This window comes from Bradyrhizobium sp. UFLA05-125, assembly GCF_059803515.1.
The window spans coordinates 1-48,565 of record NZ_JBANBJ010000062.1 but is presented as its reverse complement, the minus strand read 5'-3'; the positions used below and the strand labels follow the sequence as shown (position 1 = coordinate 48,565).

The following is a 48,565-nucleotide window of genomic DNA, read 5'->3' as shown; positions in this document are numbered from 1 at the left end:
CGCGGTGCGAGGTCTGGCGCTCGCCCATGCATTTTTGGCGGCGCGACCCGCCTGACGGGAGGATTGTGATTAACTTGTATGTAAGGTACAAGAAACTCGAGAGAACGCCAAGCGAGTTTCGCGCTTCTCAAAAAGATAAAGACCGATCAAAGGCTTAGGCCGGCAGAAGAGGACATGTCATGACGGACGCAATTCGCGGATTCTGGGTGGCCACGCCGACGCCGCTGACGGCCGAGGGGGCTGCGGATCCCGCCCGGTTGGCGGACCATGCGCTTCGGCTCTTCAAGCAGGGCGTCAACGGCGTCGTCATCTTCGGTACCACCGGCGAAGGTACCTCGTTCAACGTCGCCGAGCGGGTTGCGACCGTCGAGGCGCTGCTCAAGGCTGGCGTCGAGGCCGACCGTATCGGCATCGGCGGCGGCTTTCCCGCGATCACCGACAGCATCGCCCTGACGCGTTCGGCGTTGAGCCTCGGCCTGCGCCACGTGCTGGTGCTGCCGCCCTATTTCGATCGCAGTGTCACGCCTGAAGGAATTGAGGACGCGTTCGCGGCGATTCTCGATGGCGTCGCGGACGATCGCCTGCGCGCCTATCTCTACCACATCCCGCAGGTCTCCGGCGTCGCCATCCCGACGACGGTGGCATCGAGCCTTCGCAAGCGCTTCGGCAAGCTCGTTGCCGGCCTCAAGGACTCCAGCGGCGACTTCAAGCAATTCCAGGCATTCCGTGCAGCGGCCCCCGAGCTCGCCATCACCGTGGGAAATGAAGCCGACATCACCCGCGCCATCGCGGCGGGCGGCGCCGGCACCATCTGCGGCATGGCCAACATCGTGCCCGAACTCGTCAAGGGCATGGTCGACGGCAAGGACGTCGGAGCGCGCATGCAGGCGGCGATCGATATCGTCGTCAAGACGCCGTCGTTGGTTGCGACGCTGAAAGCGATCCTCTCCGCACAGACCGCCGATCCCGGCTGGCTGCGCGTGCGTCCGCCGCTTCGTGGCCTCTCCGACGGCAAGGCGCTGAAGGCGAAGATCGACGCGCTCGTGAGTCCCGCGATCGCGTGAAGCGACCGAACCTTTCTCGCCTTCGAGACGACCGATGAGCATTCGCGGAGGTCACGAATGGTCATGGTCCGCTTTCATCGTCTGGGGCGTGGTCGCCTTGACGCCAGCGCTCGCCGCGCCACTCTGCAAGGAGCCGGAACTGGGCGGCAGGGACGCACCGATGCTGTCGCCGCCCATGGCGAACGTCGTGACTGGAGCGGGACGACTGCAATTATACTCGGCTCCGAACCTCGCCTGTGCGATGAACGGCATCTTCGTCATTCCCAAGGACGAATTGATTGCCTACGCCCAAACCGACGACGGTTGGGCCTCGGTGATGTACACGAACCCCAGAAACGGAAATGCCGTGTCCGGCTGGGTCAGATCGGCGCGGCTGAAGGAAACGGGAACAGCCGGCCCGAAGCAGTGAGCGCGCGGAGCGGCTAGCCAAGGCCGCGGCAATGGTTCAAAAACGGCAGGCTCATTCTCGCGAGGACCCGCCGCTCCATGAAGCTTCCCACGGTCACCCCTGCAGATATCCGTCGCGCGCTGCTGCTGCGCGAGGAGATCGGGCTGCTCGATCTCCGGCATGAAGCAGCGTTTGCCACCGGCCATCCCCTGTTCGCCGCCAACATGGCGGAGGGGCGCATCGCGATCGAGGCCGAGACGCGGCTGCCGCGCAAGGACGTGGCAATCGTCCTGTATGATGACGGCGAAGGTCTGGTCGGGACGGGCGCCGAACGGCTGCGGGCGCTCGGCTACACAAATGTCGGCGCGCTCGACGGCGGCATCAACGCGTGGCGCGCGGCCGGTTACGAGGTGTTCGAGGACGTCAACTCCTATGCCAAGGCCTTTGGCGAGCTTGTCGAGGCGCGCCGTCACACGCCTTCGCTCAGCGCCGACGAGGTCGCAAGCCTGATTACCGGCAAGGCCAATGTTGCGATCCTCGATGTTCGCCGCTTCGACGAATATGCGACCATGAATATCCCGGGCTCGGTCAGCGTGCCCGGCGCCGAGCTCGTGCTGCGGGCGGGCCGTGCGGCGCCCGATCCCGACACCACCATCATCGTCAATTGCGCCGGTCGCACGCGCTCGATCATCGGCACGCAGTCGCTGATCAATGCGGGCGTCCCGAACAAAGTGCGCGCGCTGCGCAATGGCACGATCGGCTGGACTCTCGCCAAGCATACGCTCGAGCATGGTGCCGGGCGCCGCGGTGCGATCGGGTCGTTCGAAGGCGCCGCGGCCAATGCCCGCGACGTCGCCTATCGTGCGGGCGTTCGCCACATCGGCGCGGGTGAGGCGGCGGCGCTCGCTGCGCAACCTCATCGAACGCTGTATCGCTTCGATGTGCGCGACGCCGAGGACTATGCGATCGGTCACCTCGCCGGCTTCCGCCACTACGCGGGCGGCCAGCTCGTCCAGGAGATCGACATGGCAGCGCCCGTGCGCGGCGCGCGCATCCTCCTGACCGACGACAAAGGCGCGCGCGCCGACATGACGGCGTCATGGCTTGCGCAGATGGGCTGGGAAGTCTACGTGCTCGAAGGTGGCTATGACGGCGCACTCGAGGTAGGCCCACCGCAGGTGCTGCCCAAGCCGGATCCCGTGCATCGGTACAGGCGTCCCTACGAGGGCACCGATGTCGCGGAAAGTGCGATGCAGGCCTATCTTGACTGGGAATACGGCCTCGTCGAGCAGCTCCGTCGCGATGCGACGCACGGATTTTACGTGATCTGAGCGCGCACAGGCAGGCCATACCCCGCCATCTTGCCTCCACGTGAAAATCATATTGTCTTCGGCCTCGCCGGAGACTAAGCCGCGCGCGAAGGCGATATCCACGGAGATCCCATGCCAGCCACAGGCCAGACCCCTGAGCGGACCGCGAAAGCCCTGCTGCTTGAAGGTGTCAATGACAGCGCAGTGGACCTGTTCAGGACCGCCCGCTTCACCAATGTCGAGCGGTTGAGCAAGGCGCTCGACGGCGAGACACTGCGGCAAGCCGTGAAGGGTGTATCGCTGCTCGGCATCCGCTCGCGCACCCAGCTCACCGAGGACGTGCTCGCCTCGGCCGACCAGCTCCTTGCAGTCGGCTGCTTCAGCGTCGGCACCAATCAGGTCGATCTGCTCGCCGCCCGCAAGCGCGGCATTCCCGTCTTCAATGCGCCGTTCTCCAATACGCGCAGCGTCGCCGAGCTCGTCATCGGCGAGATCGTGATGCTGCTGCGGCAGATCTTTCCGCGCTCGGTGGCGGCGCATGAGGGCGGTTGGGACAAGTCGGCGACCGGCAGCCGCGAGGTGCGCGGCCGCACGCTCGGCATCATCGGCTATGGCAATATCGGATCACAGCTCTCGACGCTCGCCGAAGCCATGGGCATGCGGGTGATCTTCTTCGACCGGACCGACAAGCTGCGTCACGGCAATACCGAGCCGGTCGAGAAGCTTGAGGACCTCCTGGCCCAGAGCGACGTAGTCAGCCTCCATGTGCCGGAAACGCCGGAGACCGCGGGCATGATCGGCGAGCGCGAGCTGCGGCTGATGAAGCCGGGTTCGTTCCTGATCAACAACAGCCGCGGCACCGTCGTCGATCTCGATGCGCTGGCGCGCGCCTTGCGCGATGAGCACGTCGCCGGCGCCGCCATCGACGTCTTCCCGGTCGAGCCGTCCTCGAACGCCGATCGCTTCAAGAGTCCGCTTCAGGGCCTGAGCAACGTGATCCTCACGCCGCACATTGGCGGCTCCACGGAAGAGGCGCAGGAGCGGATCGGCGGCGAGGTGGCCCGCAAGCTCGTCGACTATTGCGTCACCGGCTCGACCATGGGTGCGGTCAATTTCCCTGAGGTGCAGCTCCATCTCCGCCCCACGGGTGCCCGCTTCAGCCACGTCCACCGCAACGTACCGGGCATGCTGCGCCGGCTGAACGAGGTCTTCTTGCAGCGTGACGTCAACATCGCCGCCCAATATTTGGAGACGCATGGCGATCTCGGCTACGTCGTGCTCGATGCCGACCTTGGCGGCCAGGATTCGAACGAGCTGCTCCGGCAGATCCGTGGGCTCGACGGCACGATCGGCGCCCGGCTGGTGTTCGAGCACTGACGCGCGAATGGACTGAGCGCTTTTCGCATCACGACGGTGTGACGCGTCCGGGCGGGCTGCGCTGTTGCGTGGCCCGCCTTCCGCTTTCTACTTACCTGTGGTTAACTGGGGCGCTGAAGGCAAAGCTCATCTGACAAGTCTCGTCTAAAGTCTCATCGAACTTGAGCTTAAGTTGCGCGAGTGCGGACACGATGGCCCGAGACCGCATACCGATCGACCTTGCACTTCAGGGCGGAGGCTCGCACGGCGCGTTCACCTGGGGCGTGCTCGACCGTCTGCTCGAAGAGACATGGTTTGATGTCGTCGCGATCTCCGGGACCTCCGCCGGAGCGATGAACGCCGCGGTGCTGGCCGACGGATGGACGGCGGGCGGCGCCAAGGGCGCGCGTGAGGCGCTGGATCAATACTGGCGCCGTGTTTCGCGCGCCGCGGCATTCAGTCCGTTGCAGCGCTCGCCGCTCGATCGCCTGATGGGGCGCTGGACGCTCGACACCTCGCCGGCCTATGTCTTTACCGATCTGATGTCACGGCTGTTCTCGCCCTACGATCTCCCGGTCGACTATAATCCTCTGCGCAAGGTGCTCGCCGAGAGCATCGATTTCGAACGCCTCGCGCGTTCCGAGATCAAGCTGTTCATCACGGCGACGCGGGTGCGCACCGGCCGGGGCCGGATCTTTCGCAACGCAGAGATCACGGCCGACGTTCTCCTGGCCTCGGCCTGCCTTCCGACCATGTTCCGTGCCATCGAGATCGACGGCGAGCCCTACTGGGACGGCGGCTTCGCCGGCAATCCGACGATCACACCGCTGGTCCGTGAAAGCGACGCCTATGATACCATCCTGGTGCAGATCAATCCGACGGAGCGGCCGGAAGACCCGCGCACCGCGGCGGAGATCCTCAACCGGCTCAACGAGATCTCGTTCAACTCGCCGCTGATGAAGGAGTTGCGCATGATCGCGCTGCTGCGTCAGGCGGCCGATCCAGGAAGCGGCGAGGGCGCGCGCTGGGCGCGGATGCGGACGCACCGGATCAAGAGCGACATCCTGACGAAGTTCGGTGCCTCCTCCAAGCTGAACGCGGAGTGGGAGTTCCTCTCGATGCTCCGCGACGAAGGCCGGCTGGCTGCGAGCGAATTCCTCGAACGTCATCGCGAGGACGTCGGCCGGCGCTCGACCGCCGATCTCGATGTTCTCCTGGCGGAGTGCTGAGACGTGGGGCTTCTCGGCATTCTCGTCGGGCTCGGCCTGCTCGTGGTGCTGGCCTTCCGCGGCTGGAGCGTCCTGCTGCTCGCCCCGTTCGCGGCGCTCGTGGCCGCAGCATTCGGCGGCGAGCCGCTGCTCGCCAATCTGACGCAGGTGTTCATGGCGAGCGCCGCGGGCTTTTTGGCGCAGTTCTTTCCGATCTTCCTGCTCGGTGCCGTCTTCGGCAAGCTGATGGATGACAGCGGCGCGGTGACGGCAGTCGCCACCTTCATGGCACAGCGGCTCGGCGAGCAGCGCGTGATCCTTGCGGTCGTGCTGGCCGGTGCGCTGGTCACCTATGGCGGCGTCAGCCTGTTCGTCGCCTTCTTCGTTATCGCGCCGATGGCACAGTCGCTGTTCCGCGCAGCCTCCATTCCGCGCCGGCTGATCCCGGCGGCGATCGTGCTCGGGACCTCGACCTTCACGATGTCGGCGCTGCCGGGCACGCCGTCGATCCAGAACGCGATCCCGATGCCGTTCTTCGGCACGACGCCGTTTGCCGCACCCGGGCTCGGCATCATCGCTTCCCTCGTCATGCTCGGCACGGGCCTGTGGTGGCTGCAACGGGCGGAAGCCGCGGCCCGCCGCGCCGGCGAAGGTTTTGGCGCGGATACGCAAGAGGCTGCCGAGAACATCGTTGACGATGAATTGCTACGCGAGCGCGCGACGCTCGCCCGCGAATTCGATCCGGCGGAGATCCGCCATGGACGTCGCAGCGAGGCACCGTCGCCGGTATTGAGCGCCATCCTGCCGCTCGTCGTCGTCGTAGCCGTCAATCTCGTGATGTCGCTATTGGTGTTGCCACGGCTGGATTTCTCATACCTGGCCGAGCAGCGCTGGGGCGGCACGTCCTTGTCCGCGGTCGCCGGCGTATGGTCGGTCTCGGTCGCGCTCGCCACCGCGATCGTCGTGGCCATAGCCATGAACTGGCCGAGGCTCGCATCGTTGCGGCAGACGATGGATGCCGGCGCGAATGCGTCCGTCCTGCCGGCGGTGAGCGTTGCAAGCCTGGTCGGATTCGGTGCCGTCATCGCTGCGCTGCCGGCCTTTGAGACGGTGCGCGACTGGGTGCTTTCGATCGAGGGCGGACCGCTGGTGTCGCTTGCGGTCGCGACCAACATTTTGGCGGCACTGACCGGCTCGGCGTCCGGTGGCCTCACGATTGCGCTCGATGCGCTCGGCCAGACCTATGTGGACCTCGCCGCGCGAACCGGCGTCGACCTCGCGCTGATGCATCGCGTGGCGGTGATCGGTTCGGGAACGCTGGATATCCTGCCGCACAACGGCGCGGTGGTCAGCCTGCTCGCGATCTGCGGCCTGACCCATCGCGAGAGCTACCTGGATATCGTGATGGTCGGCATCGTCTCGTCGCTGCTGGCGCTGGTCATCGTCATCGCGCTCGGCAGCGTCGTGGGATCGTTCTAACGGCGGGCCATCGGGCGCTTGCGATTGACGGACGGCCGCACGTTGCGTTGAATGCGCGCGCTTGTCGTTCATAACAGAAAAGTCCGGGTGGAAGCGATGACGCGTTCTGAGATCAGCGTAACCGTGTGTTTCGCGAGCCTGCTGGTGGCGTTGGCTGATGTCGATGGCGTATCCGCGCTGACGCTGGCCGGGGATGCCGACACCGTCTGCAAGGGCCTTGCTTCGGAGGCTGGTGCCGTCAAGATCGACTCGGCATCGCTCCAGGCGCCGTCGCCGCTCACCGTTGCCGAACGCGGACCGATGCCGTCGGGACGTGTCACCCCGGCCAGTCCTGCTTTCTGCAAGGTGCTCGGTCACATTGAACCCGCGGACCCGAAAGCGCCGCCGATCAAGTTCCAGCTCAACCTGCCGGTCGAGTGGAACGGCCGCTCGGTGCAATATGGCGGCGGCGGATTCAACGGCGTCCTGATCACCGGACTCGGGTTGCCGCCGGCCTATCCCTTCGACAAGCCGTTGCCGCTTGCGCGCGGCTTCGTCACCTATGGCACCGATTCCGGCCATGAGGCCAAGCCGGGCGAGCCGCCTCAGGCCTTCGCGCTCAACGACGAGGCATTCGAGAACTTTGCCCACCGCGCCTACAAGAAAGTGCGCGACGCCGCTGTCACGCTAATGGAGCGCGCCTACGGCAAGGGGCCTGAGAAGCTGTACTTCATGGGCTCTTCCGAGGGCGGCCGCGAAGGTCTGACCATGGCGCAGCGTTACCCGGCGGATTTCGACGGCATTTTTTCGCGCGTGCCGGTCATCAACTGGGTCGGCCTGCAGCATGCCGGCACCCGGTCGGGGCTGGTGACCATGGGCGACGGCTGGATCCGTCCGGCCCAGGTGAAGCTCGTGGGTGACGCCGTGCGCGCCGCCTGCGACAAGGCCGACGGCTCAGCCGATGCGTTGGTGGAGAATCCCGTCGGCTGCAAAGCGACCTTCAAGCCACAGACGTTGCGCTGCGCGAGCGGACAGAGTGACGACCGATGCCTCACCGACGCGCAGATCAAGGCGATCGACACGCTGCACGGCGCTTACAAATTCCCGTTCCCGCTCGCCAACGGGCTCGATGATTATCCGGGCTGGGGCGTGTCGGGCGAGGATACGCCATCCGTCGGCCCGACCGGCGGATGGACGGCCTGGTGGCTCGGCATCGCGGCGCCTGCGCAGCCGCCGGCCCCGACCAATGGCATCGCCTGGGTCTACGGTGCGGGCACCCTTCAATATATCTTCGCGCGCGATCCCGAGCTCGACGTCACCACCTACAGGCCCGAAGATCACAAGGCGCGGCTGCTCGAGGTGTCCCAACTGATGGACTCGACCAATCCCGATCTCAGCCGCTTCCGCGAGCATGGCGGCCGGCTGATCATGCTCGAGCACATGGCCGACTATGCGCAGAGCCCCTATGCCGGCATCCGCTATTTCGAGAACGTCGAGCGTCTGATGGGGTCGGCGACGACGGACCTGTTCGTAAGGCTCTACACGGCGCCCGGCGTCGACCATGTCGGCTCCGGCGCGCCGGCCAATATCGACATGCTGAGCGTGCTGGTCGACTGGGTCGAGCACGATAAGGCGCCCGGCGATCTCGAGGTCACCGAGCAGAAGGTCGAGGCGCCGGCGTTCTCGGTTGTGCGCGCGCTGCCGCTGTGCCGCTGGCCAGCCTGGCCGCATTACAATGGCGGCCCGGTGACGGAGGCAGTGAGCTTCTTCTGCGCGCAGTGACGGAGTGCGCCGGATGCGGATAGCTGGTGCGAGGCTGCGGGGACCGCCTCGCACGAACCGATCGTGACCTCGATCTTCTTGGCAGGTTTCTGCGCCAGCGTCTCGAACGGGTTCCACGTTCCCTAGAGAACTTGGGTTGGTGTGCGCGCGACCTGTCGTTGATTTCTCTCAAATTCGTTGAAGATCGCACCGGTGTCGCGGTGCAAGTTCCCGTGCTCACGTATTGGTAAGCGCAGCACACGCATTGGGCCGTGGCAGGCTCGCGTTGATTTGAATCAACCCGCCGGCGGGTGAGGGGTTGAATATCGAAGCGAAAGCTGGAGCGTTGACATGAGCGGCCTGATGATTCCCCACGGCGCCTTCGTCTTCATCGGCGACGGCTGCAAGGCGCTGTTCCTGCGCAACGAAGGCAATCCCGCGCAGCCGAACCTGAAAACCGAGGACGTGTTCGCAGATGAGAATCCGCCGACGCGCGAGCAGGGGACCGATCGTCCCGGCCGTGTCAGCAAGCCGACAGGGCAAAGGGCGGCCGTCGAGCCGACCGACTGGCACGATATCGAGGAGCATCGCTTCGCCCGGCGTGTCGCAGCCGCGATGGAGCAGCTCGTCCGCGAGCGCGACGTGAAGGCGCTCGTCGTCATCGCACCGCCGCGTGCACTGGCAGACCTGCGCGCCGCGTTTCATGCGGACGTCAAGGCGCGCATCGTCGGCGAACTGCCCAAGGATCTGACGCGGCTTCCGGTCGGCGACATTGCCCGGCACCTCGCGGCGGAGTACTAGAGCACTCCAAAGCGCGATGAGATTGGAATGAATCGTCATCGCGCTTTAGGTGCTTGTTTGAGCATGATCTCCGCGCAAGCGCGTTCCGCGTTTGTCGCGAGGGAAAACCGCTTCACACTTTTCCGGATCATGCTCCAGCGGCGAGAACGGTCATCATCCCGCCGCCATCGCCTGTGCGCCGCCGAGCAGCTGCGCATTGAGGGCGGCCGCCGGAGAACAGCATGTCGTCGAGCGCCTCATTGATGTCGGCGGAGATGACGGAACTGCCGCCGTCGCGGGCCAGGCTCGCCTGTGCCAGCCGCCGCATCAATTCCTTGATGAAGGCGCAACTCGTGCCCTCACTGCGCCGCGCCGCTTCGGCGACGATGGCGTCATCGAGCGGCAGCCCCTTGCCGTAGAGCCGTACCAGCTTGCTGCGGCCGAGCTCGTTGGGGAGAGGCACTTCGATGGCCTGGTCGATCCGGCCGGGCCGGCCGGCGAGCGCATCTTCGAGGTCCCCCGGCCGGTTGGTGGTCAGGACGAAGAGGATGTCTGCGTCCTCCTTCAGCCTGTCCATCTCGTTGAGCAGCCTGTTCAGAAGGGGCTCCTCGCATGGCCCCATGTCATCGCGGTCGCGGGCGATGAGATCGACATCCTCGATCACCACCATCGAGGGCTGAAGCAGCCGCGCCAGGCTCATATAGGCGCCGAGAAGGCCCATTTGCTCGGCGGTGATGATCAGGGTCGTATGGCGGGCAAATGCGCCGCGAGATACCGGATCGTGTGCGTCTTGCCGGTGCCTGGCGGGCCGTACAGCAAAATGCCCTTGCGCGTCGACTGACCGAGCCTGCGCAATTGATCGCGGGTCCCGACGAATCTCAGGACGTTGCGATCGAGCAGCCGCAAGGTCTGCTCCGGCAGGATCACCTCGTCGCGTGCGACCGGCGGCAGGCGGTGTACGGTGATGCCGCGCGAGAGGCCGCGATAATCTCGGTCGGCGTCGAGCGAGAGAATCTTGCCGCGATAGGTGCGCGCGGTCTGCACAGCCTGCTCCAGCTCGCCGAAGCATCGCTGGACGAGGGCCGCGCCCGCGGCGCCAGAGGGCACGGCGAGTTCGATCCGGATTCCGGACTCGCGGCTGAACTCGCGATGCGCACAGAGCAGCACGGCGTAGCGGAGATCACCCTGCGCGCACAGCCACAGCCCGTTGTCGAGGCACTTGGCGGGGTTCTTCTCGCCAATATCGACATCGAAATACTGGAGCGGTGCGATCGCCTGCGCATTGCGGCCTTCGCGCAGAAGCCGCGCAATCGACAGCGTTTCGTAGCGTTGCTCGTCATTGATGCCGAACAGCCGGACGGCGGAAGCGAACAGGCGGTCGATGCCCGCCTGGACGTCTGCGCGCATGTGTCCCGGAAACTGGCGAACCGTGGTCACGAGCTTGCTGCGTGGAACGCCGGCAAAATGCCGGTCCAGAACCTCGCAGGCATATTCGAACTCCTCTTCCTTCGGCTCCTCGCCGGAGTTACCTGCGGCACGCATGCAGTCGCTGCACAGCCAGATCGTCCGGCCCCCGAGTCGCACGTCGGTCTGCGCCTCGGGCTTGCCGCAAAGCTCGCAGGTCGTCTTGACCGGTTCGAGTGTGATCCGCAGGCCGTGACCTGCAAATTGAATGTGCTGCAGCGCGGATTTGAGCAGTGCGTCGGCGACGGACCGCGGGTAGGGACCGCTACCGGCCTTTTCCTCCTGCTCGATCCTGGTGATCAGCGCGACCGCCTCGCGCTCGGACTTACCGAAAACCCGCCGCAGCAATTCGATCACGAATTCGTCTGGCGTATCTTCGTCATCATGAATCACGAGCTGGGCCGGCCCGCCATCGCCGTGCATATCACTCATCATGAAATGAACTCCTGATACAACCTGTACTTGAATGGAACAAAGGAAGAACACAAAAAAAGACGGCCGTCAAGCGTGACGGCCGCTCAAAAATAAGTGGTCGAGGCTTAGTGCGCCGGGCCGCCCGCCGCCTTCACGCTCCGCGTCAGCAGCACGGCCAGCGCGGCCAGCACCAGCATCACGCCGATCACGGCAAAGGTGTCGGAAAAGCCCATTACCAGCGCCTGGCGCTTCACCAGCTTGCCGAGCGCGATGACGGCCTGCTCGTGCGCGGCGTTGGGATCCGGCACGCCATGGGCGACGAAATAGTTCGTGAGCTGCGCGATGCGGCTGCGGACCTCCTCGCGGCCGAGCGTCACGGATTGGCCGATGATGTTGGAATGAAATTGCTCGCGCTTGGTAACGATGGTCGCGAGCACGGCGGTGCCGATCGCGCCGCCGAGATTGCGCATCATGTTGGAGATACCGGAGGCGGCGGCCGCATCCTGCGGTGCGACGCTACCGAGGCTGAGCGCTGAGAGCGGCGCCAGCGTCAGTGCCTGACCGACCGCGCGCACGACGTTGGGCGCGAGGAACTGATCGCCCGCATAATCGAGCGACATCATGATGTTCATGAAGGAGCTCGTGGCGAACAATAGCAGGCCGACGGTCGCGATATAGCGGGCGTCGAAGCGCTGCATCAGCTTCGGCACCAGGGGGATCAGGAGAAGCTGCGGCAGGCCGGTCCAGGCCAGCACGTTGCCGATCTGCTCGGCATTGTAGCCTTGCACCTGGCCGAGATAGGCGGGCAGCAGGTAGACCGAGCCGAACAGGGCGAAGCCGAGGAAGACCGAGGCGATCGTGCCGATGCCGAAATTCCATTGCGTCAATAGCCGCAGGCGCAACAGTGGCTTTTCCACGACCAGCTCATTGTAGATGAACAGTGCGAGGCTGACGGCCGCGACAATGGCAAGCCGCACGATGAGGGGCGAGCCGAACCAGTCGTCCTTGTTGCCTTCCTCGAGCACGGCCTGGAGCGAGGCCAGGCCGACCGCCATGGTGGCGATGCCGAACCAGTCGCCTTCGCGCAGCAGGCCTAGCTGAAGCGGCTGGCGCTCCAGCGCGAAGAACAGCGTCGCGACCATGACCGCGGTCGGCACGACGTTGACGAAGAAGATGGTCTGCCAGCCGTAATTCTCGGTGAGATAGCCGCCGATGGTCGGGCCGATCGCGGGCGCAAAGGTCACCGCGAGTGAGAACATCGCGAGCCCGATCGGCTGCTGGCCCTTCGGCAGCTTGGTGAAGACCAGCGTGAACGCCATCGGGATCAGGACGCCGCCGAAAAAGCCCTGCAAGCCGCGCATCGCGATCATCGAGGGCAGGTCGTGGGTGAAAGCACAGGCGACCGAGAATGCCGCAAACAGCGTCGCAAAGCTCAGGATGATGTTACGGAACGAGAACACGCGCGACAGATAGTCGGTGAGCGGGATGACGATGATCTCGCCGATCAGATAGGACGTCGAGATCCAGGAGCCGTTGTCGACACCGGTGCCGATGCCGCCCTCGATATTGAGCAGCGAGGCGTTGGTGATCTGGATGTTCAGGATCGCCATGAAGGCGCCGATCATCGCCGCGAAGACGGCGATCCAGATCGTGGCGCTGGCGCGGTTCGGATCGGCGACGATGCGATCAGGCGTCGCGGCCGGAATCGAGCGTGCGGGTGCTGGGATTGCGAGGCTGTTGGACATGGCGCGACCCTCCGGAGGTCTGGTTTGCCTTAGTCTGGGTTGCCTTGGGTGCAGTCGCTGCCAGCGCGGCGGGAGCGCTGGAACGCGTCGCAATCGTCGGGATCACGGACATGCCCGGACGCAGCGCGAACGACGGCGCGCTCTCGGCATCGAGCGCGATCCTGACGGGGATCCGCTGAACCACCTTGGTGAAGTTGCCGGTGGCGTTGTCGGGCGGCAGCAGCGCGAACTCCTGACCGCTCGCGGGCGCGATCGAATCGACGTGCCCGTGCACGACCTGGCCCGGGAACATGTCGACCTCGATGTCGACCGTCTGGCCGGCATGCACGTTGGTGAGCTGGGTCTCCTTGAAGTTGGCGACCACATAGGCGCCGTCGGCAGGCACGATCGACATCAACTGCGTGCCGGCCTGAACGAACTGGCCGACGCGAAGGGTGCGGTTGCCGACCACGCCACCGATCGGGGAGACGATCGTCGTGTAGCCGAGATTGAGCTCGGCCTGGTGCTGCACGGCTTCCGCGCGGGCGAGAGCGGCCGTGGCCTGCACGATCTCGGCTTTCAACAGATCGACCTGCTTGAGGGCGGAGGCGAGATTGGCGGTGTCGCGCTGGATCGTCGCGTCCGCGCTGGCGTCGCGCGCCTGCGCCTGCTGCGCATTCTGCACGCTGCCGAAGCCTGTCGCGGCGAGGCCCGTGTAGCGCTTGTTCTCCTGGCTTGCGAAGGTCTTGGTTGCGGTGTCGACGTCGATCGTCGCCCTGGCGGCCGAGATCACCGCCTGCTGAACCTCGAGCTGCGCCTCCTTGCTCGTGATGGTGGCACTCGCGGCCGCAACGTCGGCGCCGGCCTGGTCGAGCGCGACCTTGAAGTCGCGGTCGTCGATCCGGGCCAGCACCTGGCCCGCCTTCACATGCTCGTTATCGGCGACCTGCACCTGGACGAGGTAGCCGCTGACCTTCGGTGCGATGGTGGTGTTGTCGGCCTTCACATAGGCGTCATCGGTGGAGACGAGGTAACGGCCGACCGTCCAGTAGTCGTAACCGTACCAGCTCGCGCCGGCCAGCGCGGCAACTGCGACACCGGCAAACAACAGCTTGCGAAGGCTGAGCTTTCTGGGCGGGGCGGACGCCGTTTCGGCCGGCAGCAGGCTCTGCGGGACGCTGGCCGGAACCCCTGTGGCTTCGATCTTGGATGGGCTGGCGTGGACGGTCATGGCGGCCTCCCTGAATTAGGAAACTTGACGATTTCCAAAATAGGGCTAACTTGAAAACTGTCAATGGAATGACAGGCATCATGTAAAAACATGGCTCAGGAAAAATCCTCCAGCGAACTCCGCCCCCGTGGACGGCCGCCGCTGCGCGATGACAGTGAGACGCGTCAAATCATCTTCGACGCTGCACGGCACGCTATCGCCGAGAACGGCTATGCGGCGACCAGCACCGAGGAGCTGGCGCGCCGCGCCGGCATTTCCACCAAGACGCTCTATCGGCTGTTTCCGGCCAAGGCGGCGTTGTTCGAGGCCATGGTCGCCGATCGGCTCGACCGTCAACTCTCCGACGTGCAACTCAAGGGCATCGATCACGCCGATATTGCGGAGGCCCTATCCACCGCGTTGCTCGCTTGCGCCGACCTCGCGCTCGATCCGGAGGTTGTCTCTATGCAACGCATCGTGCTCCAGGAATCCGCGGCGTTTCCGGATCTCGCCGTCACCTTCTATCGCAATGGTATCGCGCGCACCGCGGCCGCTCTCTCGCGCTGGCTGCGCGTCCAGGTGAAGGCAGAGCGCCTCGTGCTTGACGATGTCGAGGAGGCCGCGGGCATGCTGATCGGTATGGCCGTCTCGGCTCCTCAGCGCGCCGCGATCTATGGCGGTGTGCCGCTGCCATCACGCAAGGAGATCGAGCGTCGCGTCCGCACCGCCGCAGCTATTTTTCTGGACGGCTGTCGCGCCACAACGGCGTGACGCCCGCGCCGCTTTACAAGCTGGCCTCATCGATCTATATATTTCGCATGCGAAATAAATTGGAGCGCGCGTGACGGCGGCACGGCACCATCGGCTGATCTACCTCCTGAACGTCGCGCAGCGCCGGCTGCAGCGATTCATGGCGGCGCATCCGGAGAGCGAGGTGACGCCATCCCAGGCGGGGCTTCTGTTCATCCTCGGCCGGCAGGACGGCGCCTTGATGGGCGAGGCGGGGGCCGCGCTCGATCTCGGGCCGGCGGGCATCTCCGGCCTCGTCGACCGGATGGCCGCGGCAAGGCTGGTCGAGCGGCGGGCCGACCGCGAGGATGGCCGCGCCTGGCGCGTCTGGCTCACGCCCAAGGGCCGTGCGGTCGAGGTGCGGGCGAAGACGGCAGCAGCAGAAATCAATGCCGCGCTGACGGAAGGGTTTTCCAGCGCCGAGATCGACATCGTCGCGCGCTGGTTGACGAGCATTCAGACCAAGTTTCCACGAGCAACAGACGAATGAGAGGAGCCGTTCCATGACCGAGCATGTCCGGACTGAAATGACCAATGGCGTGCTGACGCTGACGCTGACGCGCCCTGACAAGAAGAATGCGCTGACCGACGCCATGTACGGCAAGCTCGCCGACACCATCGAGGGCGCTGAGACCGATCCGTCGGTCCGCGTGATCTTGATCCGTGGCGAAGGTGACATGTTCACGGCCGGCAACGACGTCAGCGAATTCGCCGCAGTCGCCACCGGCAAATCCGAGGGCAGCCGCAACGTCGTCAGGTTCATCCAGTCGCTGGCGCGCTGCACGCGCCCGCTGGTTGCGGCCGTCCAGGGCCGCGCGGTCGGGGTCGGCACCACGATGCTTCTGCATTGCGATCTCGTCGTGCTTGCCGACAATGCGCTGTTGTCGACGCCGTTCGTCAGCCTCGCACTGGTGCCGGAGGCGGCCTCGAGCCTGTTGATGCCGTTGCGCATCGGTCACGTCCGCGCCTACGAGATGTTCGCGCTCGGCGAGGCCGTGCCGGCGAAGACCGCGCTCGAATGGGGCCTCGCCAACCGCGTCGTGGCGCTCGACAAGCTCGACGCCGAGGCCGCCGCGCTCGCCGAGCGCCTCGCGAAGCAACCTGCCGGCGCGCTGATCGCCACCAAGCGGCTGATGCGCAATGGTGAGGCGCTGGTCGCGCAGATGACGGCAGAAAGCGAGCAGTTCGCACAGCGCCTGCGCACTGCCGAGGCGGGCGAGGCGTTTTTGGCCTTTGCCGAGCGCCGCCCGCCGGATTTTACGAAGGTTACATGACCTCGGGTGAGGCCGGCGCAGCGCGCCGGCCTCCTCAGCCGTTCGATTCATTGTCCCATCAACCAGCCGTTGCGGCAGATTTGCCTTGCAGCCAGTTCGATTAAAGCCTTAACGGAACGTTGGCAGGTCGCGCGGCAGAGTGCCGCCGCACGAAACTGGGCGCTGGCAATGGCCATGATTAAGAAATCGGTAAGTACGCTTCTCCTGGTGGTGATGGCCCTGCTTGCCGTCGGCGCCCTGACCAGCACGGCGATCCAGATGGCGGGCGCGTTCGGTCGTTATCGGGACAGCCTCGAGACCGGGCGGCTCGCCGCCGCCGACAAGGCCATTTTTCAGGGCGTGCTGTCGCTGCGAACCAACCGCGGGGATGCGCAGAGCGCGCTGCTCGGCGAGGACGATCCGCGAAGCCGCCTGGCCGAGACCGAGAAGCTCGAGCAGGCCGGCTATGACACCATCATGACCGCTATCGGCACCGTCGAGTTCGCCCGTCGCGAGGAACTTGCAAGCACGCTGAAGCAACGCTGGAGCGAAGCCGCGCCGCAGTTCCGCCTGTTCTTCGACGAAGCCGCTCGTCCGCGCGCCGAGCGCAAGATCGATCGCACCAGTTCCTGGTACGAGGCCGTCAGCAAGACCATCGATACGGCGAACCTCGCCTCAACCGCCGTCGCGAACCGAGCCTGGATGAATGATCCCTTCATCGCCCGGATGATCCAGGTTCGCCGCCTCGCCTGGCAGGTGCGCGACCGCTATGGCATCCAGTGCTCGGCGCTGCGCCCCAACGTCAACAGCAGCAAGCCGCTGGATGAGAGCCAGAAGCTGAACGTGGCGCAATGGAACGGCGTCGTCGGCGCAGGCTGGACCGGGATCGAGGAGCTGCTCACCGCGCCTGATGTGACCGCAGATCTCGTCTCTGCGGCCAAGGAGGCGCGTGCGAAAACCGACTCGGTCGTGCAGCAGATTTCGCAGCTCACCAGGAATTTCGACGGCAGCGGGCGTGCTGCCGTTTCCGCGCAGGAGTGGAATGCGCTCTGCCAGTCGCCGTTCGGTCCGATCGTGGCCGTTGCCAACAAGGCGCTGGACCAGTCGATCGCGCGTGCAGAAGCCGTGCAGGAGACCGCGCTCGCCAAGCTCGTGGTGCAGTCGCTGGCCTTCCTGGCGGCACTGACCGTGACCCTGGCCGGCGTGTTCGTGGTGCGCAATCGCCTGGTGCGACCGGTGCAATCGCTGATGGGCGCGATCGCACGGATCAGCGCCCGGGACTACGCAACGTCGGTGCCGCAGTCGAAACATCCCGACGAGTTCGGCACCATGGCCTCAGCGCTCGAGAGCCTCCGCGAGAGCGCGGCGACGGCGGAACGGCTCGGTCAGGAGCGCGAGGCGCAACAGGCCCAGCAGCTCGCCCGCTCCGGCACGGTCGACGCGGCCTGCCGGCGCTTCGACGACGCCGTGCAGGCGGTGATTCATAGCGTTGCCGAATCGACACGGGAGCTCGACGCCACGGCGACGGGTGTGCGTTCGCTGGTGTCGGAGTCGAGCAACCAGACGGCTGCGGTGTCGTCCGCGGCCGAGCAGGCCACCAACAATCTCGAGACCATTGCGGCCGCGACCGAGGAGCTGTCGGCATCGGTCGGTGAGATCTCGGCGCAGGTGCAGGCCAGCGCGCGCGAGGCGCGCGAGGCGGTTGCGCAGGCCGAGCAGACCAATGCCACCGTCGAGATTCTGGACCAGACCGCCGCGCGCATCGGCGAGGTCGTGAAGATGATCAGCGCCATCGCAGGCCAAACCAATCTTCTGGCGCTGAACGCCACCATCGAGGCGGCGCGTGCCGGCGAGGCGGGCCGCGGCTTCGCCGTGGTCGCCGGCGAGGTCAAGAGCCTGGCGTCGCAGACGGCGACCGCGACGGAGGAGATCTCGCGCCAGGTCGCGGAAATCCAGTCCGCGACCGGACAGGCGGTGTCCGCGATCCGGTCGATTGGCGGGGCGATCGGCGGCATCGACGAGAAGATGACGGCGATCGCCGCGGCGGTCGAAGAGCAGCGCGCGGCGACCACCGAGATCTCGCGCAATTTCCAGCAGGCCGCCCTCGGCACCCGCGAGGTGACCGACACGATCGGCAGCGTCGCCGGCCTCAACCGCGAGACCGGCAATGCCGGCACCGTGTTGACGGAGTCGGTCAAGAAGATGTCCGCCGATGCCGATCGCCTCCGCGTGGCGGTCGAAGGCTTCCTCGGCGCCGTGCGTTCGGCGTAGCTCATCAGATCTGAAGTTCCCTGCCGCGATCGGCATTGCCGCAGGTGCGCGGCCGCGCTAAATGGTAGCGTTACCATGCTCGCGCGGCATCGCGGGCGGCCCGCCCGATAAGTCGCGGCAAGAGATCCAGGGAGTAGTTTCGATGTCGGCCACGCCCCAAACCAAAGTCCAGCGTCCGTACCGGGGCGTCTTTCCCGTCGCCCCCACGATCTTCAACGAGCGCGGGGAGCTCGACCTCGAAGGCCAGCGTCGCTGCATTGACTTCATGATCGATGCCGGCTCGAACGGCATCTGCATCCTCGCCAACTTCTCCGAGCAGTTCGTGCTGACCGACGCCGAGCGCGAGACCGTGATGCATGCCGTGCTGGAGCATGTCGCCGGCCGCGTCCCCGTCATCGTCACCACCACCCATTTCTCCTCGGCCGTGTGCGCGGCGCGCAGCAAGCAGGCGGAGGCGGCCGGCGCCGCCATGGTGATGGTGATGCCGCCCTATCATGGCGCGACTTTCCGGGTGCCCGAGAAAGGCATCGTCGAGTTCTTCAAGGTGCTGTCGGCGGCGATCGAGATTCCGATCATGATCCAGGACGCGCCGGTCGCCGGCACGCCGCTGTCGGTGGAGTTGCTGGCACGGCTGGCGCGGGAGTTTTCCAACATCCGCTATTTCAAGATCGAGGTGCCGTTTGCGGCGGCGAAGCTGCGCAGCCTGATCGAGACGGGCGGCAGCGCGATCGAAGGTCCATGGGACGGCGAGGAGGCGATCACGCTGATGGCCGACCTCGACGCCGGCGCCACCGGCGCGATGACCGGCGGCGGCTATCCCGACGGCATCCGCCAGATCGTCGATCCCTATTTTGCCGGCAAGCGCGAGGAGGCCAAGGCCGCCTATGAGCGCTGGCTGCCGCTGATCAACTACGAGAACCGCCAGTGCGGCCTGATCGCCTGCAAGGCGATGATGCAGGCCGGCGGCGTGATCAAGTCCGACGCCGTGCGCCATCCCCTGCAACCGCTGCACCCGGCCACGCGCTCAGGCCTGCTCGAACTGGCCAAGGAACGCGACGCGCTGGCGTTGCGCTGGGGTAAGTAGCGGAGTTCGCTCCCCAACGTTGTCCTGGCTTTCGCCGGAACGACGTTGAGTTTTTGGCGCCTACAAACTCCGCTCGTCGTCCCGGACAAGCGCAGCGAAGCGGAGCGCAGATCCGGGACCCATAACCACAGGCCTTAGTTGTTGCGAAGACTTGTGGACGAGCGCAAGCGCTCGCGCGGGGGTCCCCGCCTTCGCGGGGACGACGCCGAGTGTGGGTTCGCGATCGAGCCCGTCTCGCAACAGCTTCCACTCGGCCAAGCGTCGAATTGGCGCGCTTCGGCCGGTTTCGCGTGGCAGCGCGTTGCCGTAATCTTCCCGGGCCAACCAGGCCTGCGGAGCACCTTAAGGACATCGCCCGTCAGCACTTCATTATGCCGTTATCCCGAGCCAGGTTGGCGCAAGTCGACGCAAACAGGGAGGCAGTGCCATGACTATGCGGCCAGATCCGACCTTCCACGCATCGCCAAAACTCGCGATGGAAGCGCCGCCCGAAAATTTCGCCTATACATTGCTGCTCAGTCCGGATTTCTCAAAGCCCGACGCACTCGCGGTCATCGACGCCAAGCCGGGATCGTCGACCTACAGCCAGATCGTCCATACCGTGACGATGCCGAACAAGGGCGACGAGTTTCATCATTTCGGCTGGAATGCCTGCTCGTCAGCATTGTCTCCGCTTGCCGGGCACGCTTTCATCGAGCGGCGCTATCTCGTCATTCCCGGCCTGCGTTCATCGCGCATCTACATCATCGACACCAAGCCCGATCCGACCAAAGCGAAAATTCACAAGATCATCGAGCCGGAGGAAGTCTTCAAGAAAACCGGCTACTCGCGGCCCCACACCATCCACTGCGGGCCGGACGGCATTTACGTCAGCACGCTGGGCGGTGGCGGTAAGGATGGCACGAGCGGGCCGCCCGGCGTCTTCATCATGGATTGCGAGACGTTCGAGGTGCTCGGTCGCTGGGAGATCGATCGCGGTCCGCAAACGCTGCACTATGACTTCTGGTGGAATCTGCCGCGCGACTACATGGTGACGAGCGAGTGGGGGCTGCCGCCGCAATTCGAGAACGGCATCGTTCCCGAAGATCTGCTGTCGAACAAGTATGGCCACCGGCTCCATTTCTGGGATCTCCGGGCCCGGCGCAACGTCCAGACGATCGAGCTCGGTGCCAACCATCAGATGGCGCTGGAGGTGCGACCAGCGCACGATCCGGTTCGTGAATACGGCTTCGCTGGCGTGGTGGTCGACACCACCAATTTGGAAGGCTCGATCTGGACTTGGTGGCGCGAAGGCGGAAAATTCCACGCCGAAAAGACGGCAACGATCCCGCCGGAGCCGGCAGCCAAAGAAAAGCTTCCGCCGCTTTTGCAGGGCTTTGGTGCCGTCCCGCCACTGGTGACCGACATCGATCTGTCGATGGACGACCGGTTCCTCTATGTTTCCTGCTGGGGCACCGGCGAGATGCGCCAGTACGACGTCAGCGATCCCCGGAAACCCAAGCTCGCGGGCTCGGTGTACACCGGAGGCATCGTGCGCCGCGCGCCGCATCCGAACGGCAAGGCATATGCCGGTGGGCCGCAGATGGTCGAGATCAGCCGTGACGGCAAGCGCGTGTACTGGACCAACTCGCTCTACTCGACCTGGGACGATCAGTTCTATCCGGATGGCGTTCCCGGCGTCGAAGTGATGGCCAATGTCGGTCGCAACGGCGGACTCGAACTCGCCAGCGATTATTTCGTCAGCTTCCCGGAAGGCTATCGGGCCCACCAGATCAGGCTTGAGGGCGGCGACTGCTCGACGGACTCCTTTTGCTATCCGTCGGCCTAGATTGGGGAGAGGCGGGCCGGACCCTTGCCTGGCTCTGGCTCGCTCTCATTGCGAGCGGCACCTATCATGGCGTCAACCCGGGAATGGGGTGGCCGCTCGCGGTTTCGGCAGGACTCATGGAACGAAGTCCACGCGCGCTGTTTGGCGCGCTCGGGGCGCTGTCGGCCGGCCATCTGCTGGCGACGTTTTTGGTGCTCCTGCCGTTCGCGCTATTGCTGGCGCTGGCCGAGTGGCAGCGGCCGATCCAGCTCGGCGCGAGCCTCCTCGTGATCGGTTTCGGCATATTTCGTCTGGTTGATCGCCGTCATCCGCGGACGCTGGCGCGGATACCGCCAACGCAATTGGCGCTCTGGTCGTTCGCCGTCGCCATCGCCCACGGTGCCGCGTTGATGCTGGTGCCGATCTATCTCGGGCTATGCCAGGCCGCTGACCTCGACGCGGCCCATCAGGCGGCCGGCACCCTCGTCACGGCGAATCTTGCGATGGCGGTGCTGGTTTCGCTAACGCACGTCGTTGCGATGATCATCGTGGGTGGTTGCCTTGCGTGGCTGGTCTACCGCTATCTCGGTCTTAAGTTCGTGTCGCGAAGCTGGTTCAATCTGGATGCGGCTTGGGCCGCGAGCCTCGTCCTGGTCGGCGCCGTCGCTCTCGCGTTCAACCTCGCGAGCTGGTGATGAGCCTTAGCTGGCGAGCGGCCACTCGCCGATGATGTGAAAGCGTGCCGCGGCGTTTTCCTGGCGAAACAGCGCGATGCGGTCGATGGCAAGCGTTACAAGGCGCAGCTCCGCAAACCGCTTCCGCAGCATCTCGACGATCGGTGCACGCCGCTCTGCATCGAGCCGGCCCGTGAGCGTCATGTGGAAGCGGAATTCTTCCATCACGTAAGGGTAGCCCCAGCGATCGAGATAGTCGCGCTGCCGCTCGGGCAGCCCATCCGGGTTGCGCCTCGCGCGATCGTTCGCCGTCAGCGACGCGCGGAACGCATCGAAATCGCGCACGCAGTCGGCGGCAAGCTGGGTCAATTCGCTGACGGGCTCGGACGGGATCACCGCAATGAAGCCGCTGATGGAATCCACGATCGGACGAATCACGGGAATCGGCCGCGGCTTGCTGGCAAACGCTGCGCACGCCGCAACCAGCTCGGCCTCGGTCTTGCCGCCCGCCAGCGCCATCGGCGCCTTCAGCGTGCCGTGAAAACCGTATTTGCGGGGATCGGCCGTGACGTCGTGCCAATCGGCTGCAAGATGCAGCGCTTCGGCAGGGAAAGGCAATTCACGGCCGCTATGGGCATCATAGCCAAGCAGCTCGGCGCCGAAGCGCGACAGCATGCTGTCAGCATCGGCGGCATAGTAGATCGCGTAGCGGGGAAAATCGGTCATCGCCTCAGGTATAGCGGGTTCAGACGGTGGCGACAGCTTCACGCGGCGTCGCGATTGAGCCCAGCAGGCGCGTGCCATCGGTGAGGTAGACGAGCTTGCCAGCGGCGATCACCGCGACCACCCGCGGCCGCAGCGGCACGGTATCGTCGACCAGCAGGATGTCGGCGCGCTGTCCCTCCTTGATCATACCGCGATCGGAGAGGCCTGCGGCCTCTGCCGGGGCTTCCGAGATCAGCTTCCAGGCCTGCGCCAGTGGAAGCACGCCATCAGCGGCGAGCCGGAAGGCGGCGAGCAATTGCGCCGGATAGTAATAGTCGGAGGCCAGCACCGAGCAGAGCCCTTTGGCGATCATGTCGGACGCCTTGGTCCAGCCGGTATGGCTGCCGCCACGCACCACATTCGGCGCGCCATAGATGATGGCGTCGCCTGCGCTTGCTGCTTCCCGCGCGGTTTCCTCGTTGACTGGAAATTCGGCGATCGTGGCGCCCATGTCACGATACGCCTTGCGCATCGCCGGCGTTGCGTCGTCATGCGAGAGCATCCGCACCTCGGCCGCGCGCGCCGCGGCAGCAAGCCGCGCAGTCGTCGCCGGGACGTCCGCCGCGCGAGCGGCGATACGGCCGACCAGCTCTTCAAAAGCCGTGTCGGACAGTCCGGTCCGGTCAACCAAGCGGCCGCGCTTGTTCGGCTTTGCCAGATCGCGGATGGTCGCAGCCATGTGATCGTTGAAGGCGAACAGATCGATCCGTCCTTCGGCGAGCCATTGGCCGATCTCGTCCTCTGCATCGAGATTGTAGGTCTCGTGCCGTAGATGGAAGCGGGTGTCGGCAGCCAATTGCGGGCGTAGCCGCTCGATCGCCTCCAGCAGGCGCCGCGCATTGTCGCCAGAGCGCAGGCCCGGTTCCCACGACCATGTCGTGCCATGGAAGACGGTGGTGATGCCGTTGCTGACGACCTGCCGGTCGCTGTCGGCGAGCGCCACGTCGATCGGGAAGTCGACGCCCGGGCGCGGCATCATCTGCCGCTCGAAGGCATCGCCATGCAGGTCGACGATGCCCGGCAGGAGCAAAAGATTGCGGGCGTCGATCGCAAGCGGTACGCGACCGCGGCCGCGGTCGATCGCTGCGATGTCCTGTCCGGAAACGACGAGTGAGGTTTCGACGATCTCCGTGCCGATCAGGGCCCGGCCGCCTTCAAGGAATATTTCGGTCACGCGAGGACGCTTCGCTTGCTGGGAGAGGATTGGTTGGCAACGATCCGTGCTTCGTACTTTGCGAGGAAATCTTCAATCCCGAGCTTGCGGAAATCAGGCAAGGCCTCACGCAAGCTTTCGTGATCCCAGTCCCACCACGCGAGCCTTGCCAGGCGGCCGGCGATCTCGTCGGAGAACCGCCGCCGGACCGGGCGGGCCGGATTACCTGCGACGATCGTGTAGGCGGGCACGTCCTTGGTGACGATGGCACCTGCGGCTACCACGGCGCCGGTGCCGATATTGCGGCCCGGCAGCACGATCGCACCGTGGCCGATCCAGACGTCATGGCCGATGCGGACGTGATGCTGGCGCCGCCACTCGAAGAACTCGGCCTCGTCGCTCTCACCCGGAAAATAGGCACTCGCGCGATAGGTGAAATGCGCCTGGCTGGCGCGCTGCATCGGGTGATTGCCGGGATTGATGCGCGTCATCGCCGCGATCGAGCAGAATTTTCCGATTGTCGTGTAGGTGATCTGGGAATCGTTCACAACGTAGGAATAGTCGCCCATCGTCACCTCGTGCAGGATCGTGCGCGCGCCGACCTCGCAATAGGCGCCGAGCTTGATCTCGTGCAGCTTGGCGGTGGGATCGATGGTCGGTTGGACCGAAAGCGCTTTGGCGACCATGGTGCATCCGTCAAAAGGGGGGGAGGGATCTCGTCTTCGAGCGGCTTGATGACGATGTCATGACGCAGAGATGACGGGGGACGAGGTGCGTAGGATCGCCGCACCGCAGTGGCCCTGTCACACAAATGTAAAGTGGCGGCGTTAGCGGTGGCCCCAGCTAGTTGGGAGCCCCTGCATGCTGGTGCTTGAAGGTCTGACGTGCCGCTTCGGCACAAAAGCCGCGGTGGATGGTGCTTCGTTTGAGATCACCCCCGGCGGCTTTGTCGGCGTGATCGGCCGTTCCGGCGCTGGCAAGTCGACCTTGCTGCGGACCATCAATCGCCTGGTGACACCAACAGAGGGACGCATCCTGTTCGACGGCGTCGACGTCACCGCGCTGCGCGGCAAGGAGCTGCGGCAATGGCGCGCCCGCGCTGCGATGATCTTCCAGCAGTTCAATCTCGTCGGCCGTCTCGACGTGCTCACCAACGTGCTGATGGGACGCCTTGCCGCGATGCCGGCCTGGCGCTCGCTCACTCAGACCTGGCTGGAAGAGGACAAGGCGCTGGCGATGTCGGCGCTGGAGCAGTTCGACATGGCCTCGCTCGCGGCCCAGCGCACCGACCAGCTTTCCGGTGGCCAGCAGCAGCGCGTCGCGATCGCCCGCGCGCTGGTGCAGCAGCCCGATCTCATCCTAGCCGACGAGCCGATCGCCTCGCTCGACCCGCGCAACACCAAAATCGTGATGGATGCGCTGCTGCGCATCAACAAGCATTTCGGCATCACCGTGATCTGCAACCTGCATTCGCTCGATCTGGCGCGCAGCTACTGCGATCGCCTGATCGGCATGGCGGCGGGCCGCGTGGTGTTTGACGGCGCGCCGTCGGCGCTCACCGAGCACGTCGCGCGCGAGCTCTACGATCTCGAAGCCAGTGAAGTCATGGGCGGCACGCCGCTGCCCGCGCCCGAAGGTGTTCCGGCACTCGGCACCGCTGCCGCCGCCTGAGCGGCGACCCAAGTTTTTTTGTGTTCACCGCGTTCAACCGATCAAGAGGGTATCATGATCACTCGTCGCATCGTCCTTGCCGGCGCCGCCGCACTGGCTTTCTCCGCTTCCGCTTCCGCCGAGGATTGGAGGGCAAAATATCCGGAGATCACCTTTGCGGCGATCCCGGCCGAGAACGGCTCGGGCACTACCGAGCGCTACGCCCCCTTCATCAGCTATCTGTCCAAGGAACTCGGCATCAAGGTCACGCTGCGTGTTGCAAATGACTACGCTGCCCTCATCGAGGGCCAGCGCGCCGGCAATATCCATATCGGCTATTACGGTCCGGCGTCCTTTGCGCGCGCCCGCCTCACCGGCGTGAAGACCGATGCCTTCGTCATCGACGTCAATTCCGACGGCTCGAAGGGCTATTACTCCGTGTTCTACGTGCTGGCGAAGTCGCCGTACCAGAAGATCGAGGACCTCAAGGGCAAGAATCTCGGGCTTGTTGACCCGAATTCCACGTCCGGCAACAACATGCCCCGCTTCAAGCTGAACGCGATGGGCATCGATCCCGATGCCTACTTCTCCAAGGTGGTCTTCACCGGCAGCCACGAGAACGCCGTTCTCGCGCTCGCCCAGGGCACCGTCGACGTCGCCGCCAATTGGTGGAACGCCGATGACGACTCCAACCTGACCCGCATGCTCAACAAGGGCATGGTAAAGTCGGCCGACGGCACCGTGATGAAGAAGGAGGACTTCCGCATCATCGTGAAGTCCGACCTCATCATCAACGACCCCTATGCCTATCTCAGCGATCTGCCCGAGGACATGAAGTCCGCGATCAAGAAGGCCTTCCTGGAGGCGGCGCAGAAGGATCCCGAGGCATTCAAGAAGCTCTCCGACGGCAAGAACAAGCCTTGGGAGCCGATCGCCACCGACGACTACAACAAGACGATCGAGCTGATCAAATTCGTCGACAATCTGCGTAAGAAGGCGTCCTGATCGAACGGGACGACGCACCTGGAGCCGGGTCAATTGACCCGGCTCTTTTCTATGTCGAGCCTTGTCCGCTGACCCCATGACCATCGCGGTTTCGATCCTTCCCGAGCAGCAACTGACTGCGCTGAACGCGGCCTATCGCCACGCGGTGGCGCGCAAGCGCCTGCGGCTGTTCGCTGGCGCTACGCTGTTCATCGCCGCGCTGATCCTCGCCGCGATCGGGGCCGAGGTGAATTTGCGGACGCTCTTCACCTATTTCGGCAATTTCGTCAGCTATTTTGACCGTATCCTCACCCTCGACAGCGGCCAGCGTGTCTGGACCGATCCCGGCGAATGGCTGTGGGGCTGGTACAAATGGGGCAAGCTGCTCGGCGAGACGCTGCTGATCAGCTATGTCGGCACCCTGATCGGCGCGGTCTGCGCCTTCTGCCTGAATTTTTTCGCCGCTGAGAACACCTCGCCAGCGCCCTGGTTGCGCTTCACCGTGCGCCGCCTGCTCGAATTCGCCCGCACCGTGCCGGGTATCGTGTTTGCCCTTATCTTCGTCATGGCCTTCGGGCTCGGGCCGATGGCCGGCGTGCTGGCGATCGCCATTCACTCCACCGGCGCGCTCGGCAAGCTGTTTTCCGAGATCGTGGAGAATGCGGACATGAAGCCGGTCGAAGGCGTGCGCTCGACCGGCGCGAGCTGGCTGTCCTGCATGCGCTTTGCCGTGCTGCCGCAGGTTTCCGCCGGCTATGTCAGCTACGCGCTGCTGCGCTTCGAGATCAATGTCCGCGAATCCTCGGTGATGGGTTTCGTCGGTGCTGGCGGCATCGGCCAGGAGCTCGTGGTCGCGATCCGCAAGTTCTATTACTCCGACGTCAGCGCGATCCTGCTGATGATCGTGCTTACGATCTTCGTCATCGACATCACGACCGGCTGGCTGCGCGCGCGGCTGTTCGGCAAGGATGCACGGTCATGAAGCAGTTCGAGAAGCCCGACACCGCGGCGCTGCGGACAAAATATCCTGATGCCTTCGAGCGGCCGGCGGCCGCGCGTCTGGCGACGCCGGCCATGATCGTGGCGGCGCTCGCTGTCTTCATCTTTGGCCTGCACGATCTCGGCTTCGAGCCGGCAAAGTTCATCGCAGGCCTCAAGCAGCTCGGCTGGATCACCATGATGATGATCCCGCCCGATCCAGGAACGTCGCTGCCGCTTTATCTCAAGGCGCTCGGCGAGACGCTGTCGATCGCGCTGCTCGGCACAACCCTCGCCGCAACGCTGGCCCTGCCGGTCTCGCTGCTGGCGGCGCGCAACATCGTGCCGCCGAACATCATTCGCTTCCCGGTGCGGCGCTTCCTCGATTCGATCCGCGGCGTCGATACGCTGATCTGGGCGCTGGTCTGGATCAATGTCGTCGGGCTCGGCCCGTTCGCCGGCGTGCTAGCGATCATGGTCTCGGACTTCGGCGCGCTCGGTAAGCTGTTTTCGGAGGCAATCGAGGCGGCCGACCAGAAGCAGGTCGAGGGCATCAGGGCATCAGGCGGCAGTGCCTTGCATGAGATTCGCTTCGGCCTGATGCCGCAGGTGCTGCCGGTCATCGCCGGTCAGGTGCTGTACTTCATCGAATCGAACACGCGCTCGGCCAGCATCATCGGCATCGTGGGTGCCGGCGGCATCGGCCTCCAGCTCGCCGAGCAGATTCGCGTGCTGGAATGGCAGAAGGTGTCGTTCCTCGTGCTCATGATCCTGGTCGCCGTCGCCGCGATCGACTTCATCTCCGGCAAGCTGCGCTTCGCCATCATCGGCAGGCGAGCGGTGGCATAGAGCGCTTCTCTCGTAGGGTGGGCAAAGCAAAGCGTGCCCACCATTTCTGTCGAAGTCTTGGAAGGATGGTGGGCACGGCGCAAGTGCGCCTTTGCCCACCCTACGATTCGATCAAGAATTCCACCCGTTCTGCCGCGAACCGCGAGCGCTTCGTCACCAGCGGCTTGCCGTCCGGATCGACGTCGGTCGAATCGACCACCAGGATCGGACGCCCCAGCGCGAGATCGAGTCGCGCCGCATCGGTGGCATCGACGATGCCGGCTGTGATCCGGGTCGAACCGCGGCGGTAGTCGCGCACACCATAATGCGCGAGCAGTTTCGTCATCGAGCGCGTGGCGGCGAACACCGCTCCCGCATCAGGAAAGAGTTCGGCTGACAACCAGGACGTCGAGACGCAGATCGGCGACCGGTCCGCAAGGCGAACGGATTCGATCCGGACCAGCGGCGCGCCGGTCTTCACGCCGAGTTCCCGCGCAAGTTCCCGGCTCGCCACGTCCGCCAGCGCCTCGATCAGCTGTCCGCGCGGCTCGCGGCCGCCGGCGCCGACGATCTCCGAGAAGCGCGTGCGCGAGCGCAGCGGATAGGCGAGCTTCTGCGCCTCGACATAGGTGCCGCTGCCGCGCTCGGCGCGCACCAGGCCGCGCTCGGCAAGCGCCGCCAGCGCGCGCCGCACGGTGTGGCGGTTCACGCGATAGGTCTCGGCGATCTCCATCTCGCCCGGCAGCTTCTCGCCGGCCGCAAAGCGGCCGTCGGCGATGCCGCGCTCGATGCCGTCGGCAACCAGGCGCCACAGCGCGACGCCGGAAGAGGCAGTGTCCTGAAGGCTCATAACGGGGAACAGCCTATCTCGAAAATCATACGGTTGTCACGAAACAGTCATGGCGCTTCCTTATGAAGTTGTCTATTATCATAGACAACTTCAATTCGGCAAGCCTGGTGAGCGACGTGACCCCGCAAGACAGCCTCAAGACCCGGCGCAAGGCGGCGATGGCCGTGCTGGCGCACGCGGAACCCGGCGACATCGCCAACCGTCTCGGCACCATCGTGCTGCCGCGGCACGACGACCTGCGCGCGCCCGAGAACGGCCTCGTGATGCTGCGCGGCCGCGTTGGCGGCGACGGTGCGCCGTTCAACCTGGGCGAAGCCACCGTGTCGCGTGCGGCGGTGCAGCTTGCGAGCGGTGAGGTTGGTTTTGGCTATACGCTCGGCCGCGACGGTGAGAAGGCCAGGCTGATCGCGCTCTGCGACGCGCTCGTGCAGACGGAAGAATTCGGTGCCGTTGTCGAACGCGAGGTCATAGCGCCGCTGCGCGCGGACCTGCACGCGCGACAGGCGCAGCGTGCCGCACAGACAGCGGCAACGAAGGTTGATTTCTACACCATGGTGCGCGGTGAGGGGTGAGGCCATGACCACGATTGCGGAACTGCCGCCGGGTTTCGCCGACAAGGTGTTGTCGGCTCAATCGACCTTTCGCTCGGTCATGGACGCGATGGCGCGGCCGGGCTCGGTGCAGCGTATCGTGCCGTTGACGGGCACGCCCGGACCCATGATGCGGGGCACGGCGGCGATTGCACTGACGCTGTTCGACCACGACACGCCGCTCTGGCTCGATGCGCGGATGTCGGAGAGCTCTGACGTCTTGAAGTGGCTGAAATTCCACACCGGTGCGCCGGTGGTTCAGGATTCTTCGGTCGCGGGCTTTGCACTGATCGCCGATGGTGCCGCGCTTCCTTCGCTCGAGCGCTTTGCATTCGGCAGCAACGAATATCCGGATCGCTCGACCACCTTGATCCTGCAAGTGGAGAGCCTCGACGCAGGAGCCGCCTTCGAGCTCCGTGGCCCCGGCATCGACGGCGTGGCGATCGTTCAGGCGACGATCAGGCCGGCCGACCTGTTCGAGCGCCTGCGCATCAACGAGGCGCTGTTTCCGCGCGGCATCGACGTTGTGCTGGTCGCCGATGACGCCGTGGTTGCGATCCCGCGCACCACGCGGGTCGCGAATAAGGGAAGCTAAAGCATGTATGTCGCAGTCAAGGGTGGCGAACGTGCCATCGAGAACGCCCATCGCCTGCTGGCGCACGCGCGGCGTGGCGACCAGAACGTGCCGGAAATTTCGCTCGGCCAGATTTCCGAGCAGCTCGGCCTTGCCGTCGATCGCGTCATGAGCGAAGGCTCGCTCTATGACCGCGAGCTCGCCGCGCTCGCCATCAAGCAGGCGCGCGGCGACCTGATCGAGGCGATCTTCCTGGTCCGCGCCTTCCGCGCCACCTTGCCGCGCTTCGGCGCAAGCGAGCCGATCGATACCGGCGCGATGCGGGTGCAGCGGCGGGTGTCATCGACCTTCAAGGACATTCCGGGCGGGCAGATCCTCGGGCCGACATTCGATTACACCCATCGCCTGCTCGACCCGGGGCTTGCCGAAGGTTTCGTACCGGAGGAGCCGGCGACGGCCGAAGCCTCGCCCGCGGCCACGCCGCGCGTGACGGACATTCTGGGCCGCGACGGGCTGATCGAGCCGTCGCCGCAAGCAGAAGACGGCGTGCCCGTCGGCGATCTCACGCGCGAACCCCTCAACTTCCCCGCCGACCGCGATCTGCGGCTACAAAATCTCGCGCGCGGCGACGAAGGCTTTCTGCTGGCGATGGGTTACTCGACCCAGCGCGGCTACGGCCGTAATCATCCCTTCGCCGGCGAGATCCGTTTCGGCGAGGTCGAGGTCGAATTCTCAGCGGAGGATGTCGGCTTCGCCGTGCCGCTCGGCGCGATCGAGCTCACCGAGTGTCAGATGGTCAACCAGTTCAAGGGCTCGGCGACGGACGCGCCGTGCTTCACCCGCGGCTACGGCCTCGCTTTCGGCCAGAGCGAGCGCAAGACCATGTCGATGGCGCTGGTCGATCGCGCGCTTCGCTCGCGCGAGCTCGGCGAGGAAGTGTTTGCACCTGCGCAGGACGAGGAATTCGTGATGTCGCATTCCGACAACGTCCAGGCTACCGGCTTCGTCGAGCACCTGAAGCTGCCACACTATGTCGACTTCCAGTCCGAGCTTGGCCTGCTGCGCAAGCTGCGCCAGGAATTTGCCGAGGCCAACGAAGCCGAGCCGATGAAGGAGGCCGCGGAATGAACGCGCCGGCCTACAACTTCGCCTATCTCGACGAACAGACCAAGCGGATGATCCGCCGCGCGATCCTCAAAGCGATCGCGATTCCCGGCTATCAGGTGCCGTTCGCCAGCCGTGAAATGCCGATGCCCTATGGCTGGGGCACCGGCGGCGTGCAGGTCACGGCCGCGATTCTCGGGCCGGATGACGTGCTGAAGGTGATCGATCAGGGCTCTGACGACACCACCAACGCGATCTCGATCCGCAAATTCTTCGCCAAGACCGCCGGCGTCGCCACCACGACCGCGACGGACGAGGCGACCGTGATCCAGACCCGTCATCGCATCCCGGAGACCGCGCTGAAGCAAGACCAGGTGTTGGTCTATCAGGTGCCGATCCCCGAACCCCTGCGCTTCCTCGAGCCGCGCGAGACCGAGACGCGCCGCATGCATGCGCTCGCCGAATACGGCCTGATGCATGTCAAGCTCTATGAGGACATTGCGCGGTTCGGACATATCGCAACTGCCTACGCCTATCCGGTGAAGGTGAACGCGCGCTACGTGATGGACCCGTCGCCGACGCCGAAATTCGACAATCCCAAGATGGACAATTGCCCTGCGCTCCAGCTTTTCGGCGCCGGCCGGGAGAAGCGCATCTATGCGATCCCGCCCTACACCCAGGTGGTGTCGCTCGATTTCGAAGATCACCCCTTCGAACCCTACCGCTTCAACGCGCCCTGTGCGCTGTGCGGAGCCGAGAACTCGTATCTCGATGAGATCGTCACCGACGACAAGGGCGGGCGCATGTTCGTGTGCTCCGACACTGATTTCTGCGAGGAACGTCAGGCGGCCGGCCACCACGGCAGCCTGAGCGCCGCCCCGTACAAGGAGAAGGCGCAAGGGGAATCAAATGGCTGAGCCTATGCTTGACAACGATCAGCCGCTGCTGGTCGCGGAAGCCTTGAGCAAATCCTACGGCAGGATCGCCGCCTGCCGTGATGTCTCCTTCGCGCTCCATCCCGGCGAGGTGCTGGCGATCGTCGGCGAATCCGGCTCCGGCAAGTCGACGTTGCTCCAACTTTTGTCGGGCCAGCTTGCCGCAAGCAGCGGCCGTGTTTCCTATCGAATGCGCGATGGCGCAACCCGTGATCTCGCCACGCTCGGCGAGGCCGAGCGGCGGTTTCTGTTCCGCACCGATTGGGGCTATGTGCATCAGGATCCCGCGCAGGGCCTGCGCATGGCGGTTTCTGCCGGCGCCAATGTCGGTGAACGGCTGATGGCCGTGGGCTGGAATCACTATGGCCGCATCCGCGACACCGCTTCGAGCTGGCTGGAGCGCGTCGAGATCGACGTCGCGCGGATCGACGATGCGCCGCGCACCTATTCCGGCGGCATGCGCCAGCGCCTCCAGATCGCCCGGAACCTCGTTACCGAGCCGCGTCTCGTCTTCATGGACGAGCCGACCGGCGGCCTCGATGTCTCAGTGCAGGCCCGCCTGCTCGACCTCTTGCGCAACCTGGTTGCCGAATTGCATCTCGCCGTCATCATCGTCACCCACGATCTCGCGGTGGCGCGACTGCTGTCGCATCGCGTGATGGTGATGAAGGGCGGCCGCGTCATTGAGACCGGCTTGACCGACCAGGTGCTCGACGATCCGCGCGAGCCCTATACTCAGCTCCTCGTCTCCTCGATCCTACCGCCATGAGCCGCCCGATGACCGCCATGATCGACGTCGCCGATGCGCAAAAGACCTTTACGATGCACCTCCAGGGTGGCGTCGAGCTGCCCGTCGTGCGAGGCGTGACGTTCCACGTCAATCCCGGCGAATGCGTCGTGCTGTCCGGTCCATCGGGCGCGGGCAAGTCGTCGATCCTGAAAATGATCTTCGGCAATTATCGCTGCGACAGCGGCCGCATCGGCATCCGCCATCGAGGTAGCCTGATCGATCTTGCCAGCGCCGAGCCGCGGCAGATCCTCAACGTCAGGCGCGACACGATCGGGTACGTCAGCCAGTTCCTGCGCGCGGTTCCGCGCGTTGCGACCATCGACGTCGTCGCCGAGCCGCTGATCGCGGGCGGCGTGGCGCGGCCCGAGGCGCAACGTCGCGCGGGCGCGCTTCTGCATCGGTTGAACATCCCCGAGCGTCTCTGGCAGCTGCCACCCGCGACCTTCTCCGGCGGCGAGCAGCAGCGCGTCAACATCGCGCGCGGCTTCATTCCGGACCTGCCGATCCTGCTGCTCGACGAGCCGACCGCCTCGCTCGACGCCGCCAACCGAGCCGTCGTCGTCGAACTGATCGCCGAAAAAAAGCGCAAGGGCACAGCCATGGTCGCGATCGTCCACGACGACGAAATCCGCCATCTGATCGCCGATCGAATCGTCGACGTCACCAGTTTTGCAGCTGCGGCCTGAAGGACCTGGAAATGAACGCGAAGCCGAATGAAACCGTGATCGCCAACGCCAGGATCGTACTGGCTGATAGCGTGATCGAGCAGGGCTGGATCGCCCTCGCCGAGGGGCGCATCGCCGAGATCGGCGAGGGCAGGGCGCCCGCGGGCGCCGAGGACGCCCGCGGCGACCTGATCACGCCCGGTCTGCTCGAGCTGCACACCGATCATTTGGAAGCGCACTACGTGCCTCGTCCAAAAGTGTTCTGGGATCCCGTCGCCGCCGTCATCTCCTATGACGGGCAGCTCGCGACGTCAGGCATCACCACGGTGCTGGATTCGCTGCGGGTCTGGCGCGAGGACGGCGCTGAGGAGGTCGACGGCCGTGCCGGCATCCTCGCCGCTGCGATCTCGGCGGCGCGCCAGAACAACCTCCTGCGCGCCGATCACTTCCTGCATCTGCGCTGCGAAGTCCCGATGCCGAGCGTGGTCGAGGAGGCCAAGGAGCTGATCGACCGCCCCGACGTGCGGCTGATGTCGCTGATGGACCACACGCCCGGCCAGCGCCAGTTCCGCGATGAGGTCAAGCTGCGCGACTACTATCGCGGCAAGGGCGGTGGCATGACCGACGCCCAACTCGATGAGCTCTTTGCCAGGCGCTTCACCTACCAGCAGACCTATGCGGCGACCAACATGCGCGAGATCGTGGCGCTGGCGAAGGACTACAAGATTCCGCTGGCGAGCCATGACGACACCACCGAGGAGAATGTCACGGATGCGATCCGTGACGGCGTCGCGGTCGCGGAGTTTCCGACCACGGTGGAAGCTGCGCGCGGCTTGCACGCGGCCGGCATCGACATCTTGATGGGCGCGCCGAACGTGGTGCGCGGCGGCTCGCATTCGGGCAACATCGCCGCCGTCGATCTCGCGCGCGAGGGGCTCCTGGACATTTTGTCGTCCGACTACATTCCGTCGAGCCTCTTGATGGCTGCGCTGCAATTGCCGCAGCAGGTGCCGGCGATCAACCTCCCGGCCGCGATACGCACGGTGACGAAGGCGCCGGCCGAGGCGGTCGGGCTCTCGGATCGTGGCGAGATCGCGGTGGGCAAGCGCGCCGATCTGATCCGCGTCCATGTCGCAGGCAGCGTTCCCGTCGTTCGCAGCGTCTGGCGGGAAGGAGGACGTGTCGCATGAGCGAGAGCCTGTCGATTGCGCCAGAGACCGCGGCGATCGGGCCCGGACGCCTGGTTCTGGTCGTTGGTCCCAGCGGCGCCGGCAAGGATACGCTGCTTGGTCTTGCCAAAGCCGCGCTCACTGAGGATCACGATGTGGTCTTTCCGCGCCGGATCGTGACGCGCGAGGCGTCCGCTGCCGAGGACAATGTGTCCGTGACTCCGGACGAATTCCGCCGCGGGCTGGACCACGGCGATTTCGCCGCGCATTGGGAGGCTCATGGCCTCTCATACGCGCTGCCAGTCGACATCAACGACGATATCCGCGCCGGCCGCACCGTCGTCGTCAACATCTCGCGCACGGTGATCGGCGCACTGCGCCAGGCCTACGGCAACGTCGTGGTGGTGGCGATCACGGCGCCGCCGGACGTCCTTGCCCAGCGTCTCGCCGCGCGGGCGCGACACAGCGACGGCAACATCACGGAGCGGCTCAAGCGGCATGTCGACGAGGCTTCGGCGCACGCCGACGTCACGATCGTCAATGCCGGCAGCCCCGATTATCACAGCCGCCAGCTCGTCCGCGTGATCCGCAACGAATGCTGGCGCGAGTAGCAAAGGAGCAGGTGGAATGACGGTGATTACGACGGTCGAGCAGCTCGAAGCGATCTATGGCGTCACCACCGACGCCTCGACCGTAAAGGTCGCCGATCACGTCACGCCGCTCTACCGCGTCTTCATCGAAACCTCTCCCTTTGCCGCATTGGCTACCATTGGCCCGGAGGGCATCGACTGTTCGCCGCGCGGCGATCTGCCGGGCTTCGTGCGCATTCATGATCCGAAGACGCTGATGCTGCCGGACCGCCGCGGCAACAACCGCATCGATTCCTTGCGCAACATCGTTCGCGATCCGCGCGTCTCCCTGATGTTCCTGATCCCCGGCTCCGGCAACGCGATCCGCGTCAACGGGCAGGCGCACATCTCCGTCGATCCGGAACTGCTCGCCTCCTTCAAGGTCGATGGCAAGGCGCCGCGCATCGTGATGGTGATGACCATCGACGAGCTCTATTTCCAGTGCGCTCGTGCCATCGTCCGTTCCGATCTCTGGAATCCCGACAAGCGCGTCGATCCCAGGAGCTTGCCGACGCCCGGTCAGATCCTCGCCGAGATGAGCGAGAACAAGGTCGGCGGCGAAGAGTACGACCGCGCCTGGCCCGCCCGCGCGGCCGCGACGATGTGGTGATGATTCCCCTCGGCCGCTTCCTTCCCCGGTCCCTGCAAGCGGCAGGGCGATCATGCAAATGTTTGGGGCGCTTAGATCTCCCCATCGTCATGGCCGGGCTTGTCCCGGCCATCCACGCCTTGCCACGCGGCAGGAAGAACGTGGATGCCCGGGACATAGGCGCGCGGAAGCGACGCCGTCCTTCGGACGGCTATGCCCGGGCATGACGACCTCTTGTGGAGCCCCGTGTGCGCCTCGCCTACCGCACGCGGAGCGAGATGATGTCACTGCGAGATCATCCCATTTCGCGAGATGGTGCATCGAGAGAAGCCCACACGCGCCTCCGCGCCAAATATGGATAGCCATTTCATTGACCGGTCGCGTCAATCACCCGATATTCGGAGCATCGAAACTGCTTGGTGATGCCGAAAGCCGCAGAATGAGAATGACTAATCAGCGAGTTCAGAGCGACATGCGCAAGGGCATGACGCGTCGCTGTTTCTCTGCGGCGGCCGGCCCCTGTTGTTGCTGCTAACTGTCGCTTTAGCACGCCCTCATCGCAAAATTCAAAGACAGGAACGCCGACATCCTCGGCGAACGAGCAGCCATGACCCAAGCCTACATCATTGAAGTCAACGACCGCACTGCCGGCATCATCGCGCGCGACGAGCGCGGCTTTCGTTTCTTCTCCTCCGAGCGGCTGTTCGACAGCCTCGAAGGCCGCCAGTTCCGTTCGGCCCGCGACGCCGAGCGCGCCGCACGCGCCGTCTTCTCCGAACGGCGCCACCTCCTGAACCAGTCGCTGTTGGCCATCTGACCCACGCATCCACTGTCGTCGCTTGTCCGGGCGAGGTTGGAAAGGGATCAGCTCTGCCGGCGCTTGCGGGTACGCGCCGCCTTCTTTGCTGCGGCGGATCGGACCTTCGCGCCCTTGGTACGGCTCGCCTTGCGCGCGGCTGCCGAACGCGACGCTGCGCTGCGCCGGCTCGCGGCGCGCTTGGCTTGCTTCGAGAGCGAGCGGCGTGAGGCGGTCGAGCGCGGCTCCTTCTTCAGTACATTCTCCACGGCACGGGAGACGCGCGGGCGACGCTTCGGATGCCGTTTGCCCTGGCCGGCCTCATAGGCATATTTGGCGCTGCGGCGCGTCGCCTTCTTGGTGCGCCCCTTGCGGGGTGGCGGCAGGTCGACGCCGGCGCGGCGTGCCTCGGAAAGACCGATCGCGATGGCCTGGCGCGTCGAGCGCGCGCCGTGCTTGCCCTTGCGGATTTTATCGATCTCGTCCTTCACGAATTCGCCGGCCTGCGTGCTCGGCGATTTGCCTTCGCGCTTGTCCTCTCTGGCTTTGCGAATGATCTCTTGTCTTGGCATGGCTCAAGTTCCCTTCGGGATTGACGAGGGAGTCCTGACCGCAACGCGCAGAATGGCAGATTGATCCTCTTTAACCCCGCAACGCCGCGAGCAGCTCGTCGGGGCGCTCCGCCATGATCATGTGACCTGCGCCCGGCACTACGACCGTCTTCGCGTGCGCCATTGCGGCGGCCAGCGCCTTGCCGGCTTTAGCCGGCGTCATCATGTCCCGTTCGCCGAGGATGAGCGTGGTCGGCACCTTCACGGTACCGGCAGCCGCGAGCGCATTCGTATAGGAATTGCAAGCTGACAAATCCTTGAACAGCACGCCCGGCTCGCAGTGTTTCAGCACGGCCTGCGCTCCACCATGCATCCATAGACCCGGCGCGAGGCTGCCGCCGAGCTCGCCTTTGAACCCGAGGCCCCAGATCGAAACCATGTCGATCGCGTCCTGGTCGTTCGCCTCTGCGGCCTTCAACAGATCAGGCCCGACCGTCATGGTTGCGGCCGTGCCGATCAGGCTCAGCGCCGAGACCCTGTCAGGGTGGCGCGCCGCGGTCTCCAGCGAGATCAAAGATCCCATCGAGTGGCCGATCAGGTGCGCCTTCGCGACGCCGGCCGCGCCGAGCAGGGCCGCGGTCCAGTCGGCCATGTCAGCGATGCTGGACAGGGACGGCCCGGTCGAGCGGCCATGGCCGGGCAGGTCGGGGGCCAGCACGGAATGGCCGTGATGAGCAAACCAGCGCGTATGCAACGCCCAGGTCGAGTGATCAAAACCCGCGCCGTGGATGAACACGACGGCCGGCAGGGACTTGTCGAATTCGCGGCCGCCGGTTGCGACAAACACCTCGGCGCCGTTGACGGAGAGCTTCATGGCTTCAGACCTTTTGGCTTTCAGACCTTTTGCGAGATGCGCAGCGCTTGGGCGAGATCGTCGATGATGTCGGAGGATGTCTCGATGCCGACCGACAGCCGCACCAGCTCCTCTCCGATGCCGGCCGCCTTGAGCTGCTCGGCATCCATCTGCTGATGCGTGGTGCTCGCGGGATGGATCACGAGCGTCTTGGCGTCGCCGACATTGGCGAGATGGCTGATCATGCGCAGCTGCTCGATGAACTTGCGCCCCGCAGCACGGCCGCCCTTGATACCGAAGGAGACGATCGAGCCGGCCCCGCGCGGCAGCAGCTGCTTGGCGAGCTGATGGTCCGGGTGGGTCTCCAGCGAGGGGTGCAGCACCCAGTCGACGGCCTTGTTGGACTTCAGCGCGTCCAGCACGAGATGCGTGTTCTGCATGTGACGGTCCATGCGAACGGGCAGCGTCTCGACGCCCTGCAAGAGCTGGAACGCATTGGTCGGCGACATGCAGGCGCCGAAATCGCGCAGGCCTTCGGTGCGCGCGCGCATGATGAAGGCGGCGGTGCCGAACTGCTCGTCGAAGACCATGCCGTGATAGCCGGCATAGGGCTCGGTGAGCACCGCGAACTTGCCCGACCCGCGCCAGTCGAAGCGGCCGCCATCGACGACCGCGCCGCCGATCGCAATGCCATGGCCGCCGATCCACTTGGTCGCCGAATGCATCACGATGTCGGCGCCGAGCTCGATCGGCCGGCTGAGATAGGGCGTGGCGAAGGTATTGTCGATCAGCAGCGGAATTTTCGCATCATGCGCGATACCAGCGACCTTCGGGATATCAAGGACTTCCAGCCCCGGATTGCCGATGGTCTCACCGATCACGAGCTTGGTGTTCGGCCTGATCGCGGCTTGGAACGCATCGTGGCCACGCGGCTTCACGAATGTCGTGGTGATGCCGAAGCGCGGCAGCGTGTGTGCGAGCAGATTGATGGTACCGCCATAAAGCGAGCTCGACGCGACGATGTGGTCGCCGGCACCGAGGAGTGTGGCGATGGCCAGATGCATTGCCGCCTGGCCGCTGGCGGTGCAGATCGCGCCGACGCCGCCTTCCAGCGCCGCAAGCCGCTCCTCCAGCACGCTCGTGGTCGGATTCGAGATCCGCGTGTAGATGTGGCCGGCGCGCTCCAGATTGAACAGCGCCGCTGCGTGGTCCGTATCCTGGAACACATAGGACGTGGTCTGATAGATCGGCACCGCACGGGCCCCGGTCGCGGGATCCGGATGCTGGCCCGCATGCAGGCTCAGGGTTTCGAAGGCAGGCGGCTTGGGTGCGGGCATGCTTGGCCTCGTTGGTTTGGCCTCGTTGGTCGGTCGGCGGGGATGGCCGTTGTGCCACAAATCGACGCGAGGCGTCAGCCTGTACGTCGACCGGGCCGGATTACGGCGAGATGATGCGGTCGCGCATGGCGATCATCACGGCCTGCGTGCGGGTCGCCGCGCCGAGCTTTTCGCAGCAGCTCTTGATGTGGGCCTTCACCGTACGTCCCGTGATGTTCAGCGCGTCGGCGATCTCATCGGAGGATCGGCCAAGCGCCGCCTGCGTCAGCACCTCGCGCTCACGCAATGACAGTACGAGCCGCGGCGCATCCGGCAGGCCCCGCAGCCGCAGCGCCCGGTCGAACGCATAGAGTGCCATGAGATGGAGCGCGGGCAGTTCGCGTTCCGGCAGATTGATCGCGGCGCCGCCGAAATAGACCTGCCCCATCCGGCCCGCGGGCGAGGCGACCGGGATCATGAAGCCGTCGACCATTCCGAAGTCGCGGGCGCGCCGCACCAGCTCGGCTGCGCGCGGCTCCCGCTCCGGATCAAAAGGTGCTTCCCTGAACCAGCGGAACGGCCGGACCGTCGCCTTGCAATAGCGCAGCGCCGGATCGTCCCACACATATTGCGCTTCGGAATACATATCCAGGAAGCCGGCCGGCAGCCGTTCCGCGAGCACGGCGTTGCGCGCAGGCTCTGTCGTCAGCGGGGCGACGTAGGCGCAGCAGAAATAGTCGAAGCCGTGCTGACCGAGCGCGCGGCCCATCGCGTCGAGAATGCTAGCCGCGTCGGGAAGCCTCCCGACCGTCTCGACGAATTCGAACGCGCGAGTGCGGATCACGTCCATTCAGGATCCCCCGACCGGGCTTTGACGGGTCGGCGCTGTGCGACCGGCCCACGCATCGAGTTTAGGACGCCGATTCAGCGCTCGCAACCAGCAGAGGCTAACGTCACGCCCGCGAGTCCTCGCAGGCTGGTGACTTGCGTTTCGGTCTCAAATTACCGATGAAATCCCTCGCGCTCGAACTTCAGACAAGGGACAAGCCGAATGACTGCCGAAACCACTATGACTGCCGACGTAATTGGGTTGACGAAGCCCGCTCCGGTCTCGCGCCGCGCCTTCATGAGCGCGACCGCCGCGGTTGCCGCGGGTTATACGCTTGCCGCGGGACCTGTCCGCGCCGAAGTCATCACCACCGACACGACGGGCCTTCAGGCCGGAGACGCCCAGATCAAGGTCGGCGAGGGTGAAATGCCCGGCTACTATGCACGACCGGCCGGCGCCAGCCGTCCGCCGGTGGTCCTGGTGGCGATGGAGATTTTTGGCCTCCACGAATACATCAAGGACGTGACGCGGCGCCTCGCCAAGCTCGGCGCACTGGCGATCGCGCCCAATTATTACTTCAACAAGGGCCGGGACCTGACCGAGATCACCGACATGAAGGAGCTCCTGCCCATCGTCAACGCAAAGGCGGATGCCGAGCTTTTCGCCGATCTCGACGCCACGGTTGCCTGGGCCGCCTCGCAGGGCGGCGATACCAACAGGCTCGGCATGATCGGATTCTGCCGCGGCGGGCGCTACGTCTGGGAATACGCCGCCCATAGCGATGCGCTGAAGGCCGCCGTTGCCTTCTACGGCTCGCTCGTCGATCCTGCCAATCCGGTATGGCCGAAGAGTCCGCTTCAGCTTGCACCCGAGATGAAGGCGCCCGTGCTCGGCCTCTATGGCGAAGCCGATACCGGCATTACGGTCGCCCAGGTGGAGCAGATGAAGGCTGCGCTCGCGCAGAACAAGAAGACGGCCGAGTTCAAGATCTACAAGGACGCACCGCACGGCTTCCACGCCGACTACCGCGGCAGCTATCGCAAGGAAGCTGCGGAAGATGCCTGGGGCCAGGCGCAGGCCTGGTTCAGGAAATACGGCGTGCTGGGCTGAGGAAAGCTAACATCTTGCCTAGCGTGCGGGCGGCGTCATGCGCCGCCCGCCGAGCATGCTTACTTGCTCGCCCGTGATCCATCGTTCCCCGGGCTGGAGATACCGAGCCGCTGGGCAATCGTGACGAGTTGAGCCACCGATTGAACGTTCAATTTCTCCATGATCGCCTGGCGGTGCGCCTTGATCGTTCGCTCCGCGCAGCCAAGTTCGCGCGCCGCATGCTTGTTTCTTTTGCCCTGTACAATGATCTCGAAGACCTGCCGCTGACGCGGACTCAGCGTCGACAGCCGGGCCCGAAGCGCCTCCAGTTCACCGTTTCGCGCGCGTTCCGTCTCGTGGCGCGCCATTGCCGCTTCGATTGCGCTCAGTAGCTCTATGGAGCTGACTGGCTTAGTGAGGAAGTTGTCGGCTCCCGCCTTGATCGCCTTCACCGTGAGGCCGATGTCCGGGTAGCCGGTCAGAAACACAATGGGCAGCGTCGAGCCGAGCTCGGTCAAACGGCCTTGAAGCTCAGGACCGCTCAAGTCAGGCATCCGGACGTCCAGAAGAATGCAGCCACCGGCATCTGGGTCTGGCGGCTGATCCAGCAACTGCTGAGCCGATGCATAACTGACGACGCGGTAGCCCGTGTTCTCTAAAAGTCGCTGGATAGCTGTTCGGAATGACGCGTCGTCATCCACGACATGGATGATGCCGCGCATGTTTCTCCTGGGACGAAAAGTAGCTGTGCTTGCCTGTTATTCTTGTTTGTCCGTACAGCGCCTTCACGCCCGGCCAAGGTCTCCTTGCAAGTCTCCTTGGATGTGATCTATCGATTCTGGATTGTCGAAGGCTAATTAAATCTATGAAAGCTGAGAAGCGATCTTTTGTTCGCGAATGTCTGCCATGTGCGCGATCAAGCCAAGTGGTTCTCAATTACCGATGAAGAGCAGAGAAGGTTCGCATCAGTTGAATCGCGGTCGTGCCGTCGATAGCGTGCCGCTTTTTCTTTCCGCAAATTAACGAGGCTTCGGCGCACAAGGCGGATAGAACGGCGGGCGGCGGGGCTTCTTAAAACCAAGACGACCATTGTGAAGTTTGACGAACAGGAACGCGGTGCGCTGAAGCGTGCCGGCTTTTCCGTCGCGGACGACTACGAAGCGGCCTACCTCGAAGCCCTCGTCGCGATCGGTGCGCACGACGACGAGACCTTGTGGTTGACGATTACTTTGCCGAACTCCACGCGCGTCGTGTGCGCCTTGCCGCGCGATGAGACGATCGTCGCCATCGATGAGAACGGCTGACGCCCGTGCTACTTTGCATGGGGTTGTTTTCGACATTTTGGTTGGGAGCGAGTCCGGCGCCGGTCTCGCATCTGCCGGAGACCATCGTGGGATGGGCTCGCCCGCCGGTAGGGCCTAGCGTCGGGCGGCGATCGCCGTCAGCTCCAGCCTGACGCCCGGGCCGAGATCCGCGACGCCGACCGCGGCACGCGCCGGCAGATGTTCCGCGGTGAAATAGCGCTTCCACACCTGGTTGAGCGCCGTCTTGTCGGCGAGATCGGTCATGTAGATCGTCACCTGCAGAACGCAGGAGAGATCGGAGCCCGCCCCTTCAAGCAAGGTCTTCAACTGGCGAAACACGTCGTCGGCCTGGCCCGACATGTCGAGCCCGGCATCCTCCGGAACGACGCCGCCGAGATAGAGCACGCCATTATGCTCGACGATCTCGTGGAGCAGTCCTTCATAGGGCAGGGAACGTTTGATCAAGATGGCATCCGTGAGGTGCAGGACGAGACATGGTCGGCGAATGGGGAAGACTGGTGCTGCCGGACAGGATTGAACTGTCGACCTCTCCCTTACCAAGGGAGTGCTCTACCACTGAGCTACGGCAGCAGATGCTGGCAAAGAATCGGCCGCGACATGGGCCCGCCAAGCGGGGCGATGTCTGCCACAAGCCCCCCTTCTGTGCAAGCGCGCATGCCCCGCGAAATCGATAAATCGGCCCGATCGCGCAGCCAAAGCGTCCAATTCGACCCGAAATGACCCGGTTTGGGGCGATTTGGTTCCGGAAGAAATCCCCAGCCAACTGGCCAGTTGGCCGCAACCCTGAATTCGACCAATTCTGGCGGCTTCGTTGCTTCCGTCGGCACTCCCCCTTGAGCTGTCCTCGTGCGATGGCATTCTACCGTCGACCATGATGATGGGCCCGTAATGACCGAAGACAACGACAGGACGCGAGCGGGGGACACCCGGCAGGATCGGCTGAAATCGGCGCTGCGCGAGAACCTGAAGCGGCGCAAGGCGCAGGCGCGCGAGCGCGCCGCGCCGGCCGGTCCCTCGCGGGAGGACGAACCGACCCCGGATGAGGAGATCCGGTAAGGCCGGCAGCTGGATTTTTCTTGGAATGAGTGAGAGCGGTGATGGCGCAGGACGGACCGGAACAAACCGACAGGGACACGCTGATCTCGCAGTTCTCCCGCCCCGAGCAGACCTTTCCGACGCTGACCCCGGCCGAGATCGAGCGCCTGCGCCAATTCGGTGAGATCAGACATTACAAGAGCGGCGAACTGCTGTTCGAGACCGGCAAGCGCGGGCCGGGCATGTTCGTCGTGCTGTCGGGCCATGTCGCCATAACCCAGCGCGACGGGCTTGGTCACGTCACGCCGGTGATCGATCAAGGACCCGGCCAGTTTCTCGCCGAACTCGGCCAGCTCTCCGGGCGGCCGGCGCTGGTCGATGGCCATGCCGAGGGCGATGTCGAGACGCTCCTGATCGCGCCGGATCGGCTGCGCGCCCTGCTGGTCGCAGAAGCCAATCTTGGTGAGCGCATCATGCGCGCGCTGATCCTGCGCCGGGTCAGCCTGATCCAGGGCGGCGTCGGCGGCCCCGTGTTGATCGGCCCGTCGCATTCGGCCGGTGTGGTGCGCTTGCAGGGTTTTCTCACCCGCAACGGCCAGCCGCATCACCTGCTCGACCCTGATAGCGAGCACGATGCGGCCGAGTTGATCGCCCGCTATTCGCCCAAGCCCGAGGACTGGCCGCTCGTCGTCACCGCTGACGGCATCGTGCTGCGCAATCCGACCGAGAGCGAGCTCGCGCGTGCCATCGGCATGATCGGTGGTCCCCGCGGCGAAAAGATCTATGACGTCGCGATCGTCGGCTGCGGACCGGCCGGACTTGCAACCGCGGTCTATGCGGCCTCCGAAGGCCTCTCGGTCGCCGTGCTCGACACCCGCGCCTTCGGCGGCCAGGCCGGCGCGAGCGCGCGCATCGAGAATTATCTGGGGTTTCCGACTGGCATTTCCGGCCAGGCGCTCGCGGGCCGCGCCTTCACCCAGGCGCAGAAATTCGGCGCCGACATCATGATCCCGCTGTCGGCGAAGTCGCTGGATTGCTCGCGCAGTGCCGGCACCTTTTCGCTGGCGCTCGACTGCGGCGACACCTTGCGCTCGCGCGCTGTGGTGGTCGCGAGTGGCGCGCGTTATCGCCGGCCGGAAATCGAGAATCTGGAAAAGTTCGAGGGCCGCGGCGTCTGGTATTGGGCCTCGCCGGTCGAGGCGCGGCTTTGTTCCGGCGAGGAGGTCGCCCTGGTCGGCGCCGGTAATTCAGCGGGGCAGGCCGCCGTGTTCCTGTCGGGCCATGCGAAGCGAGTACTGATGATCATCCGCGGCGGTGGGTTGGGGGCCAGCATGTCGCGCTATCTCATCGAGCGCATCGAAGCGACGCCGAACATCGAATTGATTTTCAACACCGAGATCACGGCGCCCGAGGGTGACGAGGCCTCGCTACTGCGGCGCATCCGCTGGAAGAGCCGGCTGTCGACCGACGAGGACGCCGCCGAAATTCGCAATCTTTTCCTGTTCGTCGGTGCCGATCCCGCGACCGGGTGGCTCGACGGCTGCGGTGTAACGCTCGATCGCGGTGGCTTCGTCGTCACTGGCGCGCAGTCCGAACTGAATCAGGGCCGGCTCGTTGCGCCGCTCGAAACCTCTGTGCCCGGCGTCTATGCCGTCGGTGATGTGCGCTCCGGCTCTGTCAAGCGTGTCGGCGGCGCCATCGGCGAAGGCGCGCAGGTCGTGGCTTCCCTGCACGGCTTCCTCGGCGATGCCGCGAAACCGGCGCTTTGATCTGCCTTAAGGTCCATCCCCTCACCTGAGGAGCTTGCACGCCTCCTCACCAGGAGGGTTTAATAGTGAGACAACAAAATGGGAGGACTAAATGGCTGAACTCGTCGTGCTCTACAAGACGCCTAAGGATGCTGCGGCTTTCGACAAGCATTATGCCGAGATTCATATTCCGCTGGCGAAGAAGCTTCCTGGCCTGAAGAAGTATGCGGTGAGCAAGGGGCCAGTCGGGACACCCGCCGGTCCGTCGGAATTCCACCTGGTCGCGATCCTGACCTTTGACAGCGTCGGCGATATCCAGAAGGCGTTTGGTACGCCGGAAGGCAAGGCGGCGGCAGCCGACGTTGGGGTATTCGCAACAGGCGGCGTCGAGATGCAGATCTTCGAAACGCGCGAGGTGTAAGCATCGATTTCGGCGACGGCGACCGATACTTCTCATTTGAAGCAAGACCGAGCGTCGCGTCTGACGCCGCCAGTATGACAGTCGTGCAAACCCATGCATGCATTTGCCGTGTCGAACGGCGAGTGCATGGCTTGGCGCGTGCGCGTAGCAACATCGTGTGTGGCAATCCGATGAGGGCCGTAATACCATTCTCCTGATCTAAGTGGGGAGAGTAGCCATGGTCCTTGGGTTGAGCCTGCCTGCCTTCACGATGCTCCATGTCATCATCAGTCTGGTCGCGATCGCTTCCGGCATCGTCGTGATGTTCGGACTGCTCGGCTCGAAGCGGATGCCGGGCCTCACCGCGATCTTCCTGCTGTTCACGATTCTGACCAGTGTCACCGGGTTCCTGTTTCCGTTCAAGGAGCTGTTGCCGTCGCATATGATCGGCATCCTCTCGCTGGTGCTGCTCGCGATTGCCTGTATCGCGCTTTACGGCGTGAAGCTTTCCGGCGTCTGGCGCCCGATCTATGTGGTCACGGCGATGACGTCGCTCTATCTCAACGTGTTCGTGCTGATCATCCAGTCGTTCCTCAAGGTGCCCGCACTGGCGGCGCTGGCGCCGGCCGTGCCGCCGGCTCCGCCGTCCGGCCCGGTGTTCGCGGTCGTGCAAGGCATCGTGCTGGTGTTCTTCGTGCTGGTGATCATTGGGGCCTGGCGCCGCTTCAGGCCGATGGCATTTGCTTGATTGTTTTCGTCATTCCGGGGCGAAGCGGTGCTTCGAACCCGGAATCTCGTTCAGCAACATCCGAATTCCGAGTTCGCGCTTAAGCCCGCCCGGAACGGCTCAAGAGCAAGAAGGGAGCAATCATGCCCACCATCACCACCACGGACAGCGTCGAGATCTTCTACAAGGATTGGGGCAAGGGGCAGCCGATCGTGTTCAGCCATGGCTGGCCGCTGTCGTCGGACGACTGGGACGCGCAGATGCTGTTCTTCCTCAACCACGGCTACCGCGTCATCGCCCATGACCGCCGCGGCCACGGCCGCTCCAGCCAGGTCGCTGACGGCCACGATATGGATCACTATGCCGATGATCTTGCTGCACTCACCGCGCATCTCGATCTGAAGAACGCCATTCACGTCGGCCATTCCACCGGCGGCGGTGAGGTCGTGCACTACATTGCCCGCCATGGCGAGAGCCGGGTGGCGAAGGCCGCGATCATCGCGGCAGTGCCGCCCTTGATGGTACAGACGCCGGCCAATCCCGGCGGCCTGCCCAAGGAGGTGTTTGACGGACTGCAGGCGCAGCTCGCGGCCAACCGCTCGCAATTCTATCGTGATCTGCCGGCCGGCCCGTTCTATGGTTACAACCGTCCCGGCGCAAAGCCGTCGGAAGCGGTGATCCAGAACTGGTGGCGTCAGGGCATGATGGGCGGCGCGAAAGCGCATTACGACGGCGTCGTCGCCTTCTCGCAGACCGACTTCACCGAGGACCTGAAGAAGATCAACGTGCCCGTCCTCGTCATGCACGGCGACGACGACCAGATCGTCCCCTACGCCGATTCCGGACCGCTCTCGGCCAAGCTTCTGAAGAAGGGCACGCTGAAAACATACAAGGGCTTCCCGCACGGCATGCCGACCACGGAAGCGGAAACTATCAACGCGGACCTGCTGGCCTTTTTTAAGGGTTAGAGCGCCTCACTTCAAATCCACCCTGATCGCGTCGAATATGCGCTTGAAAGGCTTTCGGCTTTTCGCGCGTGTCTTCGGTGACGCAGACTTCACCGCCGGCGAAGATCATGCCGCAGGCAATGGATCTCGCGTCGGCAGCGATGCTGTGGGATGCCTCGGCGACGCTGACCGGGGAGGCGATTGCGATAGCCTCCGGATCACCGGCCGGATAGCCTTACAGAAACCGCCGCGGTCCGGCTGCGTTGAGGCGCAGCCCCGCGACGTCCATGTGAGGTGCAGATCGATGCCGCCCCAGCTCAAACTGATTGCGCTCGATGCCGACGACCTCGCCGTCATCTCAACCCATGTACAGGACGCGCGGGTGCAGACCTCCGACATCATCTGGCGACAGGGCGAGAAGCGGCTGGTGGTCGGCATGAACCGGCTGGACTGGGAGCAGACGCTGGACGGCGAGGCCGAGCCGCGCCGGCTGGTCTCCGCGCTCCGCTTCGACCGCGTGCTGGCCTGCAAGTCGCGCAATATCGACCTCGCCGCACCCGAGCGGGTTTTGGACCTCGTCGGCATCGAGTTTCACGGCCAAAACGCCCCTGGCGGCAGCGCGCTGCTCCTGTTCGCCCATGGCGGCGCGATCCGGCTCGACGTCGAATGCCTGGAATGCGA

General features: G+C 64.8%; 51 protein-coding genes and 1 tRNA gene. 37 read left to right on the top strand and 15 right to left on the bottom strand.

The features are described from left to right. Positions 1–179: 179 nt before the first annotated feature. From SO156_RS35025 to SO156_RS34990, 8 genes are all read left to right on the top strand, one after another. On the top strand, positions 180–1,064 hold the full coding sequence (locus tag SO156_RS35025; protein ID WP_498537951.1) for a dihydrodipicolinate synthase family protein: 885 nt from the start codon (positions 180–182) through the stop codon (positions 1,062–1,064). 34 nt (positions 1,065–1,098) lie between these two features. Continuing rightward, positions 1,099–1,473, top strand: a complete 375-nt coding sequence (locus SO156_RS35020; RefSeq protein WP_498537950.1) for a hypothetical protein — start codon at positions 1,099–1,101, stop codon at positions 1,471–1,473. 77 nt (positions 1,474–1,550) lie between these two features. Next, the gene (locus SO156_RS35015; RefSeq protein ID WP_498537949.1) at positions 1,551–2,783 is read left to right on the top strand and encodes a rhodanese-like domain-containing protein; all 1,233 of its coding nucleotides are present in this window, start codon (positions 1,551–1,553) and stop codon (positions 2,781–2,783) included. A gap of 111 nt (positions 2,784–2,894) precedes the next feature. Then, complete coding sequence (gene serA / locus SO156_RS35010) at positions 2,895–4,139, top strand: phosphoglycerate dehydrogenase (RefSeq protein ID WP_498537948.1); 1,245 nt, start codon at positions 2,895–2,897, stop codon at positions 4,137–4,139. A gap of 191 nt (positions 4,140–4,330) precedes the next feature. Further along, positions 4,331–5,347, top strand: a complete 1,017-nt coding sequence (locus SO156_RS35005) for a patatin-like phospholipase family protein (protein ID WP_498537947.1) — start codon at positions 4,331–4,333, stop codon at positions 5,345–5,347. 3 nt (positions 5,348–5,350) lie between these two features. Beyond that, positions 5,351–6,805, top strand: coding sequence for a GntP family permease (locus SO156_RS35000; protein WP_498537946.1), 1,455 nt, complete (start codon positions 5,351–5,353; stop codon positions 6,803–6,805). Positions 6,806–6,901: 96 nt separating this feature from the next. Further along, entirely contained in the window at positions 6,902–8,566 is a 1,665-nt protein-coding gene (locus tag SO156_RS34995; RefSeq protein ID WP_498537945.1) for a tannase/feruloyl esterase family alpha/beta hydrolase, read from the top strand. A gap of 330 nt (positions 8,567–8,896) precedes the next feature. Next, a complete protein-coding gene (locus SO156_RS34990) occupies positions 8,897–9,346 on the top strand; it encodes a host attachment protein (protein ID WP_458149085.1) in 450 nt (149 codons plus the stop codon). A 127-nt stretch (positions 9,347–9,473) separates the two neighbouring features. On the opposite strand, the gene SO156_RS34985 is transcribed toward SO156_RS34990, so the two are convergent. The 4 genes from SO156_RS34985 to SO156_RS34970 form a co-directional block, all read right to left on the bottom strand. Continuing rightward, positions 9,474–10,046 (bottom strand): AAA family ATPase, encoded by a 573-nt coding sequence (locus tag SO156_RS34985; protein WP_498537944.1) that lies wholly within the window; start codon positions 10,044–10,046, stop codon positions 9,474–9,476. Between the two features lie 17 nt (positions 10,047–10,063). Beyond that, positions 10,064–11,224: an ATP-dependent Clp protease adaptor ClpS gene (locus SO156_RS34980; RefSeq protein ID WP_498537943.1), complete on the bottom strand. Its 1,161-nt coding sequence runs from the start codon at positions 11,222–11,224 to the stop codon at positions 10,064–10,066. Between the two features lie 104 nt (positions 11,225–11,328). Continuing rightward, the gene (locus tag SO156_RS34975) at positions 11,329–12,948 is read right to left on the bottom strand and encodes a DHA2 family efflux MFS transporter permease subunit (protein WP_498537942.1); all 1,620 of its coding nucleotides are present in this window, start codon (positions 12,946–12,948) and stop codon (positions 11,329–11,331) included. Then, complete coding sequence (locus SO156_RS34970; protein ID WP_498537941.1) at positions 12,890–14,158, bottom strand: HlyD family secretion protein; 1,269 nt, start codon at positions 14,156–14,158, stop codon at positions 12,890–12,892. Before SO156_RS34970 ends, SO156_RS34975 begins: the two co-directional genes overlap by 59 nt. A gap of 90 nt (positions 14,159–14,248) precedes the next feature. Here SO156_RS34970 and SO156_RS34965 point away from each other — a divergent pair, with 90 nt between their 5' ends. The 7 genes from SO156_RS34965 (at position 14,249) to SO156_RS34935 (ending at position 22,036) form a co-directional block, all read left to right on the top strand. Further along, complete coding sequence (locus tag SO156_RS34965) at positions 14,249–14,908, top strand: TetR/AcrR family transcriptional regulator (protein WP_498537940.1); 660 nt, start codon at positions 14,249–14,251, stop codon at positions 14,906–14,908. A gap of 139 nt (positions 14,909–15,047) precedes the next feature. After that, positions 15,048–15,416 (top strand): MarR family winged helix-turn-helix transcriptional regulator, encoded by a 369-nt coding sequence (locus SO156_RS34960; RefSeq protein WP_458149126.1) that lies wholly within the window; start codon positions 15,048–15,050, stop codon positions 15,414–15,416. 13 nt (positions 15,417–15,429) lie between these two features. Continuing rightward, positions 15,430–16,200 carry an enoyl-CoA hydratase gene (locus SO156_RS34955; protein ID WP_458149090.1) on the top strand — a complete coding sequence of 257 codons (771 nt, stop codon included), beginning with the start codon at positions 15,430–15,432 and terminating at the stop codon, positions 16,198–16,200. Positions 16,201–16,368: 168 nt separating this feature from the next. Next, positions 16,369–18,450: a methyl-accepting chemotaxis protein gene (locus tag SO156_RS34950; protein ID WP_498537939.1), complete on the top strand. Its 2,082-nt coding sequence runs from the start codon at positions 16,369–16,371 to the stop codon at positions 18,448–18,450. A gap of 142 nt (positions 18,451–18,592) precedes the next feature. Continuing rightward, a complete protein-coding gene (locus SO156_RS34945) occupies positions 18,593–19,534 on the top strand; it encodes a dihydrodipicolinate synthase family protein (RefSeq protein ID WP_498537938.1) in 942 nt (313 codons plus the stop codon). A gap of 427 nt (positions 19,535–19,961) precedes the next feature. Then, a complete protein-coding gene (locus tag SO156_RS34940) occupies positions 19,962–21,362 on the top strand; it encodes a selenium-binding protein SBP56-related protein (protein WP_498537937.1) in 1,401 nt (466 codons plus the stop codon). Positions 21,363–21,445: 83 nt separating this feature from the next. Continuing rightward, positions 21,446–22,036 carry a hypothetical protein gene (locus SO156_RS34935; protein ID WP_458149127.1) on the top strand — a complete coding sequence of 197 codons (591 nt, stop codon included), beginning with the start codon at positions 21,446–21,448 and terminating at the stop codon, positions 22,034–22,036. Positions 22,037–22,042: 6 nt separating this feature from the next. Here SO156_RS34935 and SO156_RS34930 read toward each other — a convergent pair whose 3' ends face one another. Genes SO156_RS34930 through SO156_RS34920 form a run of 3 tightly spaced genes read right to left on the bottom strand, consistent with a single transcriptional unit; the run spans position 22,043 to position 24,619 of the window. Then, complete coding sequence (locus tag SO156_RS34930) at positions 22,043–22,741, bottom strand: DUF1045 domain-containing protein (RefSeq protein WP_458149094.1); 699 nt, start codon at positions 22,739–22,741, stop codon at positions 22,043–22,045. Between the two features lie 19 nt (positions 22,742–22,760). Beyond that, positions 22,761–23,954, bottom strand: coding sequence for an alpha-D-ribose 1-methylphosphonate 5-triphosphate diphosphatase (locus SO156_RS34925; RefSeq protein WP_498537936.1), 1,194 nt, complete (start codon positions 23,952–23,954; stop codon positions 22,761–22,763). Continuing rightward, positions 23,951–24,619, bottom strand: coding sequence for a transferase hexapeptide repeat family protein (locus tag SO156_RS34920; protein WP_458149096.1), 669 nt, complete (start codon positions 24,617–24,619; stop codon positions 23,951–23,953). The genes SO156_RS34925 and SO156_RS34920 overlap by 4 nt, the downstream gene beginning before the upstream one ends. A gap of 175 nt (positions 24,620–24,794) precedes the next feature. Here SO156_RS34920 and phnC point away from each other — a divergent pair, with 175 nt between their 5' ends. The 4 genes from phnC to phnE (SO156_RS34900) all read left to right on the top strand — a co-directional run bounded on the left by phnC (position 24,795) and on the right by phnE (SO156_RS34900) (position 28,394). After that, positions 24,795–25,604, top strand: a complete 810-nt coding sequence (phnC, locus tag SO156_RS34915) for a phosphonate ABC transporter ATP-binding protein (protein ID WP_458149097.1) — start codon at positions 24,795–24,797, stop codon at positions 25,602–25,604. 54 nt (positions 25,605–25,658) lie between these two features. Continuing rightward, the gene (gene phnD / locus SO156_RS34910; protein WP_498537935.1) at positions 25,659–26,588 is read left to right on the top strand and encodes a phosphonate ABC transporter substrate-binding protein; all 930 of its coding nucleotides are present in this window, start codon (positions 25,659–25,661) and stop codon (positions 26,586–26,588) included. Between the two features lie 76 nt (positions 26,589–26,664). Next, a complete protein-coding gene (gene phnE / locus SO156_RS34905) occupies positions 26,665–27,549 on the top strand; it encodes a phosphonate ABC transporter, permease protein PhnE (protein ID WP_458149099.1) in 885 nt (294 codons plus the stop codon). Then, on the top strand, positions 27,546–28,394 hold the full coding sequence (gene phnE / locus SO156_RS34900; RefSeq protein WP_498537934.1) for a phosphonate ABC transporter, permease protein PhnE: 849 nt from the start codon (positions 27,546–27,548) through the stop codon (positions 28,392–28,394). Before phnE (SO156_RS34905) ends, phnE (SO156_RS34900) begins: the two co-directional genes overlap by 4 nt. 100 nt (positions 28,395–28,494) lie before the next feature. On the opposite strand, the gene phnF is transcribed toward phnE (SO156_RS34900), so the two are convergent. Further along, positions 28,495–29,223, bottom strand: coding sequence for a phosphonate metabolism transcriptional regulator PhnF (phnF, locus tag SO156_RS34895; protein ID WP_458149101.1), 729 nt, complete (start codon positions 29,221–29,223; stop codon positions 28,495–28,497). 158 nt (positions 29,224–29,381) lie between these two features. Here phnF and phnG point away from each other — a divergent pair, with 158 nt between their 5' ends. From phnG to SO156_RS34845, 10 genes are all read left to right on the top strand, one after another. Next, the gene (gene phnG, locus SO156_RS34890) at positions 29,382–29,795 is read left to right on the top strand and encodes a phosphonate C-P lyase system protein PhnG (protein WP_498537952.1); all 414 of its coding nucleotides are present in this window, start codon (positions 29,382–29,384) and stop codon (positions 29,793–29,795) included. Positions 29,796–29,799: 4 nt separating this feature from the next. Continuing rightward, positions 29,800–30,408, top strand: a complete 609-nt coding sequence (gene phnH, locus SO156_RS34885) for a phosphonate C-P lyase system protein PhnH (protein ID WP_458149102.1) — start codon at positions 29,800–29,802, stop codon at positions 30,406–30,408. Between the two features lie 3 nt (positions 30,409–30,411). Continuing rightward, complete coding sequence (locus SO156_RS34880) at positions 30,412–31,515, top strand: carbon-phosphorus lyase complex subunit (RefSeq protein ID WP_498537933.1); 1,104 nt, start codon at positions 30,412–30,414, stop codon at positions 31,513–31,515. Continuing rightward, positions 31,512–32,408, top strand: coding sequence for an alpha-D-ribose 1-methylphosphonate 5-phosphate C-P-lyase PhnJ (locus tag SO156_RS34875; protein WP_458149104.1), 897 nt, complete (start codon positions 31,512–31,514; stop codon positions 32,406–32,408). The genes SO156_RS34880 and SO156_RS34875 overlap by 4 nt, the downstream gene beginning before the upstream one ends. Beyond that, positions 32,401–33,195 (top strand): phosphonate C-P lyase system protein PhnK, encoded by a 795-nt coding sequence (gene phnK, locus SO156_RS34870; protein WP_498537932.1) that lies wholly within the window; start codon positions 32,401–32,403, stop codon positions 33,193–33,195. The genes SO156_RS34875 and phnK overlap by 8 nt, the downstream gene beginning before the upstream one ends. Positions 33,196–33,203: 8 nt before the next feature. Next, positions 33,204–33,902 carry a phosphonate C-P lyase system protein PhnL gene (phnL, locus tag SO156_RS34865; RefSeq protein ID WP_458149106.1) on the top strand — a complete coding sequence of 233 codons (699 nt, stop codon included), beginning with the start codon at positions 33,204–33,206 and terminating at the stop codon, positions 33,900–33,902. A gap of 11 nt (positions 33,903–33,913) precedes the next feature. After that, entirely contained in the window at positions 33,914–35,071 is a 1,158-nt protein-coding gene (locus SO156_RS34860; protein ID WP_498537931.1) for an alpha-D-ribose 1-methylphosphonate 5-triphosphate diphosphatase, read from the top strand. Beyond that, positions 35,068–35,661 (top strand): phosphonate metabolism protein/1,5-bisphosphokinase (PRPP-forming) PhnN, encoded by a 594-nt coding sequence (phnN, locus tag SO156_RS34855; protein ID WP_498537930.1) that lies wholly within the window; start codon positions 35,068–35,070, stop codon positions 35,659–35,661. The genes SO156_RS34860 and phnN overlap by 4 nt, the downstream gene beginning before the upstream one ends. Before the next feature lie 16 nt (positions 35,662–35,677). Then, entirely contained in the window at positions 35,678–36,289 is a 612-nt protein-coding gene (locus SO156_RS34850; RefSeq protein WP_498537929.1) for a pyridoxamine 5'-phosphate oxidase family protein, read from the top strand. A 586-nt stretch (positions 36,290–36,875) separates the two neighbouring features. Next, positions 36,876–37,085 carry a hypothetical protein gene (locus tag SO156_RS34845; RefSeq protein WP_458149110.1) on the top strand — a complete coding sequence of 70 codons (210 nt, stop codon included), beginning with the start codon at positions 36,876–36,878 and terminating at the stop codon, positions 37,083–37,085. A 47-nt stretch (positions 37,086–37,132) separates the two neighbouring features. On the opposite strand, the gene SO156_RS34840 is transcribed toward SO156_RS34845, so the two are convergent. From SO156_RS34840 to SO156_RS34825, 4 genes are all read right to left on the bottom strand, one after another. Then, positions 37,133–37,636 carry a DUF6496 domain-containing protein gene (locus tag SO156_RS34840; RefSeq protein WP_498537928.1) on the bottom strand — a complete coding sequence of 168 codons (504 nt, stop codon included), beginning with the start codon at positions 37,634–37,636 and terminating at the stop codon, positions 37,133–37,135. A gap of 70 nt (positions 37,637–37,706) precedes the next feature. Then, on the bottom strand, positions 37,707–38,489 hold the full coding sequence (locus SO156_RS34835; RefSeq protein WP_458149112.1) for an alpha/beta fold hydrolase: 783 nt from the start codon (positions 38,487–38,489) through the stop codon (positions 37,707–37,709). Between the two features lie 20 nt (positions 38,490–38,509). After that, complete coding sequence (locus SO156_RS34830) at positions 38,510–39,805, bottom strand: O-acetylhomoserine aminocarboxypropyltransferase (protein WP_498537927.1); 1,296 nt, start codon at positions 39,803–39,805, stop codon at positions 38,510–38,512. 100 nt (positions 39,806–39,905) lie between these two features. Continuing rightward, a complete protein-coding gene (locus SO156_RS34825; protein ID WP_458149114.1) occupies positions 39,906–40,634 on the bottom strand; it encodes a helix-turn-helix transcriptional regulator in 729 nt (242 codons plus the stop codon). Between the two features lie 201 nt (positions 40,635–40,835). Between SO156_RS34825 and SO156_RS34820 the strand changes: the two genes are divergently transcribed. Beyond that, a complete protein-coding gene (locus SO156_RS34820) occupies positions 40,836–41,723 on the top strand; it encodes a dienelactone hydrolase family protein (protein ID WP_498537926.1) in 888 nt (295 codons plus the stop codon). Between the two features lie 59 nt (positions 41,724–41,782). On the opposite strand, the gene SO156_RS34815 is transcribed toward SO156_RS34820, so the two are convergent. Beyond that, a complete protein-coding gene (locus tag SO156_RS34815) occupies positions 41,783–42,424 on the bottom strand; it encodes a response regulator transcription factor (protein ID WP_458149116.1) in 642 nt (213 codons plus the stop codon). A gap of 369 nt (positions 42,425–42,793) precedes the next feature. Here SO156_RS34815 and SO156_RS34810 point away from each other — a divergent pair, with 369 nt between their 5' ends. Continuing rightward, positions 42,794–43,006, top strand: a complete 213-nt coding sequence (locus tag SO156_RS34810) for a hypothetical protein (RefSeq protein WP_458149117.1) — start codon at positions 42,794–42,796, stop codon at positions 43,004–43,006. Positions 43,007–43,120: 114 nt separating this feature from the next. Here SO156_RS34810 and SO156_RS34805 read toward each other — a convergent pair whose 3' ends face one another. Beyond that, positions 43,121–43,471: a RidA family protein gene (locus tag SO156_RS34805; RefSeq protein ID WP_498537925.1), complete on the bottom strand. Its 351-nt coding sequence runs from the start codon at positions 43,469–43,471 to the stop codon at positions 43,121–43,123. Positions 43,472–43,522: 51 nt separating this feature from the next. Continuing rightward, positions 43,523–43,597: transfer RNA gene (locus SO156_RS34800), tRNA-Thr, on the bottom strand. A gap of 318 nt (positions 43,598–43,915) precedes the next feature. On the opposite strand from SO156_RS34800, the gene SO156_RS34795 reads away from it, so the two are divergent. The 6 genes from SO156_RS34795 to SO156_RS34770 all read left to right on the top strand — a co-directional run. Next, positions 43,916–44,083, top strand: coding sequence for a hypothetical protein (locus SO156_RS34795; protein WP_498537924.1), 168 nt, complete (start codon positions 43,916–43,918; stop codon positions 44,081–44,083). 41 nt (positions 44,084–44,124) lie between these two features. Continuing rightward, positions 44,125–45,831: an FAD-dependent oxidoreductase gene (locus SO156_RS34790; RefSeq protein ID WP_498537923.1), complete on the top strand. Its 1,707-nt coding sequence runs from the start codon at positions 44,125–44,127 to the stop codon at positions 45,829–45,831. Positions 45,832–45,922: 91 nt separating this feature from the next. Beyond that, a complete protein-coding gene (locus tag SO156_RS34785) occupies positions 45,923–46,231 on the top strand; it encodes an EthD family reductase (protein WP_498537922.1) in 309 nt (102 codons plus the stop codon). 217 nt (positions 46,232–46,448) lie between these two features. Next, positions 46,449–46,958 carry a hypothetical protein gene (locus tag SO156_RS34780; protein ID WP_458149121.1) on the top strand — a complete coding sequence of 170 codons (510 nt, stop codon included), beginning with the start codon at positions 46,449–46,451 and terminating at the stop codon, positions 46,956–46,958. 122 nt (positions 46,959–47,080) lie between these two features. After that, positions 47,081–47,905 carry an alpha/beta fold hydrolase gene (locus SO156_RS34775; protein ID WP_498537921.1) on the top strand — a complete coding sequence of 275 codons (825 nt, stop codon included), beginning with the start codon at positions 47,081–47,083 and terminating at the stop codon, positions 47,903–47,905. A gap of 283 nt (positions 47,906–48,188) precedes the next feature. Further along, the coding region (locus tag SO156_RS34770) for a DUF2948 family protein (RefSeq protein ID WP_498537920.1) at positions 48,189–48,565 on the top strand (377 nt) is incomplete at its 3' end.

Bases quoted from the DNA above. Each gene is read 5' to 3' on its own strand.
- SO156_RS35025 (WP_498537951.1), top strand. From the start codon at position 180: ATGACGGACGCAATTCGCGGATTCTGGGTGGCCACGCCGACGCCGCTG.
- SO156_RS35020 (WP_498537950.1), top strand. From the start codon at position 1,099: ATGAGCATTCGCGGAGGTCACGAATGGTCATGGTCCGCTTTCATCGTC.
- SO156_RS35015 (WP_498537949.1), top strand. From the start codon at position 1,551: ATGAAGCTTCCCACGGTCACCCCTGCAGATATCCGTCGCGCGCTGCTG.
- serA (WP_498537948.1), top strand. From the start codon at position 2,895: ATGCCAGCCACAGGCCAGACCCCTGAGCGGACCGCGAAAGCCCTGCTG.
- SO156_RS35005 (WP_498537947.1), top strand. From the start codon at position 4,331: ATGGCCCGAGACCGCATACCGATCGACCTTGCACTTCAGGGCGGAGGC.
- SO156_RS34995 (WP_498537945.1), top strand. From the start codon at position 6,902: ATGACGCGTTCTGAGATCAGCGTAACCGTGTGTTTCGCGAGCCTGCTG.
- SO156_RS34990 (WP_458149085.1), top strand. From the start codon at position 8,897: ATGAGCGGCCTGATGATTCCCCACGGCGCCTTCGTCTTCATCGGCGAC.
- SO156_RS34985 (WP_498537944.1), bottom strand. From the start codon at position 10,046: ATGGGCCTTCTCGGCGCCTATATGAGCCTGGCGCGGCTGCTTCAGCCC.
- SO156_RS34980 (WP_498537943.1), bottom strand. From the start codon at position 11,224: ATGATGAGTGATATGCACGGCGATGGCGGGCCGGCCCAGCTCGTGATT.
- SO156_RS34975 (WP_498537942.1), bottom strand. From the start codon at position 12,948: ATGTCCAACAGCCTCGCAATCCCAGCACCCGCACGCTCGATTCCGGCC.
- SO156_RS34970 (WP_498537941.1), bottom strand. From the start codon at position 14,158: ATGACCGTCCACGCCAGCCCATCCAAGATCGAAGCCACAGGGGTTCCG.
- SO156_RS34965 (WP_498537940.1), top strand. From the start codon at position 14,249: ATGGCTCAGGAAAAATCCTCCAGCGAACTCCGCCCCCGTGGACGGCCG.
- SO156_RS34960 (WP_458149126.1), top strand. From the start codon at position 15,048: ATGGCGGCGCATCCGGAGAGCGAGGTGACGCCATCCCAGGCGGGGCTT.
- SO156_RS34955 (WP_458149090.1), top strand. From the start codon at position 15,430: ATGACCGAGCATGTCCGGACTGAAATGACCAATGGCGTGCTGACGCTG.
- SO156_RS34950 (WP_498537939.1), top strand. From the start codon at position 16,369: ATGGCCATGATTAAGAAATCGGTAAGTACGCTTCTCCTGGTGGTGATG.
- SO156_RS34945 (WP_498537938.1), top strand. From the start codon at position 18,593: ATGTCGGCCACGCCCCAAACCAAAGTCCAGCGTCCGTACCGGGGCGTC.
- SO156_RS34940 (WP_498537937.1), top strand. From the start codon at position 19,962: ATGACTATGCGGCCAGATCCGACCTTCCACGCATCGCCAAAACTCGCG.
- SO156_RS34935 (WP_458149127.1), top strand. From the start codon at position 21,446: ATGGGGTGGCCGCTCGCGGTTTCGGCAGGACTCATGGAACGAAGTCCA.
- SO156_RS34930 (WP_458149094.1), bottom strand. From the start codon at position 22,741: ATGACCGATTTTCCCCGCTACGCGATCTACTATGCCGCCGATGCTGAC.
- SO156_RS34920 (WP_458149096.1), bottom strand. From the start codon at position 24,619: ATGGTCGCCAAAGCGCTTTCGGTCCAACCGACCATCGATCCCACCGCC.
- phnC (WP_458149097.1), top strand. From the start codon at position 24,795: ATGCTGGTGCTTGAAGGTCTGACGTGCCGCTTCGGCACAAAAGCCGCG.
- phnD (WP_498537935.1), top strand. From the start codon at position 25,659: ATGATCACTCGTCGCATCGTCCTTGCCGGCGCCGCCGCACTGGCTTTC.
- phnE (WP_458149099.1), top strand. From the start codon at position 26,665: ATGACCATCGCGGTTTCGATCCTTCCCGAGCAGCAACTGACTGCGCTG.
- phnE (WP_498537934.1), top strand. From the start codon at position 27,546: ATGAAGCAGTTCGAGAAGCCCGACACCGCGGCGCTGCGGACAAAATAT.
- phnF (WP_458149101.1), bottom strand. From the start codon at position 29,223: ATGAGCCTTCAGGACACTGCCTCTTCCGGCGTCGCGCTGTGGCGCCTG.
- phnG (WP_498537952.1), top strand. From the start codon at position 29,382: ATGGCCGTGCTGGCGCACGCGGAACCCGGCGACATCGCCAACCGTCTC.
- phnH (WP_458149102.1), top strand. From the start codon at position 29,800: ATGACCACGATTGCGGAACTGCCGCCGGGTTTCGCCGACAAGGTGTTG.
- SO156_RS34880 (WP_498537933.1), top strand. From the start codon at position 30,412: ATGTATGTCGCAGTCAAGGGTGGCGAACGTGCCATCGAGAACGCCCAT.
- SO156_RS34875 (WP_458149104.1), top strand. From the start codon at position 31,512: ATGAACGCGCCGGCCTACAACTTCGCCTATCTCGACGAACAGACCAAG.
- phnK (WP_498537932.1), top strand. From the start codon at position 32,401: ATGGCTGAGCCTATGCTTGACAACGATCAGCCGCTGCTGGTCGCGGAA.
- phnL (WP_458149106.1), top strand. From the start codon at position 33,204: ATGACCGCCATGATCGACGTCGCCGATGCGCAAAAGACCTTTACGATG.
- SO156_RS34860 (WP_498537931.1), top strand. From the start codon at position 33,914: ATGAACGCGAAGCCGAATGAAACCGTGATCGCCAACGCCAGGATCGTA.
- phnN (WP_498537930.1), top strand. From the start codon at position 35,068: ATGAGCGAGAGCCTGTCGATTGCGCCAGAGACCGCGGCGATCGGGCCC.
- SO156_RS34850 (WP_498537929.1), top strand. From the start codon at position 35,678: ATGACGGTGATTACGACGGTCGAGCAGCTCGAAGCGATCTATGGCGTC.
- SO156_RS34845 (WP_458149110.1), top strand. From the start codon at position 36,876: ATGACCCAAGCCTACATCATTGAAGTCAACGACCGCACTGCCGGCATC.
- SO156_RS34840 (WP_498537928.1), bottom strand. From the start codon at position 37,636: ATGCCAAGACAAGAGATCATTCGCAAAGCCAGAGAGGACAAGCGCGAA.
- SO156_RS34835 (WP_458149112.1), bottom strand. From the start codon at position 38,489: ATGAAGCTCTCCGTCAACGGCGCCGAGGTGTTTGTCGCAACCGGCGGC.
- SO156_RS34830 (WP_498537927.1), bottom strand. From the start codon at position 39,805: ATGCCCGCACCCAAGCCGCCTGCCTTCGAAACCCTGAGCCTGCATGCG.
- SO156_RS34825 (WP_458149114.1), bottom strand. From the start codon at position 40,634: ATGGACGTGATCCGCACTCGCGCGTTCGAATTCGTCGAGACGGTCGGG.
- SO156_RS34820 (WP_498537926.1), top strand. From the start codon at position 40,836: ATGACTGCCGAAACCACTATGACTGCCGACGTAATTGGGTTGACGAAG.
- SO156_RS34815 (WP_458149116.1), bottom strand. From the start codon at position 42,424: ATGCGCGGCATCATCCATGTCGTGGATGACGACGCGTCATTCCGAACA.
- SO156_RS34795 (WP_498537924.1), top strand. From the start codon at position 43,916: ATGACCGAAGACAACGACAGGACGCGAGCGGGGGACACCCGGCAGGAT.
- SO156_RS34790 (WP_498537923.1), top strand. From the start codon at position 44,125: ATGGCGCAGGACGGACCGGAACAAACCGACAGGGACACGCTGATCTCG.
- SO156_RS34785 (WP_498537922.1), top strand. From the start codon at position 45,923: ATGGCTGAACTCGTCGTGCTCTACAAGACGCCTAAGGATGCTGCGGCT.
- SO156_RS34780 (WP_458149121.1), top strand. From the start codon at position 46,449: ATGGTCCTTGGGTTGAGCCTGCCTGCCTTCACGATGCTCCATGTCATC.
- SO156_RS34775 (WP_498537921.1), top strand. From the start codon at position 47,081: ATGCCCACCATCACCACCACGGACAGCGTCGAGATCTTCTACAAGGAT.